Raw genomic sequence first — 57,671 nt, 5'->3', positions numbered from 1 at the left:
TAGAGCGGCTGGTCGCCCTGCAAGGCGTCGATGAACTGATCGATGGTGGTGCCTACGGCCAGTGGCGTGCGGCAACGCCAGAAACCGCGCTGCGAAACGCTGATGCGGCCGGTGTAGGGGTCGATCTCCTCGTTGCTGGCGGCGAAGATCCACGCGCACATGCCGACACGCCCGCTGGCCTGGTCGACCGAGCAGCGGAAACTCAGCGGCTCGATATTTGTGAAGTCGCCTTCGCAGAACGTGTCGCCGCAGATCTGATCGAAATCGCGCTTGAGGTTGATGCGCAGGTTGATCCAGCCCTCGTACTGGGCATCCGGCAAGGCGTAGCTGGAGACGTCGACATAGCTGGGGCTGGTCTGCGCCTGCGCTGCGAACGGCACCAGGGCGGCGAAGAGGGCGGCGAACGTGGCGGTAAAGAGCGAACGGGTCATATCAGTCCTCCATGACAGGGGTGAGTTGCGGGATGGTCCGCGGACGACACTGTGCCCGGACCGCCGGCCTTGCCCCATCGCCGATCTACCCGGCGACGGCTCGGATTTTTCCGATTCCGCACCGGACAGAACCGTTTCACCGACCGGCAACCGGTCCGCGATAGACTTTCCAGCGACGCCCGACGCGGGCGCCCCCAGCGCAGAGATGTCCGAGGACGACACTAGTTACAGCCCCAGCGAGCCCCAGGAACGTTCTGTCGAGAAGCCGCGCCGGTCCTGGCTCGACCGCATCAGTTCCGCGCTTTCCGGCGAGCCGAGTTCCCGCGAAGACCTGGTCGAACTGCTGCGCGATGCGCAGGCCGACGGCCTGATCGCGGCCGACACCCTGCGGATGATGGAGGGCGCGATCTCGGTTTCCGAGCTGAGCGTGGCCGACGTCATGGTGTCGCGCGCGCAGATGGTGGCCCTGTCGGCGGACGCGAAGTTCCTCGACCTGATGAAGCAGGTGGTCGACTCCGGGCATTCGCGCTTTCCGGTCCATGGCGAGGACAAGGACGAGATCCTGGGGATCCTGCTGGCCAAGGACCTGTTGCGCGGCGTGGTGGCCGACAACGGCCCGGGCAGCATCCGCGAGCTGCTTCGCCCGGCGGTGCTGATCCCTGAGTCGAAGAAGCTAAACGTGCTGCTGCGTGAGTTCCGCCAGTCGCGCAACCACATGGCCATCGTGATCGACGAATACGGCGGCGTGGCCGGGCTGGTGACGATCGAGGACGTGCTGGAGGAGATCGTCGGCGAAATCGACGACGAGCACGACGAGGCCGAGGACGTGACCAAGCTGATCGCCGCGCAGGCCGACGGGCAGTACGTGGTGGACGCACTCACACCGATCGCGGATTTCAACGAGCGTTTTTCGGCCGACTTCGACGACGACGAATACGACACCATCGGCGGCCTGGTGACCGCAGCCATCGGCCACCTGCCCGAAGCCGGCGAGGAGCTCACGCTGGGCCGGTTCGGTTTCCGCGTGGCGCGCGCGGATGCGCGCCGGCTGCATGCTCTGCACGTCAGCGTGCACAGCGATGGGTGATGCCATCGCGTCCTCCCCCGTGCGTGGGGGCAGGAGCACGTTGAGTCAGCGGCTGTTGCTGCTGGCGCTGCTGGTTCTGGCGCCGCTTGCGCAGGCGGCGCCGCGCATCGGCGTGGCGACCATGCTGCCGGGCGAGATCTTCTGGGAGCGCTTCGGCCACGATTCGATCGTGGTGGACGATACGGCAGCGGGCGCACCGATTTCGTACAACTTCGGATTCTTCGACCTGTCCGAACCAGGCTTCGTCGGTCGTTTCGTTCGCGGCGAGATGGAATACCAGCTGGTCGCCCTGCCCTTCGCCGAGGATCTGGTCTATTACCGCGATACCGGGCGCGGGGTTTCGATCCAGTGGCTCGACCTGAGCGATGCCGAAGCCAATCGACTCGCCGTCGCGCTGGCGGAGAACGCCAAGCCGGAGAATGCGCGCTACCGCTACGACTACTTCACCGACAACTGCGCCACCCGCGTGCGCGACGCCTTGGACCGTGCGCTCGGCGGCGAGCTGCGGCGGCAGATGGAAACGCGCTCGCAGGGCAACAGCTATCGCAGCGAGGCGGTGCGCCTGGCCTCGCCGGCAGACTGGATGTGGCTCGGTTTCGACGTCGGACTGGGGCCATTCGCCGACGTAACCCGGTCGCGTTGGGAAGACGCCTTCGTGCCGATGCGCCTGGCTGACGCACTACGCGACGTACGGCGCGCGGACGATCGGCCCCTGGTGCGCAGCGAACAGGTGCTGCTGCCGCACCGGATCGCACCGGAACCTCGGCCGGAACCGCAGCGGTGGTGGCCGTGGTTGCTCGTCGGGATCGGGGTGGCGGCAGTCCTGTTGCTGCTCGGACGCGCCGGACCCAGGTCAACCCTCTGGGTCGCCCTGCCCGCGTGGACGCTATGCGGAGTGCTGGGACTGGTCATGGCCTTCCTGTGGTGCTGCACCGCGCATCGCGCAGGCTGGGCCAACCACAACCTGCTGCTGTTCAACCCGCTCTGCCTGCTGCTGTGGCCAGGAGCGGTGCGCATGTTGCGCCGACGCGAACCCGGGCGCCTGTTCCGCAGCCTGCTGCTCGCGATCCTGGCTGGCGCGATGCTCGCGCTGTTCCTGCTGTGGCTGCCGCTGCAACCGCAACGCAATGCCCCATGGATCGGCCTGATGCTGCCAGTCCACGCGGCGTTGTGGTGGTTGTACGCCCGGACTGGCCTTGTCCGCCAGGCGGCCACGGCGCAGGATGCACGGCATGCGTGAAATGACCGACAACGCTGGCCAGGCCTGCCAGGCCGACATGCCCACCTGCGTGGTCAACTGCGCGGCCTACGACCGCAACGGCCAGCGTCGCGACGTCAGCCTCGACCAGATCAGCGATGTGCTCGCCCAGGACGACGGCAGCTTCGTCTGGGTCGGTCTGTACGAACCCGAGGATGCGCTGCTCGACAAGCTGCAGGAGGAGTTCGACCTGCACGATCTCGCGGTGGAAGACGCGCAGAACGCGCACCAGCGACCCAAGCTGGAAGGCTACGGCAGCTCGCTGTTCCTGGCCGTGCATACCGCCCAGCTGGTGGATGCTCACGTGCGCTTCGGCGAAACCCATGTGTTCGTCGGCGCCCGCTTCCTGGTCACGGTGCGCCACGGCGCATCGCTGTCCTATGCGCCGGTACGCGCGCGCCTGGAGCGCGAACCGGAAATGCTGGCGCAAGGGCCGGCATTCGCGCTCTACGGGGTGCTGGACTTCATCGTCGACAATTACGTGCCGATCGTGGAGGAGTTCCGCGACGAGCTCAATGCGCTCGAGCAGGACGTGTTCGCCGAGACCTATCGCCGCAACACCATCCTCAAGCTCTACGAGCTGAAGAAGGAACTCACCCAGATGCGCCTGGCGGTGGCGCCGATGCAGGACATCGTGGCGCAGCTGGCGCGCACGCCGGTGGTCCAGCTCGGGGAGGAGGCCCGGCTGTATCTGCGCGACGTGCTCGACCATGCCGTGCGCCTCAACGAATCGATCGACACGCTGCGCGAGATGCTGACCGCGGCGATGAGCGTGAACCTGTCGCTGGTGACCATCGCCCAGGGCGAAATCGTCAAGAAGCTGGCCGGCTGGGCTGCGTTGCTGGCGGCGCCGACGCTGATCGCCAGCTGGTACGGCATGAATTTCAGCCACATGCCGGAGCTCGCCGGGCGCCACAGCTACTTCATCCTGATCGGCGCGGTGATCGTCGTGGTGTTCGTGCTTTACCGCTATCTGAAGAAGGTGCGCTGGCTGTAGCGCTGCGGCCGGCAGTTACGCGTCGGGCGCCCGGCCGGTCGAGTCCCGCAGCTGCAATGTGTAGTCGACCGCCACCATCTGGCCGGCACCGGGTTCGCGGATCGCCTTGAGCAGTTCCAGCGTCGCCATGCGTCCCATTTCGCGGGTGGGCTGGCGTACCGTGGTCAGCGCGGGGGTCACATGGTGCGCGATCGGCACATCGTCGAAGCCGCACACCGACAGGTCGCGCGGCACCGACAGGTGCAGCTCCGACGCCACCCGCAGCACGCCTGCGGCCATGTCATCGTTGGCGGCGAAGATCGCGGTCGGGCGCGGATCCAGCGCCAGCAATCGCCGCGCCGCGCGTACGCCCGATTCGAAGGTGAACTCGCCGGGCGACAGCCATTCCCGCCGGCACTCGAGCCCGGCCAGCTTCATCGCATCGCGATAACCCTGCAGCCGCCACTCGCTGGCGCCGTGATCCGGGTGTCCGGAGATGTGGGCGATGCGACGATGCCCGAGCGACACCAGGTGCGCGATGAGCTCGCGCACCGCACCGCGATCGTCCACCGTCACGCCCATATGACCGTTGCCGGCGCGCGGCGAGATGCTGGCGTAGGGCATGCCGCGACGTTCCAGATAGGCCAGGAATTCGAGATCGTCGGTCAACGGCGGAATCAGCACGAACCCATCGGAGCCGTAATGGCCCAGCAAGCCGTCGATCTCGTCGATCGACTCCCGCTGGCGGTAGGTGAGCGGCGCCAGCAACAGGTTGTAGTGCTGCGCACGGCAGGCCTCCAGCACGCCGCGCTGGATCTCCATCAGGTAATTGAACGAAGGATTGTCGTACGCGAACGTGACCACGTAGGACCGTTGCCCTGCCAGGCTGCGCGCGGAATGGTGCGGGCGATACTGCAGGCGCGAAACGGCTTCCTGGACACGCTTGCGCGTGTCCTCGCGCACGTTCGGCTCGTGGTTGAGCACCCGGGACACGGTCTTCATCGACACGCCGGCGGCGGCGGCCACGTCTTCGATCCTGACTCGCGTTGCGTCCATCGAGCTGTCTACCTGCCCGTCCCTGATCCGCCTTCAGGATGCCATACGAAGGTCGCAAGGCTCCTCGCCGGCAGGGTATAGGCGAAGCTGCGGTCGCCGGTGGCCACCGAGAACCTGCGCTCGTCCGCAGCCGAATTGGTCACCACCAGCACCCGCGATCCGTCGTCGGCGTTGACGAAGGCGACGTTGTCGACCCCGTCACGGCCTTCGCTGGAAGCGACCCGCCACGCCCCTCGCCGGACGAAGCGGCTGGCGTGGGCCAGCGCGTAATAGTCGTCGGTGCGGGTCACCGCGCCGGTCTTCGAATCGATCGTCACTACGCCACGGCAGGTTGCGCAACCACCGGCATGCGGGCCGCGGTTTTCGTCCAGCGCGAGGTTCCAGAACAGCACGCCGCGCGCCCAGTGCCGCGTGGTGTCGATGATCAGGCTGCGCGCCTGCAGGGTCAGGCCACCGCTCTTGACCGGTTCCCAGTCGCCGCCGGAGCACTCGGTGAGGTAGACATCCTTGTCGGGAAACGCGGCGTACACCTGCGATTGCGCGGAGACTTCTCCACCGTAGCAGTGCCAGGCCACGGCGGACACGTAGGGCGCGGCCGCGGGATCGCGCAGCACGGCCAGCGGCTCGTGCGGCTTGTCCCAGTTGTGGTCCCAGTCGAAGATCTCGACCTTCTGCTTTCGGCCGGCAAGCATCGGGCCGAGGTGGCGTCCGATGATCGCAGCGCGCGCCTGTGCGTCCAGCCGCATTCCTGGATAGTCATCGGGTTCGAACGCCGGCTCGTTCTGCAAGGTCAGGGCAAAGATGGGGATACCCGCGCCTGCGTAGGCGTCGACGTACTTCACCAGGTAACGCGCGAATGCGTCGTAGTACTCCGGCTTCAGCGTTCCCTTGATCAGGCTGTCCGTGGTCTTCATCCACGCCAGCGCGCTCCAGGGCGAAGCCATCACCTTGAGTTCCGGATTGATCCCGATCGCCGCGCGTGTCACCGGAATCACGTCGTCGCGATTGGGATCGATGCTGAAGCGGCGCAACTGCGGATCGGTCTCGCCACTGGGCACGTCATCCAGGCTGTAATGGCTACGCGAGAAGTCCGAGGCGCCGATGGTCAGGCGGGTGAAATCGAAGCCGATGCCGGCGCCCTCGCGCCCGAACAGCTCGCGCAGCAGCGCATCGCGCTGTTCCGGCGACATGCGGTGCTGGATCAGCCACGCCGAGGCGTCGGTGATCGCGGCGCCGAAGCCGAGCATGCGCTGGAACCGCTTCGCCTCATCGATATGGATATGGATCGGCAGCGGCGGCTGCGCGGCGAAGATCGCCGGCGGCATCGCCGCCATCGCCCTGGATTGGTCGGAAGTCGTCAACCAGACCGATACGTCGTGCCGTGCGTTGGTCGCTCCGCCGTCGTCGAGATGGCGGTCGGGGGTCAGCTGGCAACCCACAGCGACCAACAGACCAGCAAACAAGCCCAGCCATGCAGGCAGCCGGAGCGATGGCAAACGCAAGAGTTCTGGCATGGTGCCTCCCGTGCTCGGCGCCGCGCGCCAGCCGTGCTGCGGTGCAGCGTAAACGTGCCTGTGCGGACACGCCGCGCTACGTTTCACACAGCAGCCGCCGACATTGCGACCGACGGTCTGCTTAACGCTTGACACACGAATTCTTCACACGTATGACAACGCTGTCAACAACGCCCCGGGAGGGGTTCGCCGTGCCCAGTCAGCTCAAATCCGCCTGCTCTCTTGTCCTTGCCCCACGCCGCTCCGCGCTGGCGACCGCCTGCTATCTGGCCCTGATGTCTGCCACCGGCGCGGCTTATGCGCAAGAGACCCAAACCGAGCTAACAACACCGGAGACGCAGGCCGATCAGGCCAGCACAACCGAACAGCCGGCAACGGCACCGCAGACCGCCGAGGAGGTGGACACACTAGGTACCGTGCACGTCACCGGCATCCGGCGCAGCATCATGTCGTCGGTTAATACCAAGAACAGTTCAGACTCGATCGTTGAGGCGGTGTCGTCCGAAGACCTCGGCAAGCTGCCCGACGTCAGCATCGCCGAATCCATCGCCCGCCTCCCCGGTCTGGCCGCACAACGCGTCGACGGTCGTGCGCAGGTGATCGCAATCCGCGGGCTGTCCCCGGACTTTGCAGCGACCCTGCTCAACGGACGGGAACAGGTCAGTACCGGTGACAACCGCGGCGTCGAATTCGACCAGTACCCGTCGGAGCTGATGAGCGCGGTGACCGTTTACAAGACTCCGGATGCGACGCTGATCGGCCAGGGGTTGTCGGGCACGATCAACCTGCAAACGGTTCGCCCGCTATCGTTCACAGAGCAGCGGTTCGTCGCCAACGTGCGTGGCGAATACAACTCGCTGGGCGAGCAGAATTTCGATGGCAGCAAACAAGGTTACCGGGTCAGCGCGTCCTACATCGATCAGTTTCGTGACAACACTATCGGCGTGGCCATCGGCGTGGCGCGGCTCGATTCCCCGTTCCAGGAACAGCATTACAAGGCCTGGTGGTGGGGCGGCAACGAGGACTGGTTTCCCGCAGTCGAGGGCAAACCCGCCGATACCGTTGCCCAACAAGGTGCCGAAGCCTGGCTGCGTTCCCGCGACCAGGTACGCGACGGCGTAATGGGTGTACTGGAGTTCAAGCCGAACGAATTCGTCCACAGCACCCTGGACATGTATTACTCGAAGTTCGAGCAGAAGGAGTCCACCCGCGGAATGATGTGGTCCAACGATCCGTGGACCGGCAATAGCGTTTATTACACCGACACCGGCATCACCCAGGTAGGGCAGACGCCAATCATCACCAGCGGCACCATGCATAACATGGAGCCCATCGTGCGAAACGACGCAAACCAGCGCGACGACACGCTTTACTCGATCGGCTGGAATACCGAATTCAAGGTGACGGACAACTGGAAAGCAACGACGGATGTGTATTATTCGCGCGCGAAGCGCCATCAGGACTGGCTTGAAACCTATGCCGGTAGCGCCGCACTGGACAGCATCACGTTCGACTATCCCCTGGGATCGAACGATTTCCCGACCTTCGGTGCCGGCCTGGATTACGCGGATCCAGAGACCATCACGCTAAGTGATCCGGCAGGCTGGGGCCGGGAGGGGCGCCTGGAGAAAACCAACCAGGACGACCAGTTGTCGGGCATCCGGCTTGGCCTGAGCCGTTCCTTCGATTCCGGCCCCTTCAGCGGCATCGATTTCGGATTTGCCGGCACCCGCCGGATCAAGGACAAGACTTCTTCGGTGTACTTCGCACAGCTCAAGGGCGGTGCTTCGTCCGTCGCGGTCGAAGACGATCTGCTCGGCTCGCCGACCGATCTCGGCTATATCGGCCTTCCGGGCGCACTCGCATTCGACGTCTTCGGTGCACTCGATCGCTACTACGACCTCGAGCTGCACATGGACGCCAACGACCTGAGAAAGGACTTCACCGTCCGGGAAAACGTCGAAACAACGTTTGCAAAGCTCAACATCGATACCGATATCGGCAGCATCCGGCTGCGCGGTAACGTCGGACTTCAGTATGTGCACACCAACCAGTCTTCGACGGGCTTCGACATCGACGACAGCACCGCCACGATCGACAGCAGCGTCACTCGCGGCACAACCTATGACGACGTGCTACCTAGCCTGAACCTGGTGGCCGACTTCGGCAGCGGCTGGATGCTGCGCCTTGGTGCCGCAAAGACCCTTGCAAGGCCGAGGGTCGATGACATGCGCGCTTCAGGTAGCGCAAGCGTGGCCGAAACCGGCGAGAAGAAAGGGCTTTGGAGCGGAAACGGCGGCAACCCGCTGCTGGAACCCTGGCGCGCCACTTCCGGCGATATTTCTCTGGAGAAGTACTTCGGTGATGCCAGCTACGTCGCACTGGCGCTGTTCTACAAGAATCTCGACACTTACGTGTATACGCAAACGGTCTACGACTACGACTTCAGCGGCTTCATCAACACCAGTCCCATTCCGGCGATCTCGGATATCGGCGAGTTTTCCACTCCGGCCAACGGCGAAGGCGGTTATCTCAGGGGCGCTGAATTCAGCACCTCACTTGAAGGCGGGTTGCTGACGCCGGCGCTGGATGGGTTCGGCGTACTGCTCAACGGTTCCTACACGGAAACCTCGATCCATCCGAACGGCCCGGGCACTAGCAGCACGCTCCCCGGCTTGTCCAAGATCGTCGCCAACGCTACCGCCTACTATGAGAAGCACGGTTTCTCTGCACGTATCAGCCAACGCTATCGATCCGATTTCAATGCGGAGATTGCCAGCCTGTTCGCACAACGCGGCTACACGCGGGTGCTTTCAGACCGTCAGCTCGACATGCAATTGGGTTATGCATTTCAGCCGGATACCGCGCTCGATGGCTGGTCAGTGCAGTTCATGGTCAACAACATCACGAACTCGCCGTACCGCACCGTGCAGGACAACGACTTTGCCGGCGGCTACAAGGCTCCATTGGAGTACAACCTGTATGGTCGGCAGTACCTGCTCGGCGTGACCTACAGCTTCCAGTAAGAGACCCGCACCGCAGCTCTACCGACAAGGGCCGTTGCGGCCCTTGTCATTTACGGCGCAGAAAAATCCACGTTGCGCGCCGACAACACCGAGGATCCCAGCATGCAACGTCGCTTGATCGCCCTCTTCGTCACCGCCGCGATGGCCGCTACTGCCAGCAGCTGCAAACGCGACGGCGCGCCCGCAACTTCCACCGCGGCGACCGCCGATGCACTCAAGACCGAAGCCGCGCTGACCGACTGGCCCAAGGTCGAAAGCGCGATCAAGGCCGACCCGGCGATCGAGGCACGGATCAAGGAGATCCTGGCCGGCATGAGCCTGCGGCAGAAGGTCGGGCAGATGACCCAGTCCGAGATCAAGACCACCAAACCGGAGGACGTGAGGAATTACTACCTCGGCTCGGTGCTCAACGGCGGCGGTTCCTGGCCGGCGATGAACAAGCATGCGGCGGTCGCCGACTGGGCGGCGCTCGCCGATGGCTATTACGACGCCTCGATGGCCACCGACCTCAAGGTGAAGATCCCGATCATCTGGGGCACCGACGCGGTGCACGGGCACAGCAATGTCTACGGCGCCACCATCTACCCGCACAACATCGGCCTGGGCGCGGCCCACGACCCGGCCCTGGTGGAGAAAATCGCCGCGGCCACCGGCAAGGCAGTGCGCGCAACCGGCGTCGACTGGCTGTTCGCACCGGCGGTGCCGGTGGTGCAGGACCTGCGCTGGGGCCGTACCTATGAGAGTTATTCGGAAGATCCGGCGCTGATACGCGAGTACGCGACCGCCTATACACGTGGCCTGCAGGGCACGTTCGCGGACGATGGCAATGCGATCGCCAGCGTCAAGCATTTCCTCGGCGACGGCGGCACCGAGAATGGCAAGGACCAGGGCTTCACCAAGGTCACGCTGGGCGAGTTGATCAATCTCCACGGTGCTGGCTATTTCGGCGCGCTCGGCGCGGGCGCACAGACGGTGATGGCCTCGTACAACAGCTGGGTTGATGCCGACAGCGGCAAGGACCACGGCAAGATGCACGGCATCGGGGAACTGCTGACCGATGCGCTCAAGACCAAGATGGGCTTCGACGGTTTCATCGTGTCGGACTGGAATGCGATCGGCCAGCTCCCCGGCTGCAGCAATGCCAGCTGCCCGGCCGCGATCAACGCCGGCATCGACATGATCATGGTGCCGGACGACTGGAAGGCCTTCATCGACAACACCGTGAAGCAGGTCGAGTCCGGCGAGATCCCGATGGCGCGCATCGACGATGCGGTGAGCCGGATCCTGCGGGTGAAGCTGCGCGCGGGCCTGTTCGACGACAAGAAGCCGTCCGCCAATCCCCATGCCGGCAAGCTGGAATCCGTGCAGGACCGCGCCCTCGCCCGCGAAGCGGTGCGCAAGTCGCTGGTGCTGCTGAAAAACGAGAAGAATGCACTTCCACTGGCGCGCGGCAGGAAGATCCTGGTGATCGGCAAGGGCGCCGACAGCATCTCCAACCAGACCGGCGGCTGGTCCCTGACCTGGCAGGGCACCGACAACACCAATGCCGACTTCCCGAATGCCGACAGCATCCTGGCTGGTATCCGCGAAGCCGCCGGCGAGGCCGACGTCACCTTCAGCGAAAAGGCCGACGGCGTGGACGTGTCGAAGTTCGATGCGGTGATCGCGGTGATCGGCGAAACGCCCTATGCCGAAGGCGCCGGCGACATCGTGCCGGCCGACACGGTCGGCCACAGCCGCCGTTTCCCCGAAGACCTGGCGGTGCTGCAGGCGTTGTCCGGCAAGGGCAAGCCAGTGGTGACGGTGCTGCTGTCGGGCCGCCCGCTGTACACCAACGACCTGATCAACCTGTCCGATGCCTTCGTCGCTGCCTGGCTGCCTGGCACCGAGGGCAAGGGCGTAGCCGATGTACTGTTCGCGGGCACGGACGGCAAACCCGCACACGACTTCCGCGGCACGCTGTCCTTCTCCTGGCCAGGGGTCGCGTGTCCTGGTCCGCGCGCCGCCGGCAAGGACGGTGCCGCTCCGCAATTCGCGCACGGCTACGGCCTGAGCTATGCCAAGCCTGCGGCCGTCGCGCAGCTGCCGCTGGACGATACGAAGACCTGTGGCATAGCCACCGTGCTGCCGATCTTCGAACGCCTCGATGCGCCGATGTTCGCCCTGCACGTGGGCTCGGGCAAGGAGCTGCAGGCCCTGGGCGCCGACCTCAACCGCACGCTGGAATGGCCGCAGGGCAAGCCGACGGTGCGCGTGCGCACCGTGCAGGTGAACACCCAGCAGGACGCGAAGGAAGTGACCTGGCTGGGACCGGCGCGCCTGTTCTCGCGCAACCCGTCGCGCAACAACCTGGCGGCGATGGCGCAGGCGGACGCAGCGTTGAGCTTCGACGTCTCGGTGGTGCAGGCGCCGACCTCGAAGGTGACGCTGGCAATGGGCTGCGGCGAGACCTGCGGCGGCGAGATCGACCTGACCGACGCGCTGAAAACCGCCGGCACCGGGCAGAAGCGCACGATCAAAGCCCCGCTCAAGTGCTTCGCCACTCGCGGCGCGGACATGGCCGCCATCGACACGCCGTTCGCGATCGAAGCAGACGCCCCCTTCGCCGCAGCCTTCGCCAATATCCGCATCGTCGCGGGGGCGGCCAAGGATGCCGACGCCCTGAAGTGCGACTAGTCCCACGTTAGGAGGCGTGACACCCTGCCCCGTCGTCGGGGCGGGGTTCACTGCGCAACAACCGCGGTGGCCTTATTGCAGCGCGCATTGACCTGATGCGGTGCGTCGACGACGCTTGCCGATCATCCTCCACGCACGGTGCCACGGCATGACCCTTCCCGCGAAACTCGGCTGGGCCGTCCTTTCCCTGTTCGCGGCGTTCTGCCTGGGGACCGTGGCCCTGTCCCGCGGCGAGACCATCAGCGCGTTGTGGATCGTGTCGGCGGCGGTGTCGATCTTCTTCATCGCCTATCGCTTCTACGCGCGGTTCATCGTCACCCGCGCCTTGCAGATCGATCCGAGCCGCGCCACGCCCGCATGGCGGCGCAACGATGGGCTCGATTATGTTCCCACCGAAAAGACGGTGCTGTTTGGCCATCACTTCGCCGCGATCGCCGGCGCCGGCCCGCTGGTCGGCCCGGTGCTGGCGGCGCAGATGGGTTACCTGCCTGGCTTCCTGTGGATCCTGTTCGGGGTGATCCTGGCCGGTGCGGTGCAGGACATGCTGGTGCTGTTCCTGTCGGTACGCCGCGACGGGCGTTCGCTGGGCGACATGATCCGCAGCGAACTGGGCAACGCCGCCGGCTACACCGCGATGGTCGGGATCCTGGCGATCATGGTGATCCTGCTCGCGGTGCTGGCGCTGGTGGTGGTGAAGGCGCTTGCCATCAGCCCATGGGGCACGTTCACCGTGGCCATGACCATCCCGATCGCACTGCTGATGGGCGTCTACCTGCGCTGGTGGCGACCCGGTCGCATCCTCGAGGTGTCGATCCTGGGCCTGGTGCTGTTGCTGCTGTCGATCTGGCTCGGCGGCCTGGTCGCGCAGTCGCCGCAGTGGGCGCCGCTGTTCACCTTCGATGGCAAGGCGCTGGCGTGGATGCTGATCGGCTACGGTTTCGTCGCCGCGGTGCTGCCGGTCTGGCTGTTGCTGGCGCCGCGCGATTACCTGAGCACCTTCCTCAAGATCGGCACGATCTTCCTGCTCGCCATCGCGGTGCTGGTCGCGATGCCGGAGCTGCGCATGCCGGCGGTCACGCGCTTCATCGACGGCAGCGGCCCGGTGTTCTCGGGCAGCCTGTTCCCGTTCCTGTTCATCACCATCGCCTGCGGCGCCGTGTCCGGCTTCCATGCGCTGATCTCGTCGGGCACCACGCCCAAGATGCTGTCGAACGAATCCGAGATCCGCCTGATCGGCTACGGCGGCATGCTGATGGAAGCCTCGGTCGCGGTGATGGCATTGATCGCGGCCTGCGTGCTGGATCCGGGCGTGTACTTCGCCATGAACGCGCCCGCCGCGCTGATCGGGACCACGGTCGACAGTGCGGCGCTGGCGATTTCGCAGTGGGGCTTCGTGATCACGCCCGATGTGCTGGCGGGCACGGCGAAGGAGATCGGCGAATCCACCATCCTCTCGCGTGCCGGGGGGGCGCCGACCCTGGCGGTGGGCATGGCCCAGATCCTGCACGGCATGCTCGGCGGCGAGGGCATGCTGGCGTTCTGGTACCACTACGCGATCCTGTTCGAAGCCTTGTTCATCCTCACCACGATCGATGCCGGCACGCGGGTGGCGCGCTTCATGATCCAGGAGCTGATCGGCCTGGCCTATCCACCGTTCCAGCGCACCGAAAGCTGGGCTGCAAACCTGGCCTGCACCGCGCTGGCGGTGGCTGGCTGGGGCTGGTTCCTGTACCAGGGCGTGGTCGACCCGCTCGGCGGCATCAATACCCTATGGCCGCTGTTCGGCATCGCCAACCAGATGCTGGCCGCCCTGGCGCTGATCTTCTGCTGCGTGGCGCTGGTGCGGATGAAGCGCGAGCGCTGGCTGTGGATCCCGGCGTTGCCCACCGCGTGGCTGCTGGTGTGCACACTGACCGCTGGCTGGCAGAAGCTCTTCCACGACGATCCGAAGATCGGTTTCCTGGCCAATGCCCGCAAGTTCGGCGACGCCGCAGCGCGCGGAGAACTGCTGGCGCCGGCGAAATCGATCGACGAGATGCGGCGCATCGCCTTCAACAATCAGCTCGACGCCGCGCTGTGCGTGCTGTTCATGGCGGTGGTGCTGCTGACCCTGTTCTTCGGCGTGCGCGCGGCCTTGGCCGCGCGGCGCAGCGCCGTGGTTACCGCCCGGGAGACCGACTATGTCGCGCTCGACGCCATCGCCCGCTGAGCACGCCGGCGCCTGGCTGCGCCGGGCCTGGACGCTGGCCGCAAGCACCGCGCGGCTGGCGGTCGGGGTGCCGGACTACGATGCCTACCTGGCGCACGTGCGCCTTCACCATCCCGACCGCGTGCCGATGGATCGCGTCGGCTTCTTCCGCGAGCGCATGGCGGCACGCTACGGCGCTGGGCGCTCGCGCTGCTGCTGAGCGCCCCCGTGGCGCATCGGTCACCCGCTACGCGCACCGATGCAAGCGGTCGGGTTGCGAGGGGAGTACGCCATCCTTCGCCAGCAGGGACGCGTCCGCAGGTATCGCTGTGCGTAACTCGTGCGAAGACGTGCGCAGATCGAACGGCGCGGACCTGCGCTGCGAAACAGGGATGCCCGTCCGCAGATCACCGCGCCAAGCCGCATCCGCGTTTGTGCGCATGCAGCAAACCCGCGACAGGAGTGGTGTAGGATCGGGTTGCCGCCCACCGGATCGACACGCGCGGCGAAACAGCGACGCAGTCGGAAAGGACCCCGCAGTGCGCAAGCCCGTATCCAAGCGCGCATCCGCCCTGGCGGCTCTCGCCACCTCCATCGCGATGGTTTCATGCGCCGCGCAGCCGCCCGGTGCAAAGGAGCAAACCAGGATGTCCGCAGCCGTGCAGGAACGCAGCATTCCCTTCCAGGACCCCGCAATCGTGCCGCTGACCGAAGCTGTAGCCGCGGGCGATATCGCCGGCATCCGCCGCCTGGCCCCGTCGGCCGACCTGTCCGCGCGTGGCAGGGACGGCGTCACCCTGCTCGAATGGGCGGTGTGGAACGAGCGCCCGGAGGCGCTGGCAGCACTGCTGGAGGCCGGGGCCGACGCCTCGGCGCCGGGCATGGATCAGGAGACCGTGGCCCACATGGCAGCGATGGCACGGGATCCGAAGTATCTGCAAGTCCTCGTTGCCCACGGCGCGCCGGTCGATATCGCCAGCCCGCGCGGAGGCTGGACGCCGATCTTCCGCGCCGTGCAGAGCCGTCGTGATCCACAGGTGGATCTGCTGCTGAAGGCCGGCGCGGACTTGCGTCGCACCGATTCGATGGGCAACACGCTCGCGCACGTGGCGGCCAACATCAACGACGCGGCGCGCGTGCTGCAGCTGCTGGAAGCGGGCGTGGATCCGGCCGCGACCAATGCCCGCGGCCAGACCTTCCAGGCCGCGCTGTTCTCCGGCTCCGACACCAGGCTCAACGCCGAAAGCCGGAGCGCGCGTCAGAAGGTCCGCGACTGGCTGGCCGCCAGGGGTATCGCGCACGAGTAACCGGACAGGGACCGGCGCGGGCGGCTCCGATTCCGCTGCGCGCCTTCAGCCATGGAGGAGCTGCATATGAATGCACCGTCGGCAACGATCGCCGCCAATTCCGGCACGTCCTCGGGGCGTAAGGGTTTTGCAGGCCCGGACCCGCAACCCGTGGATCGCGCGCTGGCGGCGCTCGTCCAGGACAATTACGACCGCGCGGACCAGCTGCGCGGCCAACCGCCGGTCGACCGGCCGCTGCCCACCGGCTGGGCGCGCATGGGCGACGAGGAAGTGCGCGCGGCGGGCATCGACCCGGCGCTGCTGCACGACACCAAGAGTGGCTTCGACGCCTCGTTCTATCGCGACGCCAGCGGCCACGTGGCCCTGGTCTACGCGGGCACGGACGAGGGCCAGGACTGGAAGCACAATTTCGGCCAGGGGCTGGGCTTCAAGGACGCACAGTACGACCAGGCCATTGCCATGGCGCGCGAGGCGAAGCTGGCCTTCGGCGGCCGCCTGGTACTGTCGGGCCAGTCGCTGGGCGGCGGTCTGGCAGCGGCCGCCGCGATGGTGAACGAGGTCCCGGCGGTGACCTTCAACGCCGCAGGCGTCCATGACAATACCGTCGAGCGCTACGGCGTGGATGCGGCCGCGGCCAAGCGTCAGGCCGACCTGGGGCTGGTGCGGCACTACGTGGTGGAGAACGAGATCCTGACCCACCTGCAGGAAGACGCCTTCCCGCTCAAGCTGGCGATGCCGGACGCGCCCGGTGCCCGCATCGACCTGCCCGACCCGGATCCGCTGACCACTTTCGAGCGGCTGCTGCCGTGGAAGAACTTGCCGCACCGCGTGGACAACCACTACATCGAGGCGGTGATGGAGGCGATGGACAAGGCCGGTTACACACTCGACGCGACGGAGCCGGACCGCGCTGCGCGGAGCCCGCGCGATGCCTCGTTGGACACCGTCAACCGCCTGCTCGACGACTCGGTCCGTGGGCTCGCCCCGCAGCGCGACCGGCTCGGGCTGCAGGACGACGCGCGCTTCTTCAACGCCGCCGCCGGCATGGCCGCCTCCGCCGGGCATGACGGCCTGCGGCGCATCGACCATGTGGTCGCCGCGCCGAACGGCCGCAGCGTGTTCGCAGTGGAAGGCGGGCTGGACGACGCTGGGCACCGGCGCAGCCACGTTGATGTCGACGTGGCCAGCCGCACGCCGGCGATCGACAGCGCCTCGCTGCTGCGCGAGCAGGGGGGCGAACACGTGACGCAAGGCCGGCAGCAGGAAGAGCAGCGGCGGATGGCATTGGCCTGAGGTTCGCGTCACGCGGACGGCGGTCCGAATACCGGACTAATACGCCTGCCTGGCGCATGTGCGCCTTCACCAGCCCGGCCGGCCGCGTGCCTATGGACCGCCTCGGCTTCGTCCGCGCATGGTGGCACTCTACGGCGCGGGGCGCTCGCGCTGAAAGTTGTCGATTGCGGGCACCCTCGTTCGTCGAACCTGGAAGTGCCGGGGTTGGCCCGCACGGAGACCGTCCGCGATGCTGAAGCTTTACGCCCACCCGTTCTCGTCCTATTGCCAGAAGGCCCTGACCGCGCTGTACGAGAACGGGACTCCATTCGACTACAGGCTGCTGGAGGGCGAGGAGGCGCAAGCCGAACTCGAGGCGCTGTGGCCGATGAAGCGCTTTCCCGTGCTCGTGGACGGCGAGCAGACCGTGTTCGAGGCCAGCGCGATCATCGAACACCTGCAGCTTCGCCATCCCGGCGCAGTCCGGTTGATTCCGGACGGCGACGACGCGGTGGAAGTACGCATGCTCGATCGCGTCTTCGACAACTACGTGATGACCCCGATGCAGAAGATCGTGTTCGACCATCTGCGTCCACAGGACCAGCGCGATGCATGCGGTGTCGCCGAGGCGAGGGCCATGCTCGATACCGCTTATGCCTGGCTGGAGCGGCATCTGGCCGGACGCGAATGGGCAAGCCGGTCCGGTTTCAGCCTTGCCGACTGCGCCGCCGCCCCCTCGCTGTTCTACGCGGACTGGGTGCACCCGCTCGACGACGCTCACGGCAATGTGCGCGGTTATCGCCAGCGCCTGCTCGCCCGCCCCTCGTTCGCGCGCGCAGTGGAAGAAGCCCGGCCGTACCGCGCGTATTTTCCGCCAGGGGCGCCCGACCGCGATTGAGGGTCATGCCCGTGACGACCGGATACTCGGCGACACCGTTGGCCAGGAAGCTCGGCTTTGTGCCCGGGTGCCGGGTGCTGTTGCGGCACCAGCCGTCGCCCTATCTGGAATGGCTGTCGCCGCTTCCGGACGGCGTGCGCTTCGATAAGCGCGCTTCGGCGGGCACCGATCTGGTGCATGTCTTCGTTGTGTCCCGTTCGACCCTGGTCGAGGAGCTGCAGCGTGCGCGCAGGACGCTCCGGCCCGATGCCGTGGTCTGGGTGTCCTGGCCGAAGAAGGCCTCCGGGGTTGCAAGCGACGTGAGCGAGGACGTGATCCGAGCCGTCGCGCTGCCGCTCGGCTTCGTCGATGTCAAAGTCTGCGCGGTCAGCCCGGTCTGGTCCGGGCTGAAGCTGGTGGTGCGCAGGTCGTTGCGTCCGGGCCGGTAGGACTGGCTACCGGCGGTTGATCGTGATGGCGCTCCAGCTCTCACGCCTGCGGCGATCGAACCCGCTGCGCCGATCGCTATGCACCAGGTCGAAGCGGATCTCCTCGCGCCGGTCGCGGCCCTCGCGCCGCTCGGTGTTGGCGCGGCGCTCGGGTCCGGAGTACGGCGGCTTTGGTGCATGGTCAGGCACGGCGCGAACCTCCTTGCGACATAAGTCATGACTCCCCAACGCGATTCCCCGACAAGACCGGCCGCCCGATGAAATACATCCGCAAGCCTGACCGCTTGCCCCTGGTTGCCGCGTTCAGACAGCTACGATCCCAGTCATGCGGTACGCCGAAGGCGGATGCGGGGATCATCCGGTCTTCCAACAAGGGGGTTCTCTGTGTCGATGCAAGCCGCTGTTCCCGTTCGTTCCAAAGTTCGCTGGATGGCCTCCAGCACACTGGCAAGTTGCCTGCTGGGCCTGCTGTTTTCCACCGCCGCGTCGGCCACCGGCACCGTTGGCATCCCCACCCCCGTGGACGTCGATCTGAGCTGCAAGGACTTCGATACCGCCGGCATCCTCAATGAGGTCGAACTGCTAGTCAGTCCGCTGCCTGAAGGTCCCACTTTGCAAGGCGACGGTGTACTGGCAGTTTCGACGATCTCGTTCGAATCGACGAATGGATGGCTGCTGTACTGGATCCAGGAAAGCACCGGCCAGTCGATCCATCACGTCAGCCTCAGCGGTGCCGGCTCGGCAGTGCTCTACAGCTACGACCCTCCGGTGACGCATGACGAAGGCCTGCACCTGCCGGCGCCGCAGACCGCGCTGATCCAGACCATGACGACCACGCCCGGCTACCCGCAGGCCGCGAACGCACGGTTCTGCTATTCCACCCCACAGGAGACCGGATTCGAGGGTTGCACGCTGGGTTACTGGAAGGTGCGCCAGCATCACGATTCATGGCCGGCTCCGTACTACCCAGGCAGCAACCTGCAGGTCGCCTTCGGCGCGGACGCGTTCAACGATTCCTTCCTCAATGCGCTGAACTACAAGGGAGGCCCCGGCATCGCCGGCGCCAAGCGCATCCTGCTCAAGCAGGCCGTCGCTGCCCTGCTCGGTGCGACCTCGCCGGATGTCGACTACCCGATCACGGCCGCGACCGTGACCTCACAGGTGGCCGCCGCCCTGGCCAGCAACGATCGCGAGATCATGCTGTCCCTGTCCACGACGCTGGACGCCTACAACAACCAAGGCTGCCCGCTGAACTGACTGCGTTCGACGGTGCATGCAAAGAAGCCGCGCTCGCGCGGCTTCTTTTTTGAACGCATGATCGCTGCGGGCGCTACCGGCGGTCGATCGCGCTCCCGTTCCACGACCCCTGCCGGCGCCGGTCCTTGCCGCTGCGACGGTCCTCCTTGGTCAGGTCGAAACGAAATTCCTCGCGCCGATCGCTGCCCTGCCGGCGCTCCTTGCCGCTGCGGCGCTCCGGCCCGCGATAGGGTTCTGGCCGGTCTTCGACTTCGAACATGGGCCGCTCTCCGTTCATCCCGTTCCACTAGAAAACGCAAAGCCGTGATTCATCCGGTCGCCAGCGCCCGCAGGATCAGGCCCAGCAGGTAAGACAGCCCTGTGCCCGTGGCGTAGCCCAAGGTCCCCAGCAGGGCTCCCACCGGCGCCAGCGCGGGATGGAAGGCCGACGCCACGACCGGTGCCGAGGCCGGTCCGCCGATATTGCTCTGCGAGCCGATCGCGAAATAGAAGAACGGCACGCGCAGCAGCCTGCCCATCAGCCACAACAGCACGATATGGATGGAGATCCAGACGATCCCCAGCAGGAACAGCCACGGCCGGTCGAGCAGCGCGAAGATGTCCATCTGCATGCCGATGGTGGCGATCAGGAAGTACAGCAACAGCTGACCGATGTTCGACGCGCCCGCGCCCTCGAGGGTGCGCGCACGGGTGAAGCTCAGGCCCAGCCCGATCAACGTCGACAGCATCACCATCCAGACGAAGGGCTCATGCAAGCTGACCGTCTTCGCCCAGGACACGTGGGCACCGAACCAGGCCGAAACCGGCGCCGCGACGAAATGGGACAGGCCGACCGCGCCGAACGCCAGCCCGATGATCATCATCAGGTCGGTCAGGCTGGCGATGCGACCGTGTTCGGCGCGGAACGCTTCCAGCTTGAGCTTGAGTTCCTCGATCGCGCGGGTATCGGCGCCGCTACGCGCGTCGATGGCCTGCGCGCGCGCGGCCAGGAAGATCAGCACCGCCATCCACACGTAGCCCACGCCCACATCGACCACAGCGAACTGGCCGAAGGTCGTGGCGTCGACCTGGAAGATTTCCTTCATAGCCAGCATGTTGGCGCCACCACCGATCCAGCTGCCGGCAAGCGTGGTCATGCCGGCCCAGGTGTCGCCGGCCACGGTTTCTGGGTGCACGGCGCGGAACAGCAGGAAGGCGAGCACGGCCCCCGCCATCACGCTCAGCGATGCCGCCGCATACATCAGCACCAGTTTCGGCCCGAGTCTGAGGATCGCCTTCAGGTCGATCGACAGGGTGAGCAGCACCAGTGCCGCAGGCAGCAGCACGCGACTGGCGACCGGGTTGTAGAGCTTGCTCGCTTCGCCGTCGATCAGGCCGAAGGTGTTGTACAGGCCCGGGATCAGGTAGCACAGCAGCAACGCGGGGACGAAACTGTAGAACTTCCGGAAGAAGCCGTGCTGGAGCGATGCGGTCCAGAACACCGCGCCAAGGGTCGCGGCGATCAGGCCAAGGACGACGATGTCGTTGCTGATCAGCGCCGTGCTGGCGACCGGCTCCACCCTACGGCCCGATGTGCTGCTTGAGCCAACCGTTGACCGTGTCGTGCCAGAGCACGCTGTTCTGCGGCTTCAGCACCCAGTGGTTCTCGTCGGGGAAGTACAGGAACTTCGATTCGATCCCGCGGCGCTGCAACGCGGTGAAGGTGGCGATGCCCTGCTCCACCGGGATGCGGTAGTCGAGCTGGCCATGCACCACGAGCATCGGCACGCGCCACTCGTCGACATGGTTGACCGGGTTGAACTTCTCGTAGTTCCTCGGCACGTCGTACGGCGTACCACCCTGCTCCCACTCGGTGAACCACAATTCCTCGGTGGCATAGCCCATCGCCCGCTGGTCGAACACGCCATCGTGATTGACCAGGCATTTCCACGGTTCGTTCCAGTTACCGGCGATCCAGTTGACCATGAAGCCGCCGTAGCTGGCGCCCAGGGCGCAGGCCTTTTCCGCGTCGAGGAAGTCGTACTTCGCAAGCGCCGCCTTCCAGCCTTTCTGCAGGTCCTCCAGCGGACGGTCGCCCCAGTGCTGGCTGATCGCGTCGGTGAACGCCTGGCCGTAGCCGGTGGAGCCATGGAAGTCGATCATCACCACGGCGTAGCCCTGCCCGGCGTAGGTCTGCGGGTTCCAGCGGTAGCTCCAGCCGTCGCCGAAGCTGCCCTGCGGCCCGCCGTGGATCAGGAATGCGACCGGGTATTTCTGGCCGGCCACGTAATTCCATGGCTTGACCACGTAGCCGTGCACGGTATCTCCGCTCCAACCCTTGAAGTCGAACTGTTCGTACTCGCCCCAGGCCACGTCGGCGAGCATCTCGCCCGCGCTGGGCGTGATCGCACGCACCGGCGTGCCGGCGATCCCGCCGGTGAACAGCTGGTCCCCGCTCTTCATGCTGTTGCGTGCGAACACCAGGGTGGGCCCGGTGGGACCTGTGTCGGCCAGTTCGAACGCGGATACACTGCCATCGCCGACCAGTTTGGTGACCCCGCCGCTTTCCACATCCACGGCGAACAGCGGATGTTCTCCCGTGTCCTGGGCCGTGGTGTAGATGGTCCGGCCATCGGCGGACACGGTGATGCCGTCGGCGGAGCGGTCCCACTGCGGTGCGATCTCGCGCGTGTTGCCGCTGGCGAGGTCCATCGATTTCAACGCGAAGCGGTCCGCCTCGAAACCCGGGCGCTTCATCGCGCGGTAGTAAAGCGTGCGGCCGTCCTTGCCGAACACCGGACCCGCGTCCCAGGCGGGGTTTCCCGAGGTGAGGTTCGTGGCGGCGCCGGTGCCGTCGGCGTTGACCTGGTACAGATCGAAGTTGGTCGACCAGGGTTCCTCCCGGTCCGACCTGCGTGCGCTGAACACGAGGGTCTTGCCGTCGGGAGCCCATGCAAGATCCGACAGGTCGCCGAAAGGCTTGGACGGGATGTCGCCTTCCACGTCGCCGCCGATCAGGACCGCGGTTTTCGCAGGCGCCGCGCCGCCCAGGTCAGCCACGAACACGCGATTCAGGCGCCCGTCCGCCCAGGTATCCCAGTGACGGATGAACATGCGGTCGAAGACCACACCGCTGGTCTTCTTCTTGCCGTCGGCGTCGAGCTGCTTCTTTGCGCACTCGAGATCCGACGCGCACTGGGGGAAGGTCGAAAACACCAGCGCCACCTGCTTGCCGTCCGGCGACAGCTTGTAACCGTCGACATCCAGGGCGAACGCGGTGAGCTGCTTCGGCGTACCGCCCGCCACGAGCTGCGCATACAGCTGCGAACTGCCGTTCTTCGCGCTGAGAAAGTACACCGTCGTTCCATCGGGCGAGAACGCAGGCGAATTGACGTTCCAGCCTTCGGGGGTCAAGCGCACCGGCGGAGCCGCGTCGCGCGCGAATAGGTCTTCGATCCACAGCGAGGTGCTCGCCTTGTTGGCATCGAAATCCACCACCCGCTTGGCGAACACCAGCTTGCGAGCATTCGGCGAGAGCGTCGGCGAGGAGTAACGATCCATCTTCGCCAGGTCGCGGACGTCGAAGCCGCGCTCGGCGTGTGCGAACGTGGGGAGAGCAAGCAGGAGGGCGGCGGATAGAATGGCGTGGCGCAGGTTCATGACGGCTCCAACAGGTCCAAGGCGTACAGGAAGAGAACCAGAGATCACATCGGACCTGGTTCGACGTCGCCGAGCGCGGGCTTGGCCTTGGCCCCGGTGCGGTACAGCAGCCAGCCGACCACGGTGAGCACGACCAGCCCGACGATCTCGCCGAACTGGAACTGCTCCGGGAGCGCAATGACATCGGCGCGCCCTGAGGCGACGATCGGGATCGCGATCAGGATGCCCATCAACGCCTCGCCGGTGATCAGCCCGGCGGCGAACAGCGTCCCGGGCCGGTGCAGACGGTCGCGGGCCACTTCGTCCTCGGTGCCGACCATGCCGTGGCGCCGCTCGACCAGGTAGGACAGCAGGCCGCCGAGGAAGATCGGCACCATCAATTCCAGCGGCAGGTAGATGCCGATGGCCGCGGCCAGCACCGGGACGCGGAACTTCGCGCCGCGGGCCTTGAGCACTTCGTCGATCGCGATGATCGCCGCGCCCACGCCTGCGCCGATGGCGATGATGCCCCACGGCAATTCGCCCCCGAACATGCCCCTGGCCACCGAGGCCATCAGCGTGGCCTGGGGTGCGGACAGCGAATTGGGCTGCTCGGGTGTCGGTGCGCCGATGCCGTAGGCCTGGGCCAGCAGGTTCAGCACCGGCGCCATCACCAGCGCGCACGAAAATGCGCCGATGCCGAGCATCAGCTGCTGCTTCCATGGCGTGGCGCCGACGATGTAGCCGGCCTTCAGGTCCTGCAGGTTGTCTCCGCCGACCGCAGCGGCGCAGCACACCACCGCGCCGATCATGATCGCCGCAACCGCACCGATCGGCGAATCGCGCCCCAACAGCAGCATCAGCACCACCGAGGCGAACAGGATGGTGGCGATGGTGATGCCGGACACCGGGTTGTTCGAGGAACCGACCAGGCCCGCGAGGTAGGCCGATACGGAGACGAACAGGAAGCCGGCCACGATCATGATGATCGCCATCGGAATGCTCACGCCCCAGTTGCCGACGATGGCCTGGTACAACAGCAGCAACGGAATGACGAAGGCGACCAGCGCCACCAGCATCCACTTCATCGGCAGGTCCCGCTCTGTTTCCGCGAGATTTGCGTCGGCGCCCTTGCGTGCGGCGGCGATGCCGCTCTTCACTCCCGACAGCAGCGACTTGCGCAACGAGAACAGGGTCCACACGCCGCCGATCAGCATCGCGCCGACGCCCAGGTAGCGGATCTTGGTCGACCAGATCGCGAACGCCGCGTCTTCCGCGCTGGCGCCCAGGTTGCTGGCGGCCAGCACCGGGTCGGTGCCCTGGAACATCGCGTGGTAGAGCGGGATCCCGATATGCCAGGACAGGATGCTGCCGGAAAGCACCACGATGCCGATGTTCAGGCCGACGATATAGCCCACACCGAGCAGGGCCGGTGACAGGTTGGTGCCCATGTAGCCCAGATACTTGCCGAAGAAGCCGGCGCCCGCGGCAGTGTCGGGAATGATGCGCATGCCGCTGGCGGCCGCAGCCTTGAGCACCGCGCCGATCGCCGCCGAGAATGCGAGGATCTTCAGGCCAGGCCCCGGGTTTTCGCCCGCCTTGAGCACCTCCGCCGCCGCCTTGCCTTCCGGGAACGGCAACGGGTTTTCTACGATCATCGTGCGCCGCAGCGGCACCGAGAACAGCACCCCGAGCAGGCCGCCGAGGCCGGCGATGCCCACCACCCACCAGTATTTGAAATCGGGCCAGTAGCCCATGATGATCAGCGCCGGGATGGTGAAGATCACGCCGGCCGCGATCGACGACCCCGCAGACGCCCCGGTCTGCACGATGTTGTTCTCGAGGATCGTGCCGCCGCCCAGCAGCCGCAGCACGCCCATCGATACCACCGCCGCCGGGATCGCGGTCGCGATCGTCAGGCCGGCGAACAGCCCCAGGTAGGCATTGGCAGCCGACAGGATCACCGCCAGGATCACTGCAAGCAGCACCGCCCGCAGCGTGAGCTGCGGCGTACCCGCTCCGGATTTTGCGTTCATCGCCTCTCCCCCGCGTGGAATCGCGACAAGCTAAGCGGTGGTCCGCCCCAAGTCCAGTGCGGGAAGCCGCGGCGGCGAGCTAGTTGCCCGCCGCCAGTGCGCCGTTGCCGATGTGGCGCTCGAGGAACCCGAGCAGACGGTTCTGGAATTCACGCTTGTTGGCTTCCACGTAGAAGCCGTGCCCTTCCTTCGGGTAGTACAGGGTTTCGACCGGAACATTGGCCGCCTTCAAGGCCTGTTCCATGCGCCTGCTGTGCTGGATCGGAGCGCGGTCGTCTTCGCCACCGGCGGCGAGGAATACGGGGGCCTTGATCCTGTCCGCCAACCGGGTCGGCGACACTGCCGTCAGGGCGTCCTTCGGGCCGAGCCACTGGCGCAGGAAGGTCTCGCCCGACCTGCTGCGCTGGATGTCGCCATCGGTGTACATGTCGGACAGCTCGTAGACGCCGACGTAGCCCACTGCGCACCGATACAGGTCCGGTTCGCGCGCCACGCCCATCAGCGCGGCGTAACCGCCATAGCTCGCACCGTAGATGCAGACGCGGGCGGGGTCGGCGTACCCCTGCTCGATCGCCCAGCGGGAGGCATCGGTGATGTCGTCCTGCATCTTCGCGCCCCATTGCCGAGCGCCTGCCTGCTCGAAGGCGCGACCGTGGTTACCAGAGCCGCGGTAATCCACCTGCAGCACGGCGTAACCGGAAGCCGCGAGCATCTGCACGTCCGGATCGAATCCCCATGCGTCGTAGATGCCGAACGGGCCACCGTGCGGCATGACCACCATCGGCAGCCGCTTGCCGTCAGAACCCGGTGGCAGCGTGAGATAGCCATTCAGCGTCAGCTGATCGCGCGCCTTCAGTGATACCGGCCGCATCTCGGCCATCGTGGCCGGATCGATCTTCTCGCGCCGGCTGACCAGGTAATCGGCCTTCTTGCCGGCGATGTCGAAAACGTAGACGTCCCCGGGATTGCGGTCACTGGACACCTCGATCAGCGCGAGCTTGCCGTCGGACGTGGTGGAAATGACCTCGACCGCCTGGTCCTTGAAGGCAGCTTCCAGGCTGCGCTGCAGGCGCGCTTCCGGCGAGGCGGCATCGAAGAATGCCGTCCGCGGCTTTCCGTCCATGTAGACCGCGCCAACCGGCACGCCGGTTCCGGGGCGATAGAGGATGGAGAACGGATCGACATTGTCATCGCGCAGCAGCTCGCGCCGCTGCAACGTCGCCAGGTCGAGCGCGTCAATGGAATCCGGCCCCTGTGGATGCTCCACCCGCAGATAAGCGGTGGCGTTGTCCGCCGCGAATCCGATCGCATACTCCGCGTGGCCGCTCGCGGCCTCGTCGTTCAGCAGTTTCCAGGGCGCGTCCTCCGCGGCTTCGTGGTAGTACAGCTTCGTATTGAGGTCGATTCCGCCACCTTGCGCAAAACGCACGTTGCCAGCGTTGTCGGTGATGAAATCCACGTTGGCCACCGGCCCCTGCACCAGCTTGGTCCGCTTGCCCGTATACACATCCATCTTCTCGACCCGAGACTCCGGATCCGTGATGAAGCGGAAGACGTTGATCAGCACGTGGCGGTCGTCTCGTGGCAGGTCGTCGATCATCAACGCGGCGACCCGTTCCTCCTTCTTGGCACCTACTCGTGTGCCCAGCTTGCCCGCCACCAGGCGTTGGCCGACCAGGATCTCGGGGGTGGAACCGTTGACGTGCATGCCGTAGAGCTCGCCGAGCAGGCGCGGCTCATCCAGGGATCCGATCCGCTCGGCCATGCTGAACACCACCCGCTCAGAATTGACCCACCAGAAATCGTGAACGTGGGTTCGCGTCCCCATCCCGAACGAACCCACCATCTTGTGGTCGGCGCGACGCCGGATGGCGAGTACCGTCTGGTTCTCGAGCGGAATCGTGACGGCGTAATACTCGCCGGTCGGCGACAGCTTGATCTCCTTAAACTTCTCGGTGTCAGTGAATAGCCCGACCTCCACGGCCCGCGCCGGCTGCATCAGCACAGGCAACAGTACGCACAGCAGCAATACGCGCTGGCAGATCCCCATCGATGTTCCCCTTTTTCCCTGTCCCGGCGGGCGCCCCCATGCGCCCGCGACGGCAGCAGGCTAGCGCATCGGGACCGTCGCGGAAATGGGGTAAGCGTAGGGATCAGCCCGAACTCGGCTTGCATGTCCGAGCGCGTAAACCAGTCACTCAGTCGGGGCGAGTTCCGCGATGACCCGCCCGAGCCCGTCCCTCCAATCAGGTAACTCAATCGCGTATTCAGCCTGCAAGCGTCGATTGTCCAGCACCGAGTAGGCAGGCCGCCGCGCGGGCGTCGGGTAGTCCGACGTGCCGATGGGATCCACGACGGGCGCTCGCTCAAGCACGCCGCGGGCGATCGCCGCTGCGAAGATCGCTTCGGCGAATCCGTGCCAGCTTGTCTGGCCGGAGGCGGTGAGGTGCCTGATGCCCGACTGCGCGACTCCCCGCTCCAGGATCCGGGCCGTGGTATCGGCGATCAATCCGGCCGAGGTCGGCGAACCCTGCTGATCCGCGACCACCTTGAGCCGATCGCGCTCCCCCGCCAGACGCAGCATCGTCAGCAGGAAATTGCTGCCATGCGCCGCATAGACCCAGGCAGTGCGCAGGATCAGGTGGCGGGCGCCACTGCTCCGGATCGCCTCTTCGCCCGCAAGCTTGCTCGCCGCGTACACGCCGACAGGCGCCGTCGGATCGTCTTCGCGGTACGGCCGGGTGCCGGTTCCGTCGAAGACATAGTCGGTGGAGTAATGCACGAACAACGCGTCGCACGCCTTGCAGGCGTCGGCCAGAACCGCTGGCGCTTCCGCATTCACGCGGAACGCCGCCTCCGGCTCGCTTTCGGCACGATCGACAGCGGTATAGGCGGCGGCATTCACCACGACATCGGGCATCGTGCGCAGTATCAATGGTCGCAGCGATTCGGGAGCATCGAGATCCGCGGCTTCACAGGCGGCACCATTGGGAAGCTTGCCGCCGCGGGTGGCGGGTACCACATCGCCGACTGCCGCCAGGCTGCGCCGCAACTCCGTGCCTACCTGGCCCGCAGCGCCCAGCAACAGGATCTTCAAGGTGCGTACACCGGCAGACGATCCTCCGCGATATCCTGCAGATACGGGGCGCGTGCGTCCTTGTCGGACAGCGCAGGCTGCGCAATCGGCCAGTCGATCGCGATCTGCGCATCATTCCAGCGGATGCCGGCGTCGGCGTCGCGATCGTAGGTCTGGGTGCACAGATAGGTGAAGGTGGCATGTTCACTCAGCACGCAAAATCCGTGCGCAAACCCTTCAGGGATCCAGAAATGGCGCTTGTTGTCCGCGCTCAGCACGACGGCGGTCCACTTCCCAAACGTCGGTGAGCCTCGCCGGATATCCACGGCGACATCCCAGACCTCGCCCTCCACGACGGACACCAGCTTGCCCTGTGGCTTGGGCCACTGGTAATGCAGGCCGCGCAGGACACCCTGAACCGAACGCGATACGTTGCCCTGCGCGAAGCGCAGGTTCATGCCTGCCGCGTTCAGCCTGTCGAGGTTGAAGGACTCGTAGAAATAGCCGCGATCATCGCCGAAGACCTGCGGCTCGATGACGATGCAACCGGGGAGATCGGTTTCCCGCGTCTTCATTCGACCCTTCCATGCTCGAGCAGGCTGAACAGGTACTCGCCGTACCCGTTCTTCGCCAGCTGCTGCGCCAACCCGCGCAGGCTGGCTTCGTCGATCCAGCCGTTGAAGTAGGCGATCTCCTCAGGACAACACACACGCAGACCCTGCCGTTTCTCGATGGTCTCGATATACATCGATGCTTCAACCAGCGATTCATGGGTGCCCGTGTCCAGCCATGCATATCCCCGGCCCATCTTTTCCAGCTGCAGCGAACCGTCTTCCAGGTAGCAGCGGTTCAGGTCGGTGATTTCCAGCTCGCCGCGAGACGAAGGCTTCAGGCCGGTTGCAAAATCGCAAACGCGTTCGTCATAGAAGTACAGACCGGTGACGGCGTAATTGGACTTGGGCCGCGCCGGTTTCTCCTCCAATCCCACCACCTTGCCCCTGGCGTCGAACTCCGCCACTCCATAGCGTTCGGGGTCACGGACCCAGTAACCGAATACCGTCGCGCCGTGATGGCGAGCGTCTGCGCTACGCAGCAGTTCGGTGAGGCCGTGGCCGTAGAAGATATTGTCGCCCAGTACCAGGCAGCTCGGGCTTCCGTCCAGGAACTCACGCCCGATCAGGAAGGCCTGGGCCAGACCGTCCGGGCTTGGTTGCACCGCATATTCGATTTTCATGCCCCACTGCGATCCGTCGCCCAGCAGGTTGCGGAACAGCGCCTGTTCGTGCGGGGTGTTGATGATCAGGACTTCCCTTATTCCCGCCAGCATCAGCACGCTGAGCGGGTAGTAGATCATCGGTTTGTCATAGACGGGGAGCAGCTGCTTGCTGATCGCCCGCGTGATCGGATACAGCCTGGTCCCGGAACCACCGGCAAGGATGATGCCCTTGCGCGGACTCACGCCGCAGCCTCGGCGTGCCCTGCACCGATACGTTCCAGGCGATAGCTGCCGTCTAGGACGCGGCCAACCCAGGCCTGATTTTCGAGGTACCAGTCGACGGTATCCGCGATCCCCTGCTCGAAGCTGTGCTGCGGCGCCCAACCCAGTTCGGATTTCAATTTCGTTGCGTCGATGGCGTAGCGGCGATCGTGCCCTGGCCGATCCTTGACATAGGTGATCTGCGAGGCACGTGGTTTGCCATCCTGGCGCGGGCGGCGCTCATCGAGGAGCCTGCAGATCGTGTCGACGACCTGGATGTTCTGACGCTCGGCATCGCCGCCCACGTTGTAGGTTTCGCCGATACGTCCGCGTTCGAGCACGGCTCGGATCGCGGCGCAATGGTCGGCCACATAGAGCCAGTCGCGCACATTCTTCCCGTCGCCGTAGATCGGCAACGGCTCGCCGGCAATGGCCTTAGCGATGACCAGCGGGATCAGCTTCTCGGGAAACTGGTAGGGACCATAGTTGTTGGAACAGTTCGTGGTCAGAACCGGTAGCCCGTAGGTATGGTGGAACGCCCGCACGAGATGGTCGGACGCCGCTTTCGACGCCGAATACGGGGAATTTGGCGCGTAGGGGGTGGTTTCGCTGAACTTTCCTGTGTTGCCGAGGCTGCCGTAGACCTCGTCGGTCGATACATGCAGGAAGCGGAAGGCGGAGCCCGCCGCAGTCGGCATTGCCCTCCAGTAATCACGCACGGCCTCGAGCAGGACGAGCGTGCCCACCACATTGGTCTGGACAAAGGCCGCAGGTCCGTCGATCGAGCGGTCGACGTGGCTTTCCGCGGCGAAGTTGATCACCGCATCGGGACGATGTTCCGCCAGCAACGCATCAAGCAGGACCCGGTCGCCGATGTCTCCCTCGACGAAGACATGATTGGAGTTGTCAGATAGTGGAGAAAGGGTGTCGAGGTTGCCCGCATAGGTCAGCGCATCGAGGTTGACGACGCGGACTCCGGACGCGACAGCATCGAGGACGAAATTGCCCCCAATAAATCCGGCGCCGCCGGTAACCAGCCATGTCGGCATTGCTTGCTCCACTGGAATTCGGTTCAGAACGGGATGTCATCGTCCGCGAAGTCGTCCGCGAACGGCTGCGACTGGGCGGCCGGTCGGCTCTGGCCCTGGGGCTCACGACGCTGCGCCGGCGCGGGCCGCTGGGGCCTGTCGCCACCGCCGGCATCGCGCTCGCCGCCGCCGAGCATCTGCATCTCGTCGCCGATGATGTCGGTCGTGTAATGCTTGACGCCGTCCTTTTCGTACGACCCGTATTCGAGGCGGCCTTCGATGTACACCTGCCTGCCCTTGCGCAGGTATTCGCCCGCGATCTCGCCGAGCTTGCCGAACAGCTTGACCCGGTGCCATTCGGTCTTTTCCTGCGGGTTGCCGTCGCGGTCCTTGCGCACCGTCGTGGTGGCCAGGCTGAGCGTGGTGATGGCCATGCCGCCCTGGGTGTATTTCACATCGGGATCGTTGCCGAGATTGCCGACCAGGATGACTTTGTTGACGCCACGAGCCATTGCGGTTCCTTCATGTTCCCGACCGCGGATCGCGGCCGGCATCATTGGATTATAGCGGGCGGGCCCCTGCCATCAGCGGATGTCCGAACCGGGCCTCGGGAAAATCCGAAGCACGGCGAGTCCCTATAATCGCAGCCCACGCAGACTGCCCTCCCCAATGAACTCCGCGCCGCTCCCGCCGCCAGCCCTTTCCCTGTCTGCGATCCAGGCCCTGGCCCTTGACGACATGGCCCAGGTCGACGCCCTGATCCGGACCCGGCTGGCCTCGGACGTGGTCCTGATCAACCAGGTGGGCGAATACATCATCGGCGCCGGCGGCAAGCGGTTGCGGCCGATGCTGCTGTTGCTGGCCGCGCGCGCGCTCGGCCATCGCGGCGAGGACTCGCACCAGCTCGCGGCGGTGGTCGAGTTCATCCATACCGCCACCCTGCTGCACGACGATGTGGTCGACGAATCCGACCTGCGCCGCGGACGGCGCACCGCGAACGCCGTATGGGGCAACGCCGCCAGCGTACTGGTGGGCGACTTCCTGTACTCGCGCAGCTTCCAGCTCATGGTGGAACTCGAGCGCATGGAGGTGATGCGGATCCTGGCCGACACCACCAACGCGATCGCCGAAGGCGAGGTGCTGCAGCTGCTGCACGTACGCAACCCCGACACGGACGAGGCCGCCTACCTGCGGGTAATAGAACGCAAGACCGCCGTGCTGTTCGCGGCCGCCACGCGCCTTGGCGCCCTGCTCGCCGGTACGGACGCCGCCACCCAGCAGGCGCTGCACGACTACGGCCTAAACCTGGGCTACGCCTTCCAGATCGCCGACGACGTGCTCGACTACGCCTCCGATGCCGCAACCATGGGCAAGAACCTGGGCGACGATCTGGCCGAAGGCAAAGCCACGCTGCCCCTGATCCACGCCATGGCCTGCGCGGATGCGCCGCTGCGCGAACGCCTGCGGGCCATCGTCGAACAGGCCGATACCGGAGCGCTGCCCGAAGTGCTTGCGGCAATCCAGGCCGCGGACGCGCTCGCCTACAGCCGCAGCCGCGCGTCGACGTATGCGCAGGCGGCCGAGGCCGCATTGCAGGGGTTGCCGGAGAGCGAAGGCCTGGCGGCATTGCGCGGGCTGGCACGCTACGCAGTCACGCGAGATCGCTGACCGGTTGCAGAAGCGTGCGCGGTTGTCCGCCACGCAGCTGACAGATCAGACGGCCCCTGAGTGCACCTTATGACGCGGCGAATCGTTCGCGGAAGAAGTCGTGCATCATCTCGAACGCGCGCTTGGCGGCGCGTTCGTTGTACAAGCAGTTGTCGTCGAGCGGGTTGTCCGCGTCCTCAGGCTGCGAGAAGCAGTGGCGCGCGCCGCTGAAATTGACGAACTGCCAATCGGCCTTGGCTGCCTTCATTTCCTTCTCGAAACCCATGATCTGTTCTGCCGGCACGCTGGTGTCGTCGGCGCCGTTCAGCGCGAGGATGGAACTCGTGATCGGTCCGTCGGCCGGACGGTAGCTGTCGAGATTGCCGTGGAAGCTCACCGCTCCGCCCGGCAGGTCCGCGCCCGAGCGCACCAGTTCCAGCACCACGCCGCCGCCGAAACAGAAGCCGAGCGCTCCTATCCTGGCCGCGTCCAGAGGCGCGGTGTCTGCTTGTGCCTTCAGCACTTCGACCGCCCGCTGCGCGCGCGCGCGCAGGGTCTTGCCGCCGTCGACATAGGTCGCCCTGACCGCCGCCAGCGCCTGCGCATCGTCCTTCGGCCTGATGTCCGAGCCGTAGAGATCCGCGATCAGCACCACGTAGTCGTCGCCGGCCACGCCCTTCGCCATCGCGATCGCATCCTGGGTCACGCCCATCCAGTTGGGCATCATCACCAGTCCGGGACGCGTGATCGCATTGGCGTCGTCGTAAACCAGGACACCGCTGTAGCGCTCCTCTCCGATGGTCCACTCGACCGGTTTTTCCTGCATGGCCGCGTGCGCCGGCGCGGCCGTCAGAGCTATCGAAAGAGCGATCAGCACGCTACGCACAAATGGGGACATCGATCCCACTCCTCGCCAGATCCGGGGCTAGCCTAGCGCAGGCGGCGCGGCGTGGAGAAGTCAGGCGATGCCGAGGCCGGGAATGGCGCTGATGGCGTCCGGGTCGAAGCCGGCAAGCTGGGCGAAGTGGCGGCCGCGGGCGACATAGTCGCGATATGCGCCGAAGCTGGGCGCACCGGGCGAGAGCAGCATCACTCCCTCCCCGCCGAGCGCCGCCCGGGCCGCCTCCACTGCGCCTGCCAGGTCGCTTGCCTCGAGCAGCCGGAAGCCAGCCTTCCCAGTCAGCGGTGCCAGCAACTGGTGAATCCGCGGCCCGTTCTGTCCCATGGTCGCAATGACGGCCGGCGCATGGGTGGACATCGCCTCGGCGAACGGTGTCCAGTCGAGTCCGCGGTCGTGACCACCTAACAGGATCGCGACCCGGCGGTCGTTGAACACGTCCAGCGCGGCTAGGCTGGCGTGCGGGGTGGTGCTGATGGAATCGTTCACCCACAGCAGGCCATCGCGCACGCCCAGGGTCTGCAGCCGGTTCGGCAGCGGCTGGAAGTGTTCGGCCTGAGAGGCAAGCGCGGCCGCGTCCAGCCCAAGCGCCTCGAGTGCGGTCAGCACCGCACACAGATTGCCGCGGTTGTGGCGTCCCGGCAGCGATACCAGCCGGGTATCGAGGATCCTGGCCTCGCCGCGGAACAGATCATCGCCGCGCAGATGCCAGCCGGCCTCGGTGCCGTACCAGCGCACATCGGATCCGGGAAGTCGCAGGGCGGCCAGCACCGGATCGTTCGCATTGAGCACGGCAAGGCGCGGCCTGGCCTCCGTCAACAACGCGAGCTTGTCCTGCACGTATCGCTGCTCGCCGCGATGCCAGTCCAGATGCTCGGGAAAGACATTGGTAACGATCGCCAGGTGTGGACGCACGCCGGAGGCCGCAACGTCGCGCGTCTGGTAACTGGACAATTCGATGGCCCAGTACTCGGCCTGTCCAGCGAGCAATTCGAGCAGAGGCAGGCCGATATTGCCGGCCAGCGCGGTGCGCAACCCGCCCGCCCGCAGCAGGTGCGCCAGCAGCGCCGTCGTGGTGCTCTTGCCCTTGGTTCCGGTGACGCAAAGCGTGCGTGCCTCGGGACGTTCGGCAAACCACAATGCGGTGCCGCCCACGAAACACGTGCCCCGTTCGGCTGCCGCGACGGCTTCAGGACCGTATGGGCTTATCCCGGGCGACTTGATCACCACATCGAAAGCGGCTAAGCGGTCGGCCGACACCTCGTGTTCGGTCGATAGCAGCCGATCGCCCAGTGCAAGCGCATCGGCAGCCTCGTCGGGATTGCAGAACAGCGTCAGGCCGCCCGGGTAGGGCGGTTGCGCTTCCGGGTTCCGGTGCTGCACGACCAGGCCGCGCAGCGCGCGATATGCCGCCCTGCCCTCGCGACCCCAGCCCCAGAGCGCGACCTTTCGGCCTGCCAGGTCTCCCAGCCTAAGCGGCGAACAGCGCACGCACGCGCTCCCACAGCGCAGGCGGGATGGCATGTTCCTGGTCGATCTGCAGCAGCGCGGCCACATCGAGTTCGGCCGCTTCCAGCTGGGGCAGGATTTCGAGGGCGAAGCGCTCGACCACCGCATCCTCGCGCCATTCCGGCCGCGCGGCCAGGGCGGCCATCGCCGCGCGCGATTCCCTGCCTTCTCCCACGCACTCGAAGGGCTTGTGGTCCTGGTACTCGAGCAGCGCGTCGTAGCCGGGCACCTGGGCCGGATCGTCGAGCAGGTTGCGGCCGAAAATGCCGACCAGCCGGGGCTTGGGCATGAACGGCGCCAATGCCAGGAATACGAAGTGGCATTTCGGGCACACCCCGCACCAGCGATTGGCCGGCCGTTCGCCGAGCAGGTGGAAGTTGCGGTTGCAGCTGGAGAAATGCGCGTCGTAGCGCTCGGTCTTTGCGAACTGGCGGGCGACCGCGAGTTCGCTCAACGATCGCAGCAGCGAGTAGTAGCGCAGATCCGCCGCAACGTGTCGGCGCACATGCAAGGCGAAACCATGTTCGAACGCCCAGCCCTTCGACCACTGATGGTTGACCTCGCCTGTGCCGGCGATCTGGCTGCCGTAGCTGGCCGAACGCTCGTTGGAAAACACCACGTGGTTGGCGTCCTCCAGCACCGCGGCGAGCACCAGGATCGCGGAGTTGATCGCGGTGACCGGGATATGCCCGTTCCACGCGCCCTGGCGGTTGAGTTCGAACAGCTGCGGCGCCAGCTGCCGGTCGATGTTGAGCATCGGCAGACCGGTCCGCTCCGCGCACGCCCGGATCAGCTGCGACCCGCCGATCCAGGTCACCTGCTGCGGAACGCCGGCCGCACGCAGCGCCTCGATGCTGACCAGCGAATCCTTGCCGCCACCGATCGCCACCAATGCCTGTTCACGCAGGCCCAACGGCGGCGCCGTGACGGCACTTCCATCCGCGAGTGACGGCTGCGATGCAGGCTCATGCTGAACGGCCTTCCCAACTGCAGCCGTTGCAACGGGAAAGCGGATCCGCCCACGCAGCGTGAGTCCATTGCGGTAGGCGAACTCGCCCAGCCCGTTGACGTACACCTCCTCCAGGAATGCTGCGGTTTCCGCATCAATCGCATAGCCGTCGATGCGGATCTCAGGCGGTACCGCGGCCTTGTAGTAGCTCACTCCACTGATCAAGTGCAGCAGCCGCAGCGCCTGTTCCACCGCCTCGGCTCTGGGACCATCGATCACGAACGGCGCTCCGGGGATGCTGATCGTCTCGACCAGTTCCGGGCCGTCGTCGAACGCATACGCCAGCCGCGCCACGCCCGTCGCCGCATCGAAGCTGCAAGCAACGAAGCGGAAGCAGGCGACGCCCTCACGGTCGAAGATCCGCTCAGTCATCGATGACATGCTCCAGGGGCAACCCGCGCAGGTTGTAGGTATTGCTCATGACGCGGCCATAGGCGCCGGCATCGGCAATGAGCACGATATCGTCCTCGCGGGTCGCCGCAGGCAGGCGACGCGCAGTGCCGAACACGTCGCTGGATTCGCAGATCGGTCCGACCACGTCGCAAGGCGCCTCATGCGCCTCGTCGAGCCGGCTGAGATTGTGGATGGCATGGTAAGCACCGTACAGCGCCGGCCGCATCAGCGTGTGCATGCCCGCATCCAGGCCAACCCGGTGCACGCCCTGTTTCTCGACCACCTGGGTGACGCGGGCCAGCAGCACTCCGCTTTCGGCGACCAGATAGCGGCCCGGCTCGATCGCCAGCGCATAGCGCGGATAGGCCGTCTTGATCTCCGCGATGCCGTCCGCCCACGCATCGAGGTCGAACGGTTCGGCATCGGGCTTGTACGGAATCGGCAAGCCGCCGCCGATGTCGATCGTTTCCACCGTGCCGATGCCATCGGCGAAGCCGGCCAGTTCGGCATACACCTCGCGCCAGTGCACCGGCAGCTCGATGCCGCTGCCCAGGTGCGCATGCAGGCCGGTGATCCGGATGTCGAGCCTGCCTGCTTCGGACACGAAGTCGTCAAAGGCCAGCAGCGGCAGGCCGAACTTCGAAGCGATGCCGCCGGTGACGACCTTGGCGTGATGGCCATCGCCGCGTCCCAGGTCCAGGCGCAGCCAGAGCGCACGCTCGCGGAAGGTGTCCGGCCAGCGCCGCAGCGCCTCGACGTTGTCGAGAGTGACGGTCACCCCACGCGCGAACGCGGCATCGTATTCGCGGCGCGGCGCGAAGCTGGGCGTGAACAGCACCCGCGCCGGGTCCAGGTCTGCGATTTCCGCGAACGCGTGTTCGAGCTCGCCCTGCGACACGCATTCGATCCCGAAGCCTTCGGCATACAGCGCACGCAGCAGGTCTGGATGCGAATTGGCTTTGATCGCGTAGTAAGGCCTGTCGATCGCGGCGATGCCGCGCAGCGATCGCGCGCGGGCGCGCACCGTCGGCAAGTGGTAGACGTAGGTGGGCGTGGGCGCGGCGGCGATCGCCAGGAGCGCCTGCCGCTGTGCCTGCCACCAGGGCGTCGGGCGCACCGGCCGGCCATGGGCGAGTTCGCGCCAGCTCGGCCCGAACACGCTTTCGTCGCCCACCGGCATCGCCTCGCTGTCGATCAGCTCGGCGTGCAGCTGCGCGACCATGCCTTCGGCATCGGCCTCGTCGATGACGAAGGTGAGGTTGAGATCGTTGGAAGACTGCGAGATGAGGTGGACCCGCTCGCGTCCGAATGCGGCCCAGATGTCGGACAGACGGTGCAGCAGCGAGCGCATGCCGCGCCCCACCAGGGTGATCGCCGCGCAGGGCGCGATCACCTTCACCCGGCATATCTGCGTGAGATCCTCGGACAGTTTGGCCAGCACGTCGGTGCTGACCAGGTTCTCGCTCGGGTCGAGCGACACCGTGACGTTGGTTTCCGACGAGCTGATCAGGTCCACCGACAGGCCATGCCGCTTGAAGCGTTCGAACACATCGGCCAGGAAGCCGACCTGCTGCCACATGCCGATGCTCTCCATCGACACCAGCACGATGCCATTGCGGCGGCTGACGGCCTTGACGCCGGAGACGGTCGCGGCGCTGGAATCGATGCGCGTGCCCGGCAGGTCCGGGCGCTCGGTGTCGAGGATCGCCATCGGAACGCGCGCGTCGCGACAGGGTCCGATCGAACGCGGGTGCAGCACCTTGGCGCCGGTGGTCGCGATCTCCTGCGCCTCGGCATAGTCCAGCCGCGCCAGCAGGCGCGCATCGGGCACCTCGCGCGGATTCGCGCTGAACATTCCGGGCACGTCGGTCCAGATTTCCACGCGGCGCGCCTTCAGCAGGGCGCCGAAGTACGCCGCCGAAGTGTCCGAGCCGCCACGGCCCAGGATCGCGGTTCCGCCTTCGGCATGGCGGGCGATGAAGCCCTGGGTCAGCAGCATGCGCGCAGGCTGCGCCGCGAACCGGGTCCGCCAGGCGTCGTCGGCCGCCTGACGGCACGATACCGACAACCGCGTCGACCAGGCGTTCTGGTTCGGCAGCGCCACCGCGTCGAGCCAGTCGCGCGCATCGCACCAGCCGAAATCCAGACCCTGCGCGCGCAGGTAGGCCGCGCCCAGGGTGGAAGACAGCAGCTCGCCCTGGCCCAGCATCTCCGCCTGCCAGTCCAGCGCACGCGAGGCAGCGCGCTCATCCTGGCCCAGGCTCCGGAGCGCGGCGAGGCGTTCGTGCAGCACGGCGTCCGGATCCAGCCCGAGCTCCGCGCAGAACGTGCGGTGGCGCTCGACCAGCGCATCGATCCGGGCGGAGATACCGTCGTTCGCACCCACCTGTGCGCAGGCGATCGCCTGCAACTCATTGGTTACACCTGAAAGCGCCGATACCACCACCAGCACGCGCGCGTGCTCCGCGCGCTGCGCCGCGATCTTTCCAACGGTGTCCCAGCGATGTCGTTTCGACACGCTGGTGCCGCCGAACTTGAGCACGATCCAGGCTTCGGCTTGCGCGCCGTCGAAAGACAGGTGGGAGGACATAGAATGCGTGTTCGCCCGCCGCGCGGGCACGAGCGCGCAATTCTACGACGAAGCCCGTCTTTCGAAGAGTCCCGATGCCCCGACGCCGATATCTGCAACTCGATGTGTTCGCCAGCCGTGCCGGCGACGGCAATCCGCTGGCCGTGGTGCTCGACGCCGAGGGCCTCGACGATGCATCGATGCAGGCGATCGCGCGCTGGACGCGCCTTCCGGAAACCACGTTCGTGTTCGCCGCTCCCAGGCCAACGGCAAGCTACGGCATCCGCATCTTCAGCCCGCGCCGCGAGGTGCCCTTCGCCGGGCATCCCAGCGTCGGCACGGCGCACGCGGCTCTCTCGGCGGGGATCGCTCAGCCCCGCGACGGCCTGCTGGTGCAGGCCGGCATCGCTGGCGACCTGCCGCTGCTGGTTTCCGGCGAAGGCCCCACCCGCACCATCGCCGTGCGCACGCCACGGGCCCGGGTGATGGAAATTGCAGACGGCGACGATCCACGCCTGCGAGGCGCATTGGCAGGTATACCGCTGGGCACCCTTCCGCCGGCGCTGATGGATGGCGGACGCCGCTGGTGGCTGGCGGAGATCGCCGACGAGACGACGCTGCGTAGCGCTACCCCGGATTGGGATGCGATCGGCAGGCTCGCCCACGACACCGACAGCATGGGCCTGTGCGTGTTCGCCCGCAGCAACGATCCGGTCTATTACCTGGCCGTGCGTGCCTGGGTCGGCGCACCGGCCGCGTTCGAGGACGCGGCCTCCGGCGCGGCCAACGCCACCCTGGCCGCATGGCTCGCCTCCCAGGATGCCCTGCCGGGCGATACCGGGTTTTACCGGGTCAGTCAGGGCCGCGAGGTCGGCCACGACGCGATCATCGAGTTGCAGGTGGACGCGGATGGGGAGGTCTGGTCCGGCGGGCGCGTCGTCACGGTCGTGGGAGGTCATATCGACTGGTAGCGCGCGCGGCGCGCCTCTTCCGTGCTGCGGCGCGTTGCACCCGCCATCCTGTAGGAGCGGCGTAAGCCGCGAGCTTTTGGCGCGATACGGCGAACAGTTTGCGATTCACGCCGCTCCTACGGAAGCGCTCCCCAAAAGACGAAGGGGCCCAGAGGGCCCCTTCGTCGTTCCTGCGCGGCGCGGTTACTGCGGCCGCACGTCGACCAGCACCCGGATCCGGTCGCCGGGATGGTAATTGGTGCGCGCGGTGTATTCGCGGCCGGCGTATTCATAGGTCACGTCGTAGGCGTTGGCGCCCACTCCACCGGTTCCGTAGCTGTCGTAGTAGCGGTCATCCGGCACCGGGTCGCAGACGGTCACGGTACCGGCGCGCGGGTAGCGATCGCGCACGCTGTTCTCGTACACCTTCTGGCCCGCGATACCGCCGACCATCGAACCGATGGCCGAGGTGGCATAGCGTGCCGATCCTCCGCCGACCTGGCTGCCGATCACGGCGCCGACGACGCCACCGAGCACCGTAGCCACCGTACGACCGGTATTGGTTCCGCGATAGCCACGATCGTAGCCGTCGTTGTCGTAGTAGCGGTCGCGGTCGTAGTAGCCATCGTCGCGATAGCCGTCGTTGTAACCATCGTTGCGATACCCGCCTGCGTAGGTGTCCTGGCGCTGGTAGCAGCGCTGGGACGAGCTCACCGAAGACGAGCGGTAGCCGTCGACCACGGGGCGCACGCTGAGTACGCGGGCATAGGCATAGGTCGGGCCTTGGGACGCGTTTCCGTAGCGGGTGTCATACGGGTCGCGACCGTTGTCGTAATAGGTCTGCGCCGACGCATTGCCGACGACTGCGGCCAGGCCAAGGGCGAGGATCGAGGCGGAAAGCCGGTTCATCTGCATGCTCCAGCGCCAGCGGAGTGCGGCGCCCGTGCATCGTCCAGCCGCAACGGTAAAGCCGTGCTGAATCGAACCGGCTGCAGCGCAAAGCGCGCCGCCGCATGCGCTCGCGTTTACCTCGCCGACAGCCACGCAACGACCTGCGCCGCGACAGCAGACGCCTGGCGCCCGAGCAACGGACCCACATGGCTCGCTTCCGGCAGCCCGATCCTGGTCGCGGCGAGCTGGTCCATGAATGCTTCAGTCATTTCCGCCGGCACATCGCGGTCCTGGCCGGAAATCACGCACAGGGTCGGAACCAGCGGGGCGTCGGTATCGATCCCGGCATGGGCTTCGCGCAGCACCCGCCCACTTTCGTCGCGCCAGTTCCGGAACGCGTACATTGCCGTGACTGGATCCGCGTCGGGCAGGGCTGCCCGGGTCGAAGCCAGGCGCGCATCGCCGTGCCAGCGCACCACCGCCGGCCATTCCTGCAGCGGCAGCCTTGCATGCCATGGACGCGGCGGAAGCGGATTCACGAGCACCAGGGCATCGGCTTCACTAGCCACCTGCAACGCGAGCAACCCGCCCATGCTGGCGCCGACCACGGCACGAGGCCTGCTCAGGTCGGACAGGGCGGCTCGTACCTGTGCGGCGTAGTCTGAAAACGAGGTCGCCGCCAGACCGGCAACGGACGGTTGCAGGTCCGGCGCATGCGCATCGATGTGGCCAGCTGCAAAGACCTCGCGCCAGACGTTCCATTCCCACCCCCCGCCGCCCGCACCATGGAGCAGCAGGGCTGTGCGGATGCTCACCTGCGCAGCCCGACGGTCAGGGCGAGCAGGGCCGCAGCCACGCGCTCGTGTGCCGGATGCCGGGCCCCGGGTAGCGACACCAGGTAATGGCCGGAGACGTTGCGGATGACGGTGCGCGAGACGCGCATCAGGCCGCCGGACGCAAGCTCGTCGTCGGCCAGCGGCGAGCGCAACAAGGCCACGCCAAGGCCCGCGCGGGCGGCAGCGAGCACCAGGTCGTAATCCTCGAAGCGACGATCGGCGGCCTTGGCGCGGAAACGCACGCCCGACTCCGCAAGCCAGGCGCGCCACTGTGAAGTGTCCGAATCGTGCAGCAGGGCTTCTTCGGCGATGCGCGCGGCTTGCGCCTGTCCGCCCAGCGCCGTTGCCAGCGCCGGCGCTGCGACCGGGAACAGGCGCTCGCTGAACAGAAAGCGCGCCTCGACGCCGGACCAGCGGCCACGGCCGTAACGCACGGCAAGGTCGACCCGCCCGTCGCCGAGGTCCGCTACCCGGTGCTCGATCACCGGTTCGATGCGCAGCTGCGGCGGCACCCCCTGCAGCGCGGGCAGGCGCGGGATCAACCACAGCCGGGCGAACGAAGGGACGATGCTGATCCGTGTCGTGGGCATTTCCTGGCGCGGACGCCAGCGGTCCGCCGAATCGCGGATCGCGGACAACGCCTGCCCCACATCGGCGATGAAACGCTGACCGGCAGGAGTGGGCCGCACGCCGCGTCCGTGACGCTCAAACAGCGCGGTCCCCAACCAGTGCTCCACCGCATGCACCCGGCGACTGATCGCTCCGTGGGTGACGCCGAGCGCTTCGGCCGCGGCGGAGAACGAGCCGCTGCGATGCGCTTCGATCACCGCGGTCAGACCTTCGATCGGCGGCATGGGCGAGCTGTGCATATGACTCACAGCTCAGCATCGATCGGTGCGCTATGTCAACAGCAGGGGCGGCGGCAGAGTGGTCGCGATTCCACCCTGTCCGCGAACGATGACTTTTCTGCCGATCCCGCCGAAGCACCCGCCCGGAGCGCTTGCGCTTGCCCTCGCCCTGACTTCATTCGCCGCCGAGGCCGCTGACGCAGGCGACGTGAAAGAACAGGCCAGCGATGCATTCGGCAGCCGGATCGGCATCGAGAGCATCGGCCTGTACTCCGAATCGCTGGTGCGCGGCTTCGATCTGCAGCAGGCCGGCAACTATCTGCTTGGCGATGCCTATTTCGTTCGCGCCGCTGCGCCCCCCGACACGCTCGTGGGCGGCTCGCAGATCCGCGTCGGGCCGAATGCGCTGGACATCGGCTTCCCGGCGCCTTCGGGCATCGTCCAGTACCAGTTGCTGCCTGGAGATCGCACCCGGGCCAGGATCGAACTTGGCTTGCAACATCTGCTGGACACGAACCCGAGGCCCTATCTCCGCACGCATTTCGGTTATCGCCCGGACGACGGCCGGTTTTCGCTGGCGGGTGGCGTGATCGGCTCGCCCAGCGCGCGCTATATCTTCGGCAACAACGCGCGCTATCACAGCGTCGGCCTCGTTCCGCGCCTTGACCTGGGAGAGCACTGGAAGGCGACCGCCTTTTACGGTTACTACGACCAGCGCTATCAGGCGGACATCGGTTTCGAGCCGGCCGCCGGGCGCATGCCCAGGCCCGACCGGCTCGAGTACCTTGGTCAGCGCTGGTCGCGCTTCGATACCCGCAACACTACCTACGGCACGATCCTGGCCTCGCAACCGCGGGAAGGGCGCTGGGATGTCCGTTTGTCTGGCGTCCACTCGCGCGTGCAGCGTCCGCGCTCGGACTTCAACATCTTCTCCGACGTCACGACGGAGGGTGCGGCTGACGCACTGGTGTCGGTGGCGCGCGATCGGGCGGTTTTCTCCCGCGCCTACGAAGCCAGCGCCGGGCGCGACTGGACCACGCCTGACCGCCGCGACCGCGTCACGCTGCTGGCCCGCCTGCGCGACTCGGACTACACCAGTCCGCAGGTGGACACTTACACGCTGGGCGAAGTGTCGCTGTTCGATCCGGTTCCGCAGATGCGCGAGCCGTCGACTGTCGCGCGCGCGCAAGCGCGGTCCGGCATCGAGCAACGGGAGTTGGGCCTGGGCTGGCAGCGCCAATGGCAGTACGGGGCGGCGCTCAACCTGGGTCTGCGCCGGGTAGGGCTGGAGGAATCGGCGACTTCGACCGGCGGCGTCCGCGATGGGCGCGGCGGCCATGCATGGCTGTACAACGCATCCGCCGTGCTGCCGGTTGGCGCGCGGGCGACGGCGTTCGCATCTCTGGTGCGCGGCATCGAAGAGGCCGGGGTTGCGCCGCAACACGCCAAGAATGCGTTCGAGGTGCTCCCCCCGGCGGTGGCCCGGCAATCCGAGCTGGGCATGAAGTGGCAGGCCGGACAAGGCATGACCCTGATCGGCACGCTGTTCGAGATCAGCAAGCCTGAACCGGGATTCGACCGGGATGGCCGTTACCGTTTCATGAGCGACGTCCGCCATCGTGGCGCGGAGCTCTCCATGTCCGGTCCGCTGACGCCCGGTCTGGACGCCTTGTTCGGCGCCACCTGGATGCGTGCACGGCTCGAAGGCCCGGCGGTGGACGAAGGTCTGGTCGGCGAACGCCCCGTCGGCCGTTCCGAGCGCCTGGCATTGGCCAGCCTGACCTATCGGCCAGCCGCAATGCAGTCCTGGTCGTTCGACGTGGACGCCACCTACTCCGGGCCGCGGCCGGCCGATGCCCTCAACCGCACCCGGACGCCGGGGTACACCCTGTTCAATGTCGGCACGCGCTATCGCTTCCGGCTTGGAACGCTGCCGGCCGCTGTCCGGCTGCGGATCTACAACGCGGGCGACAAGTACGCATGGGTCGCCGATGGCGGCGGCATGCAGAGCTACGAGCCCACGCGCAGGGCGATGCTGAGCCTGAGCCTGGGCGACTAGGCCAGCAGCTCGGCCTCCAGCGTGATGGGCACCGCACTCAGCGCCTTGGACACCGGACAGTTCTGCTTGGCATCGTCGGCCAGGGCGCGGAACTTCGCCTCGTCGATGCCCGGGACCGACGCCTTGGTGACCAGCCGGATCGCGCTGAGCGTGGGACCGCCTTCCATCGACAGGTCCACATCCGCACGGGTGTCGAGCGAGGCAGGTATGAATCCTGCCTCGGTCAGCCGCGCCGCCAGCGCCATGGTGAAGCAGCCTGCGTGCGCCGCAGCAATGAGTTCTTCGGGATTGGTGCCCTTGACGTCGCCGAAGCGGGTGTTGAATCCGTACGGCGTGTCGTTCATCAGGCCGCTTTGCGGTGTGCCGAGCCGGCCCTTGCCGCTCTTGAGGTCGCCTTCCCAGTGCGCGGTCGCGTGGCGCGAAATGCCCATGTATGTTCCTCGGAGGTGTCTGGAGAAACCAGCTTAACGACGCGCGCGTTAGCGCGGGATTACGGCCATGGCGGCCGGTATCCGGGAGTGGTTTGCTGCGCCGCAACGCGACCCTGGCCACGCAGTGGCGATAAGGTGGCATCCCCGCCATGACCGCCCGCCGAGCATCCTGCTCGAGGGATGCGCTGACCCAAGCAGCGGACGAGCATGACGTCCTTCCACCCCAGCCAGGGAGAACGGACGCATGTCCTACAGCACTGAGCAGATCCGCAATGTGGCCCTCGCGGGCCATCCAGGCGCCGGCAAAACAACCTTGTTCGAAGCCCTGCTGCATGCCGGCGGCGCGATCCAGACGGCAGGCACGATCGAACGCGGCAGCACCGTGTCCGACTTCGATCCCATAGAGAAGGAACGCGGCCACTCGCTCGATGCCGCCATTGCCAGCACCGACCATGGTGCGCCTGGTCAACAGCCCATCCACGTCAACCTGATCGATACCCCCGGCTATCCTGATTTCCGCGGCCCGGCGCTCTCCGCGCTGGCTGCGGTGGAAACCGTGGCCATCGTGGTCGATGCCAGCACCGGCGTGGAATACGGCACGCGGCGGATGATGGAGCGCGCCAAGGAACGCAACCTGTGCCGCGCGATCGTGATCAACAAGCTCGACCACGAAGGAGCCGACTGCGCACGCGTCCTGCAGGAACTGCGCGAGGAGTTCGGCCCAGAAGTGCTTCCACTCAACCTGCCCGCGGACGGCGGCAAGGCGGTGGTCGACTGTTTCGGCAACCGCACGGGCGATTCCGACCTGGGTCCGGTCGCGGACTGGCACCAGAAGATCATCGACCAGGTGGTCGAGGTCAACGAGAAGGTAATGGACCGCTACCTCGACCTCGGCGAGGACGGCCTCGGCGGCCAGGAGCTGCACGATGCCTTCGAGCAATGCCTGCGCGAGGGCCACCTGGTACCGGTGTGTTTCGTGTCAGCGCGTAACGGCGCGGGCATCGGCGAACTGCTGGACGTGGCCGAAAAACTGTTCCCGCATCCGGGCGAGGCCAACCCACCGGCATTCGTGAAAGGCGCGGGCGATGCGGCCGAGCCGATCCACGCCGCCCCCGATCCGGATGCGCACGTCATCGCCGACGTGTTCAAGATCGTCAACGATCCCTTCGTCGGCAAACTCGGCATCTTCCGGGTGTACCAGGGCACGGTCAGGAAGGACACCCAACTGTTCATCGACGACGGCAAGAAGCCGTTCAAGGTGGCTCACCTGTTCAAGCTCAAGGGCAAGGAACACGTGGAAATAGCCCAGGCGATTCCCGGCGACATCGCCGCGGTCGCCAAGGTGGACGAGCTGCACTTCGACGCGGTGTTGCACGACAGCCACGACGAGGACCAGATCCACCTGGCGCCTACCGAATTCCCGCGCCCGATGTTCGGCCTGGCCATTCATGCGGCCAGCAAGGGCCAGGAGCAGAAGCTCGCGACCGCGCTGCACAAGCTCTCCGAGGAAGATCCCTGCTTCCAGGTCGAACACCTGAACGAAACCAACGAAACGGTGATCCATGGCCTGTCGGACCTGCACTTGCGCGTGGTCCTGCAGCGACTCAAGGAGAAATACGGCGTCGACGTGCAGACGCATCCACCGCGGATCGCATACCGCGAAACCGTCAGTGCGAACGCCGAAGGTCACCACCGTCACAAGAAGCAGACCGGCGGAGCCGGCCAATTCGGCGAGGTGTTCCTGCGCATCGAACCGCTGCCGCGCGGGGCTGGATTCGAATTCGTGGACGAGGTCAAGGGCGGCACCATTCCCGGCCAGTTCCTTCCTGCGGTCGAAAAAGGCGTCCGCCAGGTGCTCGCCTCCGGCGCCATCGCAGGCTACCCGATCCAGGACGTGCGCGTGATCGTGTACGACGGCAAGCATCATCCGGTCGACAGCAAGGAAGTGGCGTTCGTGGCGGCGGGCAAAAAGGCCTTCCTGGACGCGATCTCCAAAGCCGGGGCGCAGGTGCTTGAGCCCATCGTCGATCTCGAAGTCAACGCGCCCGAGCAGCATATGGGCGACATCAGCGGCGGCCTGGCCAGCAAGCGTGCGCGCATCAACGGAACCGATTCGGCGCGCGGCGGGGAAATCGTGGTCAAGGCCCAGGTGCCGCTGTCGGAACTGGAGGGTTACGCGGCGGAACTCAAGTCGGTGACGGCCGGACGTGGGCGTTACTCACTGGATTTCAGCCATTACGAACCGGTCCCGGTGCAAGTGCAGCAAAGGCTGAGCGAGACGTACAAGCCCCGGCATGAGGAAGACTGACTTTCAGCACTCGGTGGTTGCCCGGCTTGCGCCGCTGGCGATGCTGGTCGGAGTCGCCGGTTGCCTGCATGGGCCGCCGCGACAGCTCGCTGCCGCCTCGTCCTGCCAAGCCGGCGACCGTGCCATGGTCCGCGACGTGCTGTACTTCGGCCGCAATCGCCCGGATGGCGGCAAGGTCGCGGATGACCAGTGGCAGGTGTTCCTGGACCAGGTGGTGACACCGCGTTTCCCCGACGGGCTCACGGTAGCCTCGGCAACCGGGCAGTGGCGCGGCGCGAGCGGCCAGGTCGAAACGGAAGCCTCGCAGGTGCTGACCCTGCTGCATTCGGGTGATGCGGCTTCGCGCAACGATGTGGCCGGCATCGCGGCCGAGTACAAACGCCGCTTCGGCCAGGAGGCGGTGCTGCGCGAACGCAGCGCCGCCTGCGTCGCCTTCTGACGATCCGCGATGACGGGACGTGAACCGGATCGGCGCTAGGATCGATTCGGCAGCAACGCCAGCCGACGGAGGAATGCGATGACCACCGGCCGCAAAGTCGTCGCCATCGGCGTAGTCGCCGCAATCGGGGTGATGGCCTGGTCCACGCTTCGGAACCCGGATCGCGCGGTGGTTCCACCTTCGGGCAGCGACGCTGCCAGCGCACAGGGCGAAAGTCGCCAGCAATCACCGGTCGGCGAACCAGTGCCTGACGATGCAGGTGCGCGGGACGTGGCGGACGCTGCCGCCCGACCGACTCTTTCGCCCGCGGCAGCGGTTGCCGTAGCCGACATGCCGCGTTACCTGCGCGAGCTCGGCAAGGACCAGATCGCCGAGAAGTTCAGCGAAATGCTCGACCCGGGCGATTGCAGCCAGGCGATCGATCCGGATGGCAGGATCATGCGCTGCAACTCGGTCGGCGTGCTGAACCAGCGCCTGCAGGAGCAGCTGAAGAACCCCGATCCGCGCTGGACGCCGCTCGCGCAGCGGGAACTGCAGGCGGCCGTCGACGCCATCGGCGAGAAGTCGGGCGGGCGCATTCGCACCATCGATGTGCGCTGCGGCCGCGACGTGTGCCAGATCCTCACCATCGCACCGACCTCGGACCACAACCCGCCAGGCGGCTGGGATGACGCATCGCGTGCGTTCGGGACGGCGCAATGGTGGAAGGATCTGGGTTTCGTCGACATGGGCCAGTCGATGACCTCCGGACCCGACGGACAGACCACGTACTACGTCACCCAGCTCACCGCCAAGCCCGGCCGTTGATTCCCGCCCATGGTTTCAATGCGTTGCGTCGCAGCGCGCTTGCACGACATGAAGCCGGGCACCCGCTCGCGCTGCGCCGGTCGTCGGGCGGTTTGCGGAAAACCCGAAAAAAAAGCCGAAAACAGGTGCGATAGGACTTGGCGGCCGGGATTTCTTGCAATACATTGCGCCTGCCGGCTCCATCGACCCGGACGAACAAGCTGAAAAACCCACCTGTAACCATATTTTCTCGACGAGGGAATCAAACGCACATGGCAAAGAAGAAAGTCGCCGCCAAAAAGAAGGTCGCCGCCAAGCCGGCCGCCCCCAAGCCCATCAAGGAAGCCCTGAGCAAGTCGGGCCTGGTCGCCCACATCGCCGAGCAGACCGGCGTAGCGGCGAAGGACGTGCGTTCGGTCATGGGCGCGCTGGAAGGCGCCGTGCACGCGTCGGTCAGCAAGAAGGGCGCGGGCAGCTTCACCCTGCCGGGCCTGCTGAAGATCACCGCCGTCAACGTGCCGGCCAAGCCGAAGCGCAAGGGCATCAACCCCTTCACCAAGGAAGAGCAGTGGTTCGCAGCAAAGCCGGCCTCGGTCAAGGTCAAGGTGCGCCCGCTCAAGAAGCTCAAGGACGCCGCTGCCTAAGCGCGTCGACGCGACGGGCGGCAATCGGCTCGTCCCTTGCGTTGCAGCATGAAGAAGGCCGGCCCCACGGGTCGGCCTTCTTCTTTTGCGGCAAGCAGGCGTGCGACGAAGCATTCCGGCGGTATGCCGCACGCCGCGTCGCTCACGATGTAGCCTGCCAGGATGCCCTTCGACACCACCACCCTGCTCACCTACCTCGCCGCCGCCGCACTGCTGGTGGTGGTGCCAGGGCCGGGCACCGCATGGATCTTGGGGCAGAGCGTCGCAGGCGGCATACGCCGCGGCTTCGTCGCCGCCCTGGGGTTGGAAACCGCGACATTGCTGCATGCGCTGGCGGCCAGCCTTGGCCTGTCCGCCCTCCTCGCCACCTCCGCCGTCGCCTACGAAGTGGTGAAGTACGCCGGTGCGGCCTATCTGGTCTGGCTGGGATTCAGGGCATGGCGCGAAGGCCGCGACGGGCAGCAAAACTTGCGGCCGGCCGCCGGTCCATGGCGCGCTCGCACCGTGTACCTGCACTCGGTCGTCACCGGCGTGCTGAATCCCAAGGTCGCGCTGTTCTTCCTCGCCTTCCTGCCGCAGTTCGTGCATCCCGAGCGCGGCCTGGCGTGGCTGCAGTTCCTGGTGCTGGGCGCGCTCCTGTCCGTCATCGGCTTCGCCCATAGCTGCATGCTTGCACTTGCCGCCGGAAAGATCGGCAATGGCGTCGCGCGCAGCACCCGGCTGGCGCGGTGGCGACAACGCATGCTGGGAACGGTATTCATCGGCCTCGGCCTGCGCCTGGCCTTGCAGTCGCGCAGTTCAACGTAGGATCCGGCCATGCCTGCCAGCAGCATCAAGCGAGCAGTCGAAATCCGCAGTTACGAGCTGCAGCCCGGAACCCGCGAGGCGTTCCATGCGCTCATGTCCGATCAGGCGGTGCCGATGCTGCGCCGCTGGAACGTGGATGTCGTGGCGTATGGACCCTCGGGCCACGATGCCGACAGCTACTTCCTGATCCGCGCCTATCGCGACGTGGCCGAGCGCGATGCGAGCCAGGACGCGTTCTATGGCAGCGACGAATGGCGCAACGGGCCGCGTCAGGCGATCCTGGCGCCGATCCGTCATTACACCAGCATCGTCATGTCGCTCGACGAGGCATGCATCGATGCGCTGCGCGCCGCTTCGCCGTCTTGAAGCGTCGGCGAAGCGCCCACATCATCGGGTTTCGAACGATGGCGGAGCGCGCATGAAGACCCAGGGTTTCCTCGATCATCTGCTCAGGACCGCGCAGCAGGGCATCGGCCAGGGCGGCCTGGGTGACCTGCTCGGCAACGTCGGCGGCGGGCCATTGGCCACGCGCACATCGCAGCCCAGCAGCACGAAGGAAGATCGCGGTTTGTTCAATGCCGATTTCGGCAAGGGTGCCCTCGCTGGTGGCGCGCTGGGCCTGCTGCTGGGCAACAAGAAGGCGCGCAAGTATGGCAAGAAGCTCGCCCTGTACGGCGGTGTGGCCGCGGTCGGCGTTCTCGCCTACCGGGCTTACGGCGACTGGAAGCAGCAGCAGTCAGGCACAGGTGAAGGGAGCGAGCCCCAGACCGTGGACCGGCTGCCGCCGGCAGCGGCCGAGCTGCATGCGCAGGCCATCCTCAAGGCGCTGGTCGCCGCCGCCAAGGCCGACGGCCATATCGACACGCGCGAGCGCGAGGTGATCGAAGGCGAATTCCGCCGGATCGACGCGGACACATCGCTGCAGGCCTGGTTGCATACCGAGCTGGAACGCCCGCTGGACCCGGCCGAGGTCGCGCGAGCCGCGAGCACGCCGGAAATGGCGTCGGAGATGTACCTGGCCAGCCTGCTTGCCGCGGACGAACAGAGCTTCATGGAGCGTGCCTACCTGGACGAGCTGGCGCGCCAACTGAAGCTGGACGAGGCGCTGAAGCAGCGGCTGGAACAGGAAGTGCGGCGGGCCGACTGATTCCGCAGCGCTGCTGATCATGCGTGGGGCCGCGCGGGTGCTGCTGTGGCTGCTGGCGATTGCGGCGCTGCTGCTGGGCGCACGTATGTTGTGGTATTCGCGCTGGATGGAGGTTCCGCGTACGACCTGGGAGCTGTCCCGAATGCCCCGGCCCACCTCTCTGCCAGTGCCAGTGCAGGGTATCGAGGCCGCGCGTATCGCCGATACGTTTGGCGCGCCGCGCGGCCGCGACCGTACGCATCAGGGCGTGGACATTTTCGCGCCCCGCGGTACTCCGGTGCGCAGCGCCACCCACGGCGTCGTGGTCTCGGTGCGCGAAGGCGGGCTGGGCGGGCGCCAGGTCTGGGTGCTGGGGCCGGCGGGGGAGCGCCACTACTACGCGCATCTCGAGGATTGGGCGCCGCATCTCGCAGACAGGCGCATCGTGCAGGCGGGCGAGGTGCTCGGCTTCGTCGGCGACAGCGGCAATGCCAAGGGCACGCCACCGCACCTGCATTACGGCATCTATGGGCCGCAGGGCGCCTACGACGCCCTGCCCCTGCTGCGCGCCGGCGCCGGCGGCGCCCCGACGCGCTAGCATGCGCGCCATCCCGGCAGCGCACGAGGCACGACGATGGACAAGCGGTTCTGGATCTGCGGCCTGGTGGTGTCAGTCGCCGCATTGATGCTCGACTTTCTGATCCACGGCGTGCTGCTGAAGGCCGACTACCAGGCGCTCGTGGCCAGCGGTTTCGTGCGCGGGCCCGAGGATGCGCAAGCGTTCCTGCCGTACATGGTGGCAGCGCATCTGCTGATCGGCTTTGGCCTGACCTGGCTGTACCGCCAGATTTCTCCCGCCGGGGAGCGCTCGATGACCCGCGGCCTGCGGTTCGGCGCGGGCTTCGCCGCCGCGGCAACACTCCCGGGTTACCTGATCTACTACGCCGTGCAGCCATGGCCGGCGGCCCTGGTGCACAAGCAGATGCTGTTCGGAACTGCCGCGGTCCTGGTGCTGGGCCTGCTGCTCGGTTATCTGCAGCCGCGCCGCGTGGCGCTGTAGCCGGGATCCTTACCGCGCGTTCACCGCGTGCGCGCCACCGTGCCAGCCTGTCCGCGACGGAGAATGCACATGCGCAAGGTATTCCTGTTCGTCCTGATGGCGGGTGTGGGCGCAGTCCTGTCCGCCTGCTCCACTTTGGGGGCCATGGGCGCGCTGCTTGGCAACAGCGTCACCTTCACCGCGCCCCAGCTGCAGGGCTATCTCGATCGCCGTTTTCCGCGCGATTACGACAAGCTCGGCGGCCTGGTCACCCTGAGCGTGCTCAATCCGCGCCTGAGCATTCCGCAGGGCAGCAGCCGCCTGCGCCTGGATTTCGATGTGGGCTTCGGTACCCTCGGCCAGGACAGCCGCTCGCCGGCCGGTCATTTCGCGGTAGCGAGCGGCCTGCGCTGGAACCCGCAGACGCGCGGCCTGCATCTGGATGCTCCGACGCTCGAATCGGTCGACGTGCCGCAGCTGGGCGGGGGCATGAACGCCACCGGGCGCGAGCTGATCAACCGCTGGCTCAGCGACTACGCGCGCGACGAGCCCGTTTACCAGTTCGACTCCGGTCTGATGCAGCAACTCGCCTCGCGTCGCATCGGATCCACTACGATCGAGAGCGGCCAAGTCGTCGTCCACCTCGACCAATGAACACCTGTCAATGAGCACCTGCCGATGATCGCGACCATCGCCCGCACGACGTTTCTGCTCCTCACTCTGACGCTGTGCGCCTGCGGCGGCCGCGACAAGGACGCGCAGAGCGGCGCGTCCAAGGCCCAGAGCGATGCGTTACCCGCCCCGGTGTCCGGGGCGGGAGTCACCGGGACCGCGGACATCGCGCCCGGTGGACAGGGCCAGACGCCATCGCTGGGCGGCGCACCGCCGGCGACGCCACCCGCAGGCGATCTGGTGATCCAGGAGTTGCCGCCGATCGCCAATCCGGAGACCGGCGTGGGCATCGATCCCGACGGCGACGGGCCGCTGACCGCACCGCCAACTGCAGATACCGGTGCGGCCGAACCAACCGCTGCCGATGCCGTGTCGGTGATACGCGACTACTACGCGGCGATCAACGCACGCGATTACGGCCGCGCTCATGGGCAGTGGTCCGGCAACGGCAGTGCCAGCGGGCAATCGCCGCAACAGTTCGCAGCAGGCTTCGCCCAGACCCAGGGCGTTTCCGTGGAAGTCGGTGCACCTGGCCGCGAGGACGCGGGGGCCGGCCAGCGCTATGTCGAGGTGCCCGTTTCCGTCAGAGCCACCCAGGCCGATGGCAGCGTGCGCCGGTATGCGGGCAGCTACGTCCTCCAGCGCACCGTCGTCGATGGCGCCACGGCGGAGCAACGCAGCTGGCGGATCCGCTCGGCGGACCTGCGCGAAGTGCAGCAGTGAACAGCTCCACGCCGCGCATCAGCCAGGACGCAAATGGGCGAGCGCCGCCGCCACATGCGACACGGTGCGTCGCACTCCTGCTCGTGGCGCTGAGTGCCTGCGCGACGGCCCATGGCGCCGAGCCCGCGCCGGGCGATGGCTTCCACCTTCCGGGCGACTATTCCGAACAATCGACGGTCGCCGAATTCCAGGCGCGATTCGGAACGGAGAACGTCCAGGTCGCGCCGCTATCCGATACGGACGATGCCCCGCGCGGCCTGGTCCTGTTCCCAGGCGATCCTTCGCGGCGTGCCTATGTCGCGTTCCACGACGAGGATGCGCTCACCGGTGTTGCGAGCATTACCGTACGTGATCGCGGTTCGCGCTGGCGCGGAAAGCAAAACGTGCATGTGGGCATGTCCTTTGCCGACCTGCGCCGTGCGAATGGCAAGCCGTTCTACTTCTATGGGTTCGACGCCACGCTGCAGGGCTTTGTCCAGGATGCCTGGAGTCCGTCATTGGATGCGGACGACGACACGCTCGGGGCTCTGGATGTGGGTCCAGGTGAGGAAATGTATTTCGCCGTCGAACTTGGCCCCCCGCCGGCAGCCGCACCGATCCAGGCGTCGTGGTACCCGCGCGATGAAATGTCCGTGTCCAGCGACGATGCGCGCTTCCCCCGCCTTGGTGCGCTGTTCGAAGTGACGGCGATTCGCGCCTTTACCAGCCTCGACGATGAATGATCCTGCCCGCCGTCGCAACGCGTACGGCAGCGGCTGCTAGATCTCGAACCGATAACTGAGCTTCACCAGCAGCTGTTCGCTGTCGCGCAGGTCGAACGCCTGGCGGAACTCGTCATCGACCCCGAACGGATTGTCCCGCCCCTCCTGATACAGCGAGCCGCCGCGTACGTAGGCAACGTAAAGATAGGACAGCGGCGCAAGCTCATAGCGATAGCGCACCTGGAAACCCAGGTTGCGCACCGAGAAATCCGGAACCACTTCGTCGCTGGCGACCGCTTTGCGATCGATAACCCGCCACGACTGCAGTGCCTCCGCATCCAGCCCGATCGCTTCCAGGCGCACGCGCAGCTCCTGCCTGGGATCGATCAGCCAGGTCGCACCCGCGGCCAGATAGGCCAGGTTCGAACGATAGGTCGCCAACTGGTTGTCCTCCCGCCACAGCAACCAGTCCGGGCTGTACGACAGTTCGAGGGTGGCGGTGAAACTCAGTTCGTCATTGACGAAGTAGGTCGGTTCGATGTTGAGGGTCAAGGCTCCCTGCTCCGGACCTTCCAGACCTTCGCCCGCATAGCGCCCATAGCCGTAGAGCTGCCAGGCACCCTTGCGCGGGCGGAACCGCTCGTAGTAGGCATACAGTTTGGCCGGCACCTCGACGATCCCGTTGCCGCGGGTGATCAGATCGTCCTGTCCCGCCGACCACATCGCGATATCGAAGAAATCGTTGCCGCCGTCGCGGCGGTTGCCCTGACGGTTGACGGACGCAGCCCAGGCGATGCGCTCGCCCTGGTCGTTGCTGCGGTGCGAAGCGGCGTAATGCCAGTCGAACCCGGTGTAGGCCGAGGACTCAGGCAGGTCGGTGACGCGGTGTCCCAGGTCGTAACGCAGGTAGTTGAAATTGTTGCGCTCCAGATACCCGAAATCATTGAGCGCGAAGTCCTTGCCGACATGCAGCGCGTACAGCTGCTGGCGCCAGGTGTTCTGCATGTCGTAGTCGATGAGCACCTGCGCGCCGGAATCCCGCCGGTTGACGCCGGATTGCTCCACGTCGGACCCGACCACGGTGCTGCGCACGTTCCAGCGTTCATTGGACCAGCGATGGTCCGCCTCGTATACATCCGCCGTGCGGACCCCCGATGGATATTCGACCCGGGTCGCCATTGCCCCGAAGCCGTGGCTGCCGGCGTCGCCGCCCTCGAAATCGCGTGTCCCGCGCAGCGCGTAGAACTCGCGTCCGTCTTCCTCGTCGGCGGCGAATGCTCCGTAGTTGAATCCCGCGACGCTGCCGTTTAGCTTCAGCGCCGCGGTCACGTCGCCCGATACGCGGCGCGTGTAGAGCAGCCGGCTGCGCTGGTTGAGCGAACCGAAGGGCACGTCGAAGAACCCCTGGTTCTCGGTAAAGAACGGGCGCTTGTCGCTGAAGAAGGTTTCGGTGGCGCTGAAATTGACCACCAGCTCGTCGCTCTCGACCTGGCCGAAGTCGGGATTGAGGGTGGCGCTGAGCTGGAAGCGTCCATGCGGTTTCCAGAAGACGTCTGCGCCTGCGTCGAAATCGCTGCCCCGCTCGTCGAGCTCACCCCCGGCGTAGATTCCCGACACGTACGGCGTGATCGCAAGCAGCGATTGGCTGAAGGCCGGTACAGTGACCGGCTGCAGCTGGGTCAGGAAGCGGGGTTCGGTAAACCCCACCGCAGGCCACGAGCCGCGCTGACCGGTCTGCGCGATCACCCGGTCCAGTCCAACGCGCATGGTGCGGTTTCCACCCTGGGCTTCCCGCATCGGCGCGATGTGCCATGGCACGAGCATCTCCACGTACCACGCGCCGTCGTCTTCCGAGGTGGCGTGTCGCCAGCTGCCGTCCCAATCGTCGTTGAACTGGTTTTCGTTGGTGATGGTGGTGTCGTTGATGCTGTTGGCCAGCGATACGGTGAAGTTGTATCCCGTGCGCCCGTCGCCGTCGAAATCCACGTACAGATTGACCCGGTCGACCGCGCCGGCCTGGTCGCGCTGCCCGCGCTGGCGGTTGCGCTGCACGCTGGCGGGCTGGCTGTTGCGGAAGCCAATGGCAAGGCCTTCCTCGGTGGCGAGAATCAGCACCTCGGTCGGCAACGGCAGGGGCTCGCGGCTGAGCGGCTCGGTCAGGCGGAAGTCGGTGACCCGTTGCGCCCGCTGCCATTCCGGCTCGTCGATGCGTCCGTCGATCTCGATGGCCAGGGCAGGCGCGGACAGCGCGGCCAGGAAAACGCCAAGAGCCGTGCGCATGCCTGCATTCCGGTCGAAGGTCGCGCACAGCCTGTACCCTTGCCCGCGGCGGCTCGCCTGTCGTTGGTCACCCAACTTACGGCAGGCACCCGGCGGCGCGGATGCGGAGCCCCCTGCCGTTCGAAGAGCGTGCGCTACAGTTCGAACCGGTAGCTCAGTTTGACCAGCAACTGCTCGTCGTCGCGGATATCGAAGCTGTCGCCGAGCAGATTGCCGACATCGTCCGAATACGGATCCTGCCGGTAGCCGCCGCGGCCGTACACCACGTACAGGTAGCTCAGCGGTGCCAGCTCGTAGCGATACCGGATCTGGAAGCCAAGCGTCCGCACGTTGAAATCGTCGACGGCCTCGTCGACGGCCAGCGCACTGCCATCGGGCTGCACCCGCACGACCTGCTGCAGGGCGGCGTCCAGGCCGAGCGCCTGCAGCTTCACCCGCAGCTCCTGCTTGCTGCCGATGTTCCAGTTGACGCCTGCATCCAGTTCCAGCGCCTGTTCGTCGAAGCGACCGATCCGGTTCCCGCAGGCCGCATCCGGATCGTCGCATTGCCACACCAGCCAATCCGGGGTGCGCTCATAGGACAGGCCGGCGATGATGCTGAAGGCATCGTTGATGAAGTAGGTCGGCGAGAACTCGACGCGGTAGCCGATCTTGTCGTTGCCCGCCAGGCCGCCGCTGAAGGCTTCGACCTCCGTCTCCCACGCCCAGCTGCCCTTGCGGGGCCGGCCGTATTCGTAATAGGCGTTGAAATTGGACGGCCGGCGCAGGTTGCCGTTGCCGCGCGTGATCTGGTCGTCCACGCCGCTGCTGTTGACGTTAATCTGCGCATACTCGGAACTGCCGTTGCGCAGCTGGCCGTCGCGGCTCATGCGGAACTGCCGCTGCAGGCGATCGCCGTGGTTGTTGTCGGTCCCACTGATGCGCCAGCGCCAGTCCTTGGAGGCGTAGCGCGAGTCTTCCGGCAGATCGGTGAAGCGGCGCGACGCCTGCCAGTGCAGGTAGTTCAGGCTGTTGCGCGACAGGTAGCCGGCATCGTTGATCTGCAGCGCATTGCCGAAGTGCATGGCGATCCATTGCTGGCGCCAGCCGCGATCCATCTCGTAGTCCGCCCACACGGTCGCGCCGAGATCGCTTTCCGCTTGCCCGTCCTGGTCGATGCGGCTGCCGAACAGCCGGCTGCGGATGTTCCAGCGCGGCGTCGGCCTCCAGTCGTGGTCGATGCCGAGTACGGTCGCTTCCCGGTCCAGATAAGGCCGCTCGACCTGCGTCAGCATCATGCCCAGGTTCTGCTCGCTGAAGTCCCGCACCAGGCGCAGCGCCCCGAAGCTGCGCCCGACATCGCCGCGTTCGTCCGCGTAGAACACGCCGTACTTGGCCGCGCCCAGGTTGCCGTTGAGCTTCACCGCCGCGGCGATGTCGCCGGCGCCGTTGCCGTCGTCGGCGGGCCCCCCCCCCCCGCGGGGGGGCAGCAGCGGGCGGAACTCCGAAAGCGGGGGG

The 57,671-nt window shown here is 66.4% G+C and carries 51 protein-coding genes (1 of these 51 running past the window's edge); 27 read left to right on the top strand and 24 right to left on the bottom strand.

Annotation, left to right across the window (positions count from 1 at the left end):
• A protein-coding gene (locus MC380_RS01045; protein ID WP_242104514.1) for a hypothetical protein crosses the window boundary here: on the bottom strand, window positions 1–431 show its 5' portion. It extends 58 nt beyond the left edge of the window; the window shows 431 of its 489 coding nt (coding positions 1–431); the start codon lies at window positions 429–431; its stop codon lies beyond the left edge, outside the window.
• A 205-nt stretch (window positions 432–636) separates the two neighbouring features.
• On the opposite strand from MC380_RS01045, the gene MC380_RS01040 reads away from it, so the two are divergent.
• Genes MC380_RS01040 through corA form a run of 3 tightly spaced genes read left to right on the top strand, consistent with a single transcriptional unit; the run spans window position 637 to window position 3,773 of the window.
• The gene (locus MC380_RS01040) at window positions 637–1,518 is read left to right on the top strand and encodes a transporter associated domain-containing protein (protein ID WP_242162540.1); all 882 of its coding nucleotides are present in this window, start codon (window positions 637–639) and stop codon (window positions 1,516–1,518) included.
• 40 nt (window positions 1,519–1,558) lie between these two features.
• The gene (locus tag MC380_RS01035) at window positions 1,559–2,758 is read left to right on the top strand and encodes a DUF4105 domain-containing protein (protein WP_242162538.1); all 1,200 of its coding nucleotides are present in this window, start codon (window positions 1,559–1,561) and stop codon (window positions 2,756–2,758) included.
• Window positions 2,751–3,773, top strand: coding sequence for a magnesium/cobalt transporter CorA (corA, locus tag MC380_RS01030; RefSeq protein ID WP_242104517.1), 1,023 nt, complete (start codon window positions 2,751–2,753; stop codon window positions 3,771–3,773). The genes MC380_RS01035 and corA overlap by 8 nt, the downstream gene beginning before the upstream one ends.
• 15 nt (window positions 3,774–3,788) lie before the next feature.
• Here corA and MC380_RS01025 read toward each other — a convergent pair whose 3' ends face one another.
• Window positions 3,789–4,778 carry a LacI family DNA-binding transcriptional regulator gene (locus tag MC380_RS01025; protein ID WP_343223512.1) on the bottom strand — a complete coding sequence of 330 codons (990 nt, stop codon included), beginning with the start codon at window positions 4,776–4,778 and terminating at the stop codon, window positions 3,789–3,791.
• A 38-nt stretch (window positions 4,779–4,816) separates the two neighbouring features.
• Window positions 4,817–6,322 (bottom strand): glycoside hydrolase family 30 beta sandwich domain-containing protein, encoded by a 1,506-nt coding sequence (locus MC380_RS01020; protein ID WP_242162536.1) that lies wholly within the window; start codon window positions 6,320–6,322, stop codon window positions 4,817–4,819.
• A gap of 152 nt (window positions 6,323–6,474) precedes the next feature.
• On the opposite strand from MC380_RS01020, the gene MC380_RS01015 reads away from it, so the two are divergent.
• The 8 genes from MC380_RS01015 to MC380_RS00980 all read left to right on the top strand — a co-directional run bounded on the left by MC380_RS01015 (window position 6,475) and on the right by MC380_RS00980 (window position 18,117).
• Complete coding sequence (locus tag MC380_RS01015; RefSeq protein ID WP_242162535.1) at window positions 6,475–9,348, top strand: TonB-dependent receptor; 2,874 nt, start codon at window positions 6,475–6,477, stop codon at window positions 9,346–9,348.
• Window positions 9,349–9,450: 102 nt separating this feature from the next.
• A complete protein-coding gene (locus MC380_RS01010; protein WP_242162533.1) occupies window positions 9,451–12,024 on the top strand; it encodes a glycoside hydrolase family 3 protein in 2,574 nt (857 codons plus the stop codon).
• Between the two features lie 148 nt (window positions 12,025–12,172).
• On the top strand, window positions 12,173–14,233 hold the full coding sequence (locus MC380_RS01005) for a carbon starvation CstA family protein (protein ID WP_242162531.1): 2,061 nt from the start codon (window positions 12,173–12,175) through the stop codon (window positions 14,231–14,233).
• Window positions 14,205–14,432, top strand: coding sequence for a CstA-like transporter-associated (seleno)protein (locus MC380_RS01000; protein WP_242162529.1), 228 nt, complete (start codon window positions 14,205–14,207; stop codon window positions 14,430–14,432). Before MC380_RS01005 ends, MC380_RS01000 begins: the two co-directional genes overlap by 29 nt.
• Before the next feature lie 379 nt (window positions 14,433–14,811).
• A complete protein-coding gene (locus MC380_RS00995; protein ID WP_242162807.1) occupies window positions 14,812–15,519 on the top strand; it encodes an ankyrin repeat domain-containing protein in 708 nt (235 codons plus the stop codon).
• A gap of 66 nt (window positions 15,520–15,585) precedes the next feature.
• Entirely contained in the window at window positions 15,586–16,812 is a 1,227-nt protein-coding gene (locus tag MC380_RS00990; protein WP_242162527.1) for an XVIPCD domain-containing protein, read from the top strand.
• Window positions 16,813–17,041: 229 nt separating this feature from the next.
• Window positions 17,042–17,689, top strand: a complete 648-nt coding sequence (locus MC380_RS00985) for a glutathione S-transferase family protein (protein ID WP_242104525.1) — start codon at window positions 17,042–17,044, stop codon at window positions 17,687–17,689.
• Between the two features lie 5 nt (window positions 17,690–17,694).
• Window positions 17,695–18,117 carry a DUF3052 domain-containing protein gene (locus tag MC380_RS00980; RefSeq protein ID WP_242104526.1) on the top strand — a complete coding sequence of 141 codons (423 nt, stop codon included), beginning with the start codon at window positions 17,695–17,697 and terminating at the stop codon, window positions 18,115–18,117.
• Window positions 18,118–18,123: 6 nt separating this feature from the next.
• On the opposite strand, the gene MC380_RS00975 is transcribed toward MC380_RS00980, so the two are convergent.
• Window positions 18,124–18,306 carry a hypothetical protein gene (locus tag MC380_RS00975; protein WP_242104527.1) on the bottom strand — a complete coding sequence of 61 codons (183 nt, stop codon included), beginning with the start codon at window positions 18,304–18,306 and terminating at the stop codon, window positions 18,124–18,126.
• Window positions 18,307–18,546: 240 nt separating this feature from the next.
• Between MC380_RS00975 and MC380_RS00970 the strand changes: the two genes are divergently transcribed.
• Window positions 18,547–19,374, top strand: a complete 828-nt coding sequence (locus MC380_RS00970; protein ID WP_242162525.1) for a hypothetical protein — start codon at window positions 18,547–18,549, stop codon at window positions 19,372–19,374.
• Between the two features lie 73 nt (window positions 19,375–19,447).
• Here the strand turns inward: MC380_RS00970 and MC380_RS00965 are convergent, their stop codons facing one another.
• The 10 genes from MC380_RS00965 to ssb form a co-directional block, all read right to left on the bottom strand.
• Window positions 19,448–19,633, bottom strand: coding sequence for a hypothetical protein (locus MC380_RS00965; RefSeq protein ID WP_242104529.1), 186 nt, complete (start codon window positions 19,631–19,633; stop codon window positions 19,448–19,450).
• Between the two features lie 49 nt (window positions 19,634–19,682).
• On the bottom strand, window positions 19,683–20,933 hold the full coding sequence (locus MC380_RS00960; protein ID WP_242162523.1) for a DUF819 family protein: 1,251 nt from the start codon (window positions 20,931–20,933) through the stop codon (window positions 19,683–19,685).
• A 1-nt stretch (window position 20,934) separates the two neighbouring features.
• The gene (locus tag MC380_RS00955) at window positions 20,935–23,013 is read right to left on the bottom strand and encodes a S9 family peptidase (protein WP_242162521.1); all 2,079 of its coding nucleotides are present in this window, start codon (window positions 23,011–23,013) and stop codon (window positions 20,935–20,937) included.
• Between the two features lie 44 nt (window positions 23,014–23,057).
• Window positions 23,058–25,028 (bottom strand): oligopeptide transporter, OPT family, encoded by a 1,971-nt coding sequence (locus MC380_RS00950; protein WP_242104532.1) that lies wholly within the window; start codon window positions 25,026–25,028, stop codon window positions 23,058–23,060.
• Window positions 25,029–25,107: 79 nt separating this feature from the next.
• Entirely contained in the window at window positions 25,108–27,078 is a 1,971-nt protein-coding gene (locus MC380_RS00945; RefSeq protein WP_242162519.1) for a S9 family peptidase, read from the bottom strand.
• 144 nt (window positions 27,079–27,222) lie between these two features.
• Window positions 27,223–28,125: a dTDP-4-dehydrorhamnose reductase gene (gene rfbD / locus MC380_RS00940; RefSeq protein WP_242104534.1), complete on the bottom strand. Its 903-nt coding sequence runs from the start codon at window positions 28,123–28,125 to the stop codon at window positions 27,223–27,225.
• A complete protein-coding gene (gene rfbC, locus MC380_RS00935) occupies window positions 28,122–28,679 on the bottom strand; it encodes a dTDP-4-dehydrorhamnose 3,5-epimerase (RefSeq protein ID WP_242104535.1) in 558 nt (185 codons plus the stop codon). The genes rfbD and rfbC overlap by 4 nt, the downstream gene beginning before the upstream one ends.
• A complete protein-coding gene (gene rfbA / locus MC380_RS00930) occupies window positions 28,676–29,563 on the bottom strand; it encodes a glucose-1-phosphate thymidylyltransferase RfbA (protein ID WP_242104536.1) in 888 nt (295 codons plus the stop codon). The genes rfbC and rfbA overlap by 4 nt, the downstream gene beginning before the upstream one ends.
• Window positions 29,560–30,630 (bottom strand): dTDP-glucose 4,6-dehydratase, encoded by a 1,071-nt coding sequence (gene rfbB / locus MC380_RS00925; protein WP_242162517.1) that lies wholly within the window; start codon window positions 30,628–30,630, stop codon window positions 29,560–29,562. Before rfbB ends, rfbA begins: the two co-directional genes overlap by 4 nt.
• Before the next feature lie 23 nt (window positions 30,631–30,653).
• A complete protein-coding gene (gene ssb / locus MC380_RS00920; protein WP_242104538.1) occupies window positions 30,654–31,121 on the bottom strand; it encodes a single-stranded DNA-binding protein in 468 nt (155 codons plus the stop codon).
• Window positions 31,122–31,278: 157 nt separating this feature from the next.
• On the opposite strand from ssb, the gene MC380_RS00915 reads away from it, so the two are divergent.
• Window positions 31,279–32,277: a polyprenyl synthetase family protein gene (locus tag MC380_RS00915; RefSeq protein WP_242162515.1), complete on the top strand. Its 999-nt coding sequence runs from the start codon at window positions 31,279–31,281 to the stop codon at window positions 32,275–32,277.
• A 67-nt stretch (window positions 32,278–32,344) separates the two neighbouring features.
• On the opposite strand, the gene MC380_RS00910 is transcribed toward MC380_RS00915, so the two are convergent.
• From MC380_RS00910 to MC380_RS00895, 4 genes are read right to left on the bottom strand one after another with little or no spacing between them, the layout of a single operon-like run.
• The gene (locus MC380_RS00910; RefSeq protein WP_242162513.1) at window positions 32,345–33,154 is read right to left on the bottom strand and encodes a dienelactone hydrolase family protein; all 810 of its coding nucleotides are present in this window, start codon (window positions 33,152–33,154) and stop codon (window positions 32,345–32,347) included.
• Between the two features lie 60 nt (window positions 33,155–33,214).
• Window positions 33,215–34,678: a UDP-N-acetylmuramoyl-L-alanine--D-glutamate ligase gene (gene murD, locus MC380_RS00905; protein WP_242104541.1), complete on the bottom strand. Its 1,464-nt coding sequence runs from the start codon at window positions 34,676–34,678 to the stop codon at window positions 33,215–33,217.
• The gene (murL, locus tag MC380_RS00900; protein WP_242104542.1) at window positions 34,626–36,044 is read right to left on the bottom strand and encodes a UDP-N-acetyl-alpha-D-muramoyl-L-alanyl-L-glutamate epimerase; all 1,419 of its coding nucleotides are present in this window, start codon (window positions 36,042–36,044) and stop codon (window positions 34,626–34,628) included. Before murL ends, murD begins: the two co-directional genes overlap by 53 nt.
• Window positions 36,037–38,655 (bottom strand): bifunctional aspartate kinase/diaminopimelate decarboxylase, encoded by a 2,619-nt coding sequence (locus MC380_RS00895; RefSeq protein WP_242104543.1) that lies wholly within the window; start codon window positions 38,653–38,655, stop codon window positions 36,037–36,039. The genes murL and MC380_RS00895 overlap by 8 nt, the downstream gene beginning before the upstream one ends.
• Before the next feature lie 74 nt (window positions 38,656–38,729).
• Here MC380_RS00895 and MC380_RS00890 point away from each other — a divergent pair, with 74 nt between their 5' ends.
• Window positions 38,730–39,605: a PhzF family phenazine biosynthesis protein gene (locus tag MC380_RS00890; protein ID WP_242104544.1), complete on the top strand. Its 876-nt coding sequence runs from the start codon at window positions 38,730–38,732 to the stop codon at window positions 39,603–39,605.
• Between the two features lie 183 nt (window positions 39,606–39,788).
• Here MC380_RS00890 and MC380_RS00885 read toward each other — a convergent pair whose 3' ends face one another.
• From MC380_RS00885 to MC380_RS00875, 3 genes are all read right to left on the bottom strand, one after another.
• Window positions 39,789–40,493, bottom strand: coding sequence for a glycine zipper 2TM domain-containing protein (locus MC380_RS00885; protein ID WP_242104545.1), 705 nt, complete (start codon window positions 40,491–40,493; stop codon window positions 39,789–39,791).
• A 116-nt stretch (window positions 40,494–40,609) separates the two neighbouring features.
• Window positions 40,610–41,290 (bottom strand): alpha/beta hydrolase, encoded by a 681-nt coding sequence (locus tag MC380_RS00880; protein ID WP_242162511.1) that lies wholly within the window; start codon window positions 41,288–41,290, stop codon window positions 40,610–40,612.
• Window positions 41,287–42,165, bottom strand: coding sequence for a LysR substrate-binding domain-containing protein (locus tag MC380_RS00875; protein ID WP_242104547.1), 879 nt, complete (start codon window positions 42,163–42,165; stop codon window positions 41,287–41,289). Before MC380_RS00875 ends, MC380_RS00880 begins: the two co-directional genes overlap by 4 nt.
• Window positions 42,166–42,268: 103 nt before the next feature.
• Here MC380_RS00875 and MC380_RS00870 point away from each other — a divergent pair, with 103 nt between their 5' ends.
• The gene (locus MC380_RS00870; protein WP_242162509.1) at window positions 42,269–44,218 is read left to right on the top strand and encodes a hypothetical protein; all 1,950 of its coding nucleotides are present in this window, start codon (window positions 42,269–42,271) and stop codon (window positions 44,216–44,218) included.
• Here the strand turns inward: MC380_RS00870 and MC380_RS00865 are convergent.
• A complete protein-coding gene (locus MC380_RS00865; RefSeq protein WP_242162507.1) occupies window positions 44,215–44,649 on the bottom strand; it encodes an OsmC family protein in 435 nt (144 codons plus the stop codon). The two genes, MC380_RS00870 and MC380_RS00865, sit on opposite strands and share 4 nt — an antisense overlap.
• Window positions 44,650–44,893: 244 nt before the next feature.
• Here MC380_RS00865 and fusA point away from each other — a divergent pair, with 244 nt between their 5' ends.
• The 12 genes from fusA to MC380_RS00805 all read left to right on the top strand — a co-directional run bounded on the left by fusA (window position 44,894) and on the right by MC380_RS00805 (window position 53,915).
• Window positions 44,894–46,957 carry an elongation factor G gene (gene fusA / locus MC380_RS00860; RefSeq protein ID WP_242162504.1) on the top strand — a complete coding sequence of 688 codons (2,064 nt, stop codon included), beginning with the start codon at window positions 44,894–44,896 and terminating at the stop codon, window positions 46,955–46,957.
• Entirely contained in the window at window positions 46,944–47,396 is a 453-nt protein-coding gene (locus MC380_RS00855; RefSeq protein WP_242162502.1) for a DUF3574 domain-containing protein, read from the top strand. The genes fusA and MC380_RS00855 overlap by 14 nt, the downstream gene beginning before the upstream one ends.
• Window positions 47,397–47,474: 78 nt before the next feature.
• Entirely contained in the window at window positions 47,475–48,203 is a 729-nt protein-coding gene (locus MC380_RS00850) for a hypothetical protein (RefSeq protein WP_242162500.1), read from the top strand.
• A gap of 251 nt (window positions 48,204–48,454) precedes the next feature.
• Window positions 48,455–48,826: an HU family DNA-binding protein gene (locus MC380_RS00845; RefSeq protein WP_242104553.1), complete on the top strand. Its 372-nt coding sequence runs from the start codon at window positions 48,455–48,457 to the stop codon at window positions 48,824–48,826.
• 162 nt (window positions 48,827–48,988) lie between these two features.
• Entirely contained in the window at window positions 48,989–49,633 is a 645-nt protein-coding gene (locus tag MC380_RS00840; RefSeq protein ID WP_242104554.1) for a LysE family translocator, read from the top strand.
• Window positions 49,634–49,642: 9 nt separating this feature from the next.
• A complete protein-coding gene (locus tag MC380_RS00835) occupies window positions 49,643–49,999 on the top strand; it encodes an NIPSNAP family protein (RefSeq protein WP_242162498.1) in 357 nt (118 codons plus the stop codon).
• Between the two features lie 52 nt (window positions 50,000–50,051).
• Window positions 50,052–50,780, top strand: coding sequence for a tellurite resistance TerB family protein (locus MC380_RS00830; protein WP_242162497.1), 729 nt, complete (start codon window positions 50,052–50,054; stop codon window positions 50,778–50,780).
• 19 nt (window positions 50,781–50,799) lie between these two features.
• On the top strand, window positions 50,800–51,357 hold the full coding sequence (locus MC380_RS00825; RefSeq protein WP_242162495.1) for a M23 family metallopeptidase: 558 nt from the start codon (window positions 50,800–50,802) through the stop codon (window positions 51,355–51,357).
• A gap of 36 nt (window positions 51,358–51,393) precedes the next feature.
• Window positions 51,394–51,819, top strand: coding sequence for a hypothetical protein (locus tag MC380_RS00820; RefSeq protein WP_242162493.1), 426 nt, complete (start codon window positions 51,394–51,396; stop codon window positions 51,817–51,819).
• 69 nt (window positions 51,820–51,888) lie between these two features.
• The gene (locus MC380_RS00815; RefSeq protein WP_242162492.1) at window positions 51,889–52,452 is read left to right on the top strand and encodes a DUF1439 domain-containing protein; all 564 of its coding nucleotides are present in this window, start codon (window positions 51,889–51,891) and stop codon (window positions 52,450–52,452) included.
• Window positions 52,453–52,476: 24 nt separating this feature from the next.
• On the top strand, window positions 52,477–53,193 hold the full coding sequence (locus MC380_RS00810) for a hypothetical protein (RefSeq protein ID WP_242162490.1): 717 nt from the start codon (window positions 52,477–52,479) through the stop codon (window positions 53,191–53,193).
• 83 nt (window positions 53,194–53,276) lie between these two features.
• Window positions 53,277–53,915: a hypothetical protein gene (locus MC380_RS00805; RefSeq protein ID WP_242104561.1), complete on the top strand. Its 639-nt coding sequence runs from the start codon at window positions 53,277–53,279 to the stop codon at window positions 53,913–53,915.
• A gap of 36 nt (window positions 53,916–53,951) precedes the next feature.
• Here the strand turns inward: MC380_RS00805 and MC380_RS00800 are convergent, their stop codons facing one another.
• Both MC380_RS00800 and MC380_RS00795 read right to left on the bottom strand, forming a co-directional pair.
• A complete protein-coding gene (locus MC380_RS00800; protein ID WP_242162488.1) occupies window positions 53,952–56,174 on the bottom strand; it encodes a DUF5916 domain-containing protein in 2,223 nt (740 codons plus the stop codon).
• Between the two features lie 134 nt (window positions 56,175–56,308).
• Window positions 56,309–57,671 (bottom strand): DUF5916 domain-containing protein (locus MC380_RS00795; protein ID WP_242162486.1); only part of this gene is annotated, 1,363 nt, incomplete at its 5' end.

Origin of the sequence: Lysobacter sp. M15 (genome assembly GCF_022662515.1) — a bacterium.
Classification (GTDB): domain Bacteria; phylum Pseudomonadota; class Gammaproteobacteria; order Xanthomonadales; family Xanthomonadaceae; genus JAKPBU01.
This window is presented reverse-complemented; position numbering and strand designations above follow the sequence as displayed.

Coding starts and splice junctions, on each gene's coding strand:
- MC380_RS01040 (WP_242162540.1), top strand. CDS start 637: ATGTCCGAGGACGACACTAGTTACAGCCCCAGCGAGCCCCAGGAACGT.
- corA (WP_242104517.1), top strand. CDS start 2,751: ATGCGTGAAATGACCGACAACGCTGGCCAGGCCTGCCAGGCCGACATG.
- MC380_RS01020 (WP_242162536.1), bottom strand. CDS start 6,322: ATGCCAGAACTCTTGCGTTTGCCATCGCTCCGGCTGCCTGCATGGCTG.
- MC380_RS01015 (WP_242162535.1), top strand. CDS start 6,475: ATGACAACGCTGTCAACAACGCCCCGGGAGGGGTTCGCCGTGCCCAGT.
- MC380_RS01010 (WP_242162533.1), top strand. CDS start 9,451: ATGCAACGTCGCTTGATCGCCCTCTTCGTCACCGCCGCGATGGCCGCT.
- MC380_RS01005 (WP_242162531.1), top strand. CDS start 12,173: ATGACCCTTCCCGCGAAACTCGGCTGGGCCGTCCTTTCCCTGTTCGCG.
- MC380_RS01000 (WP_242162529.1), top strand. CDS start 14,205: ATGTCGCGCTCGACGCCATCGCCCGCTGAGCACGCCGGCGCCTGGCTG.
- MC380_RS00995 (WP_242162807.1), top strand. CDS start 14,812: ATGGTTTCATGCGCCGCGCAGCCGCCCGGTGCAAAGGAGCAAACCAGG.
- MC380_RS00990 (WP_242162527.1), top strand. CDS start 15,586: ATGAATGCACCGTCGGCAACGATCGCCGCCAATTCCGGCACGTCCTCG.
- MC380_RS00985 (WP_242104525.1), top strand. CDS start 17,042: ATGCTGAAGCTTTACGCCCACCCGTTCTCGTCCTATTGCCAGAAGGCC.
- MC380_RS00980 (WP_242104526.1), top strand. CDS start 17,695: ATGCCCGTGACGACCGGATACTCGGCGACACCGTTGGCCAGGAAGCTC.
- MC380_RS00970 (WP_242162525.1), top strand. CDS start 18,547: ATGGCCTCCAGCACACTGGCAAGTTGCCTGCTGGGCCTGCTGTTTTCC.
- MC380_RS00965 (WP_242104529.1), bottom strand. CDS start 19,633: ATGTTCGAAGTCGAAGACCGGCCAGAACCCTATCGCGGGCCGGAGCGC.
- MC380_RS00955 (WP_242162521.1), bottom strand. CDS start 23,013: ATGAACCTGCGCCACGCCATTCTATCCGCCGCCCTCCTGCTTGCTCTC.
- MC380_RS00950 (WP_242104532.1), bottom strand. CDS start 25,028: ATGAACGCAAAATCCGGAGCGGGTACGCCGCAGCTCACGCTGCGGGCG.
- MC380_RS00945 (WP_242162519.1), bottom strand. CDS start 27,078: ATGGGGATCTGCCAGCGCGTATTGCTGCTGTGCGTACTGTTGCCTGTG.
- rfbC (WP_242104535.1), bottom strand. CDS start 28,679: ATGAAGACGCGGGAAACCGATCTCCCCGGTTGCATCGTCATCGAGCCG.
- rfbB (WP_242162517.1), bottom strand. CDS start 30,630: ATGCCGACATGGCTGGTTACCGGCGGCGCCGGATTTATTGGGGGCAAT.
- ssb (WP_242104538.1), bottom strand. CDS start 31,121: ATGGCTCGTGGCGTCAACAAAGTCATCCTGGTCGGCAATCTCGGCAAC.
- MC380_RS00915 (WP_242162515.1), top strand. CDS start 31,279: ATGAACTCCGCGCCGCTCCCGCCGCCAGCCCTTTCCCTGTCTGCGATC.
- MC380_RS00910 (WP_242162513.1), bottom strand. CDS start 33,154: ATGTCCCCATTTGTGCGTAGCGTGCTGATCGCTCTTTCGATAGCTCTG.
- murD (WP_242104541.1), bottom strand. CDS start 34,678: ATGCCATCCCGCCTGCGCTGTGGGAGCGCGTGCGTGCGCTGTTCGCCG.
- murL (WP_242104542.1), bottom strand. CDS start 36,044: ATGACTGAGCGGATCTTCGACCGTGAGGGCGTCGCCTGCTTCCGCTTC.
- MC380_RS00895 (WP_242104543.1), bottom strand. CDS start 38,655: ATGTCCTCCCACCTGTCTTTCGACGGCGCGCAAGCCGAAGCCTGGATC.
- MC380_RS00890 (WP_242104544.1), top strand. CDS start 38,730: ATGCCCCGACGCCGATATCTGCAACTCGATGTGTTCGCCAGCCGTGCC.
- MC380_RS00885 (WP_242104545.1), bottom strand. CDS start 40,493: ATGAACCGGCTTTCCGCCTCGATCCTCGCCCTTGGCCTGGCCGCAGTC.
- MC380_RS00875 (WP_242104547.1), bottom strand. CDS start 42,165: ATGCCGCCGATCGAAGGTCTGACCGCGGTGATCGAAGCGCATCGCAGC.
- MC380_RS00870 (WP_242162509.1), top strand. CDS start 42,269: ATGACTTTTCTGCCGATCCCGCCGAAGCACCCGCCCGGAGCGCTTGCG.
- MC380_RS00865 (WP_242162507.1), bottom strand. CDS start 44,649: ATGGGCATTTCGCGCCACGCGACCGCGCACTGGGAAGGCGACCTCAAG.
- fusA (WP_242162504.1), top strand. CDS start 44,894: ATGTCCTACAGCACTGAGCAGATCCGCAATGTGGCCCTCGCGGGCCAT.
- MC380_RS00855 (WP_242162502.1), top strand. CDS start 46,944: ATGAGGAAGACTGACTTTCAGCACTCGGTGGTTGCCCGGCTTGCGCCG.
- MC380_RS00850 (WP_242162500.1), top strand. CDS start 47,475: ATGACCACCGGCCGCAAAGTCGTCGCCATCGGCGTAGTCGCCGCAATC.
- MC380_RS00845 (WP_242104553.1), top strand. CDS start 48,455: ATGGCAAAGAAGAAAGTCGCCGCCAAAAAGAAGGTCGCCGCCAAGCCG.
- MC380_RS00840 (WP_242104554.1), top strand. CDS start 48,989: ATGCCCTTCGACACCACCACCCTGCTCACCTACCTCGCCGCCGCCGCA.
- MC380_RS00835 (WP_242162498.1), top strand. CDS start 49,643: ATGCCTGCCAGCAGCATCAAGCGAGCAGTCGAAATCCGCAGTTACGAG.
- MC380_RS00830 (WP_242162497.1), top strand. CDS start 50,052: ATGAAGACCCAGGGTTTCCTCGATCATCTGCTCAGGACCGCGCAGCAG.
- MC380_RS00825 (WP_242162495.1), top strand. CDS start 50,800: ATGCGTGGGGCCGCGCGGGTGCTGCTGTGGCTGCTGGCGATTGCGGCG.
- MC380_RS00820 (WP_242162493.1), top strand. CDS start 51,394: ATGGACAAGCGGTTCTGGATCTGCGGCCTGGTGGTGTCAGTCGCCGCA.
- MC380_RS00815 (WP_242162492.1), top strand. CDS start 51,889: ATGCGCAAGGTATTCCTGTTCGTCCTGATGGCGGGTGTGGGCGCAGTC.
- MC380_RS00810 (WP_242162490.1), top strand. CDS start 52,477: ATGATCGCGACCATCGCCCGCACGACGTTTCTGCTCCTCACTCTGACG.
- MC380_RS00800 (WP_242162488.1), bottom strand. CDS start 56,174: ATGCGCACGGCTCTTGGCGTTTTCCTGGCCGCGCTGTCCGCGCCTGCC.